Raw genomic sequence first — 55690 nt, 5'->3', positions numbered from 1 at the left:
GGTCCGGCGTCTCCTGTTGCTCCCGTGACTCCTGTTGCTCCGGCCGGCCCTGGTGGTCCTGTGGCTCCCGTAGTCCCGGCCAGTCCTGGTGGTCCTGTGGCCCCTGTTGCTCCGGGCAGCCCTGGCAGCCCCGGTGGTCCTTGTGGTCCTTGTGGTCCTGTGGCTCCAATACTGCCTGGAATACCGCGTAATCCGCGTGGTCCCTGCGGCCCTCTTACTCCCCTTACGCAGCAGCAGCACATACATGAATGTTTAGGCTCAGGATTTTTTTTAGGGCCTACTCTACAACTGGGGCTTGAAGAGTTAGATCCACAGTAAGGGCACCTATGTGACGGCTTTCGAGACATAATTTATATCCACATCCTTTCGATACATAATTTTCCATACACTTATTCATAATATGAAATATGATTTTGAGTGTGAATGAATGCGAAAGTATTTCTCCTGCTGCCCTGCCGTTCCCAGAAAATGAGCCCATACAAATTTATAATCCTTTTGCTAAAATCTCTGATCCCGTAAAATGACTCCGGTTATTGTCACAATGCCTGTAAGACCCTATCAGTAAAAAAGAGTGAGACCATTTTCATCTCACTCTTTTTTCTTATATCATCCGAATGTATTTTTTGCTGTTTATTTTCTCTGATCTATAAATTGATCAATCCGCTCCATTACCTCTTCCATATTCATGCAATCCTGAAAGCTTTGATTGATTTTTTGAATCCCCTCCTTATACCGGTCGTTATTCAACACTTCTTCCACTGCATGTTTTAAAGACTGCGCGGTTACATGATCTTTAGATACTATATAACCTGATTGTAATTCAGTCAGCCGCTGGGCCACCATTGGCTGGTCCTTATCGTGCGGCATTACAACTAAAGGAACGTTAAAGTGAATGCCTTCATTTACACTGTTCATTCCCCCATGAGTGATGAAAACATCTGATTGTTCCAGCACTTCCAATTGAGGCACATATGAAGCAATGATAAAGTTTTCCGGCGCTTGCTTTAATTTTGTCAAGTCAGCTTTTTCTCCCGCAGCTATCACGACCTTGCCCTCGACATCAGAAAAAGCATCTATACATAAGTTGAAAAACTCTTCAGTTTCGTCTAATACAGTCCCCATTGAAATATAGATGACTTTCTCATCTTTCAATTTCTCAATTGGGAAATCAGTTTTTTCCGCTCTCTTTGGAAAGCTTGGACCGATAAACAGAAATTCATTGCCGAAACGATGGCTTTCCGGCTGAAAATATCGGCTTGTGTACACTACATTTAATTCACCTTTATTATTCATGAATTGAACCATATTTTCAGGTGATACACCATAATTTTGTTTCATCTCTAATAATAGATCTTCACACTCTTTATCCAATTGTAAAGGCACTTCTGAATCCGGATGCAGAGGCAATACCTTTAAATGCTCTTCATCGAATAAGAATGAAGCAGATGAAGAGATGCCCGGGATGTTGAGATAATCTCTGACCAGCTCTCCCGCACCGAATTTATCATAATAAACAAAGTCAAACTGAATGCTTTTTGACAACTCTTTTACGACATGTAAAATGTCCAGTGAGGTTTTGATATGTATTTTCAGGAAATCAAGAATGCCATTTGGCGAAGCGACATGAATAGGTGTTGTTCTCAGCAAATCCTGATGAAGGTGGACAGTCGCTCCCACCGCTTCTAATCTTTCTTTATATTTTTCAGTGGATATATAGTGGACATCATATCCTCGATCGGCAAAGGCTTTCGTAATGCCTAATGTAGGATTTACATGGCCTTCAGCTGGGAAATTCAGGATCAATACTTTTTTCATTCTGACAACTTCCTCTCACTCATATTCCGTAAGCGTTCATAAGATGATATGCAATTTGTGCCTGATTAGACTGATGATAGTTCTCACTATCGATCATAATGGGGGAGACTGACGCCATGCAAGTGACAAATGATCGAATTATTCTGCCGCTTTAGGCTGATGCGGTTTTACGGCTATCAATCCGTTACGATAAAGGATATCACCAGCGCTGCCAGCCAGTGAAATGACAATATGTCGGGAACTCAGGGCTGCTCGAAGCACCGCAGTCAAAAAATACGCCTATATCCTCCTTTTTGTGAGAATGGCATTTATCTGCTTCTTATATTTCAACACCGTGAACGATTATCATCTGACTTTAACAAAGCAGCTTAGAGATAATGCACGATGCGAGAAACAACGCAAGGCAGGCTGAGACGGTAAAAGCATTCAGCAGCCGCTTAAAACATCACTAAAAAGACACCGTGCCCGGTGCCCTTAAACCTTTCTGATCGTAAAAAATTTCCGCAGAAGCCACGGAGCTGGTGTGAATCCGAGTGTTAACTGCCAGGCGCCTATTGCTTGTAATCCATATTCGCGGACGATCAGCATCTTTTGGCTCATGCTCCTGACATCTTCAAACCATACCTCATGCGTCCGTCCCTGATCATCTCTGTAGCGAAAAAACGGCGATTGATATTCGTTTGAATATTGAATAGGGGCTTGGTACCTCATCGCTGTTTCAATTGATTTTTGATTTGAGATAGCTGAAGCCACTGTTCCCGGCTGGTAAGGGATAATCCAATTGTAGCCGTAGAGCGGGACTCCGATGATGATTTTTCTCCGCGGCACCTGGGCAATCGCAAATTCAATTGTTCTTCTTATTTCAGTAATCGGCGCAACAGGCCCCGGCTCGCTTCCCGCATGATGCCAGTCATACGCCATGATAAACATATAATTGACAACCGCTCCAATCCCTCCGTAATCATAGCCCCTCAGCCACGGAATATCATCGCTTGTTTTTGCCGGAACCGCTATGGTCAGCACATACCCTCCCGGCTGCAGACGATCTCTCAGCTGACGCAAAAATCCTGTGAACAGATCCCGATCTGCAGCGCTCACTTGTTCAAAATCGATCGTCACGCCGCCATATCCCCTTGTGGATACCAAGTTATAAATATTGTTAACCAGATTGGTTCTTGCAGTTGGATTGTTTAACACTTGGTGTACGAGTTCCGTGCTGAAGCCTGCTGAGGTCAGATTTGTTATTGTAGCAAGCGGCGTCACCCGTCTTCTCCATGTGGTTTCAATAGCGGCTGCGTCATTCAATTGGTTTGCAATGTCGCCATTAGGCGCAATATGGTATTCGAAAATGGAAATCGAAGACGAATACGGGGCGTAATCATTGATTAAATCGCGATCTAGATCCGGATTGCGGAGCACGTAAAAGCTTAACGTTCCCGCAATATAGTTTGAGATATTAGGAATCGTCAGTCTCATTCCTGCTTGCAAGGCATTTGGATTTATAGCGGGATTTGCGGCTCTTAGCCGTTCTGCCGGAACAAACGCTTTTGCTGCAATAGCTGCCAGCGTGTCTCCCGGCTGTACTGTATATACATAAAGAGGGATGAGCAGAGCCTGCCCCGGCACAATATTCGTTTCTTCTAAACCATTTACACCCCGTATTTGATCAACAGAAGCACCGTATCTTCTGCCTATGGAAAACAAAGAATCACCCGGCCGGACGATATGGATAAACATGTCTAACCCCCATTATTCGTTAGTCAATCATCATAGAATCTTATTAATGGGCTTCCTTATATATGATTTTCGATTTATTAAAGTGATGAGAGCAATAAAAAATACCAAGGACTCATCCTCGGTATCTGTACATGTCATTTAATTTTCTTTTCCTTCTTCAAGCACACGCTTCAAATGTTCTGAATCATGATTGAAATGAGCCATCATATGTTCTTTAGCTGCTTCTTTGTTTCTCTTTTTTACTTCTTCAAATATGCTGCGGTGTTCACGCAGGATCGTTTCAGGGCGGTTGTCCCCTTTATAATTAAGGATTCTGCAAAAGTGAATCAGATCGTTTACATGCTCAAGTAAGTTTTTTAAATGTCTGTTATGGCTAAAATCGACAAGCAGCTGGTGAAACTTTTGGTTTAAGCTGATCATTTCAGTTTCTTCCGCTCCGTTACGAATAGCGTTTTCTGTTTCTTCAAGCTGTTTTTCAAGCGTTTGAAGCTCTTCGTCATTCGCTTCGTCTATGACCAATTCGACAGCAAGCAGTTCGAGAGGAATTCTGATTTTATAAATTTCATCTACATCTTTAGCGGTTAAAGAAGCGATTGAAAATCCATTCCGGTCATCTGCTCTTAACAAGCCGTCTTTCTCAAGCAGCCGCATAGCTTCCCGTATCGGAGAGCGGCTGACGCCGAAACTTTTAGCCAGCTGTGTTTCATTGATCCGTTCCCCCGGCTTAAAAGTCCCGTTAAAAATCATTTTTTTCAGCTGGAAATAAAATTGCAGGTAATAAGGAGTCGGCTTGTCTAATTTAAAATCATCCATATAAATAATACCTCTTTTGAATAGATTCAGGGGCTGTTCTTCATCAAAATCATATAACAGATGATAAAGGGAAGCAACAAACTGCCTTGTCAAATTCCAAAATTTGCGGTACGATATTTTTGCTAAACGACGGTCGACGGACTACTGTAAACCAGTGAGATGATCCTCTCATCGGCTGCCGGACACTTCGCCTCAGCTACAATCACTCAGATTCATTACATTTACAGCTCAGAATACAATGGAGGAAAAAGTATGCTCATTATTCTTGTTATGTTTCTTCTCGGAATCATTTTAGGCTTTATTGGTGCCGGGGGAGCCGGCTTTGTTATTGCTCTTTTAACCCTGGTTTTTCATATTCCGATTCATACAGCTTTAGGCACTTCCCTCGCCGGTATGGCTTTCACCAGCTTATCAGGGGCCTACAGCCATTACCGGGAAGGCAACATCCAATTGAAAATCGGTTTAACGGTCGGATGCTTTGCTGCCGTCGGGTCATTTTTCGGGGCAAAGCTGACATCTTTTATTCCGGCCGATTTGCTTCATTATTTGACAGCGGGAATGTTATTTTTATCAGCGATTCTCATTTTAATCAGATTATTTATTTTAAAAGAAAAGCCTCAAGGGAATCAAAGCAATGTTTCAATGTACACAAAAGCCGTGATTTTAGGAATCGTATCAGGCATACTTTCCGGCACATTCGGCATCGGTTCTGCTCCTTTTATCCAGATCGGTTTAATGATTATGCTGAACCTTTCCATCCGTCATTCTGTCGGAACAACGATGCTTGTCATTATCCCTCTTGCTGCAGGAGGAGGCATAGGGTATATCACGGAAGGATTTGTTGATTATGTATTGCTGGTCAAAGTCTTGATAGGAACCATGTGCGGTGCGTATGTCGGCGCGAAATTCACCAATCTCATGCCAAAGGCCGTCTTGAAATCCGCAATCTTTTTGACTCCGGCCATCGCCGGCCTGCTTTTGCTATTTTAATAAAATCAAAAAAACCTGACATGCCGTCAGGTTTTTTTTGATTAATTCTGCTTCACGCTCTCTTTAGTTAATCTAAAAAAGGCGAGAGAACCGATAACTGCTGTAACAAACATGATCGCTCCCATCGGAACAGCTGTCGTCTCATCAATGCCCACAAGCGGCGAAACAATGGAGCCAAGGAGCAGCGGGAGCATTCCCAGCAGCGCACTTGCACTTCCGGCGCGGTGCCCCTGTTTTTCCATGGCCAGCGTAAATGTGCTCGTCAGAACCATGCCGATCGTAATCATATAGACAAAAATAGAGATGACCAATGCAGCGAGAGGACCGTGAATCATTGTCATCGTTAAAAGCACGGCAGTCGCAATCATAGCTGTAATGACCGCCATGCGGAGCAGGCTTTTTTCATGAATGATTCCGCCAAAGCGCCCGATAATAAAGCTTCCCGTAATAATCGCCAGGCCGTTAATGCCGAATAAAATACTAAATACCTGCGGCGACACCCCGTAAATATCCTGGTACACAAAAGGCGTACCGGATACATAAGCAAAGCTTCCTCCGTGAACAAATCCGACAGTTAACGCGTAGCCCATAAAAGAACGATCCTTCAGCAGGCTCCCCATTGTTCTGACAGATGTTCCAATTGAGCTTGGAATCCGCTTTTCTGGCGGCAATGTTTCTTTTAACCTCAGCGCAATAATCAGTACAAGCACAAATCCGATGATCGTTAAAAAGTGAAAAATCGTATGCCACGTTGCAAACGGCAGCAATAAAAGAGCACCGCCTGTCATTGGCGCTATCATTGGCGCGACTGCGGTAATCACCATTAACAGTGAGAAAAATTTAGAAAGCTCTCTCCCTGTGAACACATCCCGCACGATTGCCCGAGACAGCACAAGTCCTGCAGAGGCCGTAATCCCCTGTAAAAAACGGGCTGCCACCAGTGTTGTAATGTTTGGTGAAAGCGCACAGAACAGAGAAGATAACGCAAATAAGAAAATACAGATTAATAGCGGTTTCCGTCTTCCCTGCGCATCACTGACCGGCCCGACAATCACCTGGCCGATGGTAAGCCCGATCAGACAGGCTGTTAAACTTAACTGTACAAGCGAGGCACTGGCCGATAAATCATCGGCAATGTCAGGAAAACTAGGCAAATACATATCTATATTAAGCGGGCCCAATATAGCAAGCATGCCGAGCAGAAATGCCAATGCCAAACGCTCTTTTCCAGTTGGATTTTGCAGCATTCTATCAAAACCTTCCCTTCAATCTATTATTTATCTGAAACAGATGTCACTCCAACAATTGATTGAAGCTGTAAAACATTTGTATATTGTACCATAACTTTCAGCCAGTGAAAGCCGCTTAAAGATTGAATCAGAGACACAAAAAATACCAGGGTTTGCTTCCCCCTGATATCGTGAGTTTTGATGTAAGCAGCTGTTTTATACCCATAAGCGCAAGCCGGCCATAAGAACAACACCGCTGATGACTGTCATAGATAAACTTTTTGTTTTCAGTGCAATCAATAGAGTAGGAATCAATACAACTGCTGCCTGCCAATTCAATTTCAGAGAATCATTGGATTGAATCATGCAATCCTTCACAACAAGTGCCGTCAATATACAAACCGGCACATAGGAGAGCCATTTCAGCACAGGCTCCGGCAAGGAAATATTCCGTACAACTAAAAATGGAATTACGCGGGGAATCATTGTGACCAGCGCGCAGCCGATAATCACCATCAGGATGTATGTATTTACGCTCATTTATCTGTCACCACCCCGATTGTCGCTACGATGATCGTTGAAATAATCACAGCGAGATGTGACGGCATAAAGAAAGAGAAAACAATCATCGCAATCACCATATAAATAATGAGAGATACATAGTGTTTAATCTTTGCAGGCACAACATGTTCCATCTGCAAAATCAGCAATGCTAAAAACATAGCCGTCACCGCAAAATCGAGTCCGAACGTTTCCGGATCGGTAATCCATTTACCAAAGACTGCCCCTGCCACACAAGAGAGCACCCAGCACGCATATGCAGTGAGATTTAAACCGAACATCCATCGATCACTAATTGGTTCTTTTTTTACAATCTTATTTGAAGCAACACCGAATGACTCATCTGTCACCATCATGCCGATCCCCACATTTTTCACTAGCGAATACTTTGAAAAGTGAGGAGCAAGCGCGGCACTTAATAGAAAATTGCGTAAATTTACGATAAACGTTGTCAGGATAATAGCGGACATCGGACTATTCGCTGCTAACAAAGCACAGATAACGAACTGGGAGCCGCCGGCAAAAACCAAACCTGACAACAGCGTAATCTCAAGGACGCTTAAATGCGAGGCAATTCCCACGATTCCGGCAGCCAAACCTATACTGATGTAGCCGATCAGCGTCGGGACACAATCTTTAAACCCTTGTAAGAACGATGGCTCGCAAGTTTGGGCATGAGTGATTTCCTTCTCTGATATCATTCTGTTTCTCCTCCTCGTCTAACATATTATACACATATATGTTATAGCTTACAACTGTATGTAATAGCTGATTTTAATATGTTATAATAAAGCGAATATGACGTAAGGAGATACATGTATGGATGATATCCAAGCCATTATTGCAAAGAATCTTGTCAAACTCAGAAAAAGCAGAAACCTGACTCTTGATCAAGTTTCTGAGTTAACGGGCGTCAGCAAAGCGATGCTAGGACAAATTGAGAAAGAAAAATCGACCCCGACTGTCACCACTCTCTGGAAGATCGCAAATGGACTGCAAGTATCTTTTTCTGTTTTTCTGAAAGAAGACAAGCCGAAAGTAAAAAAAATTAATCTTAAAGATATTGAACCTGTTACAGATAATGAAGAAAACTACATTGTTTACCCCTTTTTTCCGTACAACCCTGAAACAAAGTTTGAAATTTATGTTGTCGATCTGAAACCGGGATGCATACATGAAGCAAAAACACATTTAGGAGAAGAATACATTTTAATCAAAGAAGGCGAGTTAACCGTCAATCTGCAGGATCAGGAGCATTCGCTGGTACCAGGAGACGCCATGCAGTTTACGGGATCCACACCGCACAGCTACATCAATTCATCACAGAAAACGGCCAGCTTTTTTCTGCTGATGTTTTATCCCGAGCCGCAAGGATAACAAAAACCTCCCAACTTATATGTTGGGAGGTTTTTCAAATATGCAAAAGGCTTGCAAATTGAAATCAATCGTTGTATATTAATTGACGTGTCAATTATTGATATATCAATTATTTTTTTGACAAGAAAGAAGGGATGGGTTTTGGCATCATTTTGTTCTGAGGAAGCCGAGATTTTATATCAGCTGCAAGGCGTGAACAAAGTGATTGGCGTGAAGTTCGAGGCATGCACGGGCATCAGCCAATCTCGTTTGGAATTGCTGACATTGCTTTATCATGCGGATGAGATCAGTCAAAGCGACCTTCAAAAGAAAGTCAATATCGACAGCGCGGCCGTCACAAGACACCTAAAACAGCTTGAAGCCAAAGGCATGGTATCAAGACGGCGCAAGCCCGAGGACAACCGCATCACCCTTGTTCGGTTAACAGACCAGGGAAGAGAGCGAATTGAGTCTTCTAAGAAGGAAAAGGAGCGTTTCATGAACGAAATGCTCGCAAATGTAAGTGCAGAAGAACGCCGCCTGCTCATTGATGTGCTGGCGCGCATGCGAAACAATATAAATAATATCGAAGCTTAAGAGGAGTGTATCAACATGATCAAAACAAACGATTTTATGGACATTATGAAAGGACGCCGTTCCATTCGCAATTATGATCCGACAGTGAAAATCAGCAAAGAAGAGATGACAGAAATCCTAGAGGAAGCTACAACTGCGCCATCCTCTGTCAACGCGCAGCCATGGCGTTTTCTCGTCATCGACAGCCCGGAAGGAAAAGAGAAGCTCGCGCCGCTAGCAAGCTTTAACCAAACACAGGTCACAACTTCATCTGCCGTCATCGCTGTTTTTGCAGACATGAACAATGCAGACTACTTAGAAGACATTTATTCAAAAGCCGTGGAGCTCGGTTACATGCCGCAGGAGGTCAAAGACAGACAAATCGCTGCCCTGACAGCACATTTTGAAAAGCTTCCGGCTCAGGTGAACCGTGAAACGATCCTGATTGACGGCGGCCTTGTTTCTATGCAGCTTATGCTGACTGCACGCGCGCACGGCTATGACACAAACCCGATCGGCGGCTACGATAAAGAAAACATCGCGGAAGCCTTCGGATTAGACAAAGAGCGTTATGTGCCTGTTATGCTTCTTTCCATCGGAAAAGCTGCGGACGAAGGATACGCTTCCTACCGTCTGCCGATTGATACTATTGCAGAATGGAAATAAAACAAAGCTCCCAAGAATGACTCTTGGGAGCTTTTTCATTTTAAATAAATCCGCCATTCACACGGATCGTCTGGTCTGTGATCCATTGGGATTGTTCGCTCATTAAAAATTCAATCACATTTGCGATATCTTCCGGTACCGCATTAATGGTGATTTGTTTCACGGCTAATTCTTTGGCAAGCTGACGGGTGAATTGCCCAAGCGGCTTTTGTTCCCGCATATGCTATATGTCGGAAACATTTGACCGACAACAGATGTAGAAAAGTTGATGATTCTCCCCTGTTCCTCCATTGCTTGCTGACAGGTGAAAAACGTGCCTTTTACATTTACAAAAAAGAGTGATGAACAAATGAATTGTCACCACTCTTTTTTTCTATTCTTTATTTTTCTTTCTGCCAAACGGCCACCAGTTTCCTTCTCCAAATGTCACAATGATTGCCGGCATCAAGAGCGGAAGAATGACAAGGCCGTACAGCAGCAGCCCGATAATGACGACACTTGCCACCTGCATCAGCGTATTAACGCCCGATGGCATCATCGCCGCGAATGTACCGGCCAAAATAATAGCCGCGGTGATGATGACAGAGCCCATTTTGCTCATTGACCTGATGACACCTTGATGAATGCCAAGCTGAACCTCTTCTTTAAAGCGGTCAAGCAAGAAGATCGAGTAATCTACCCCTAACGCGATCAATATGACAAAACTGAAGAACGGTACCGCCCAGCTGACTCCATCATTGCCCAAGATATTCACAAAAATCAATTCCGTCATTGATATTGAAGTGTAATACGTAAGCAGCAGTGAAGCGATCATATAAATCGGCATCACCATTGAACGGAACAAGATTGTCAAGACGATAAACAGCCCGAGAATCATGATGACCATCGTTCTGGAGAAATCCGTTGTAGACAGCTCTTTTAAATCGGCATTGACGCTCGTTACCCCGCCGTAAACTATTTGAGTGTACTCCAGAGGCGTGCCGCCGACTTCGCCGGCTACCGCTTTTTTGATCTGGTTTATGGTCGTAATCGCTTGTTCTGAATACGGGTTTGACTCCAAGGCGACGCTTAATTGCACTCCCTTGCCGTCTGCAAAGGAATACCGATCAATTGATTTCTTAAAATCCTTATCTTTCATGACTTGATCAGGAATAAAAATCCCCGTATCCCGAACGGTTGAGCTTTTGCTCATGTCCTCTAACATATCACTGGATGCCGTAATCCCGTCGGTGATTTTTGTCAGTCCATTATTTGCGCTCTTCACACCTTCGGCAAGCTGATTCAGGCTTTCTGTCAGCGTTCCGGCTTGTTTCTGCTGGCCTGAAAGCTGCTCATTTGCTTGCTCAAGGCCGGTTTGAATTTGTCCAAGCTGTCCGCTGATTGCTGTGAGCTGCGGCACCGCCTGTGCGGTATTGCCGGTTTGAGAAAGCTGTTTGCTGACAAGCTGCAGCTGCTGATTGATTTTTCCCAAACCGTCAGCTGCATCTGACAGTGAGCCTCCGGAGCTGCCATTCGCGGCCGTTCCGGTTTTCCCGGACATTTGATTCAGCCCATCTTCAATATCCGTTAACCCGCTTTGGACATCAGCAATTCCCTTTACTGTCTTATCCAGTCCGTCTGACACAGAGCCTAGCTGTTTATCAATATATAAATCTTTGATTTTTTCACCCGTCGGCTGGGTAATGGTCATGACGGAATCAACATGTTCGACTTTCTCAATGGCTTTGCTGATATTTCCGAGATAAGGGATCGTCTCAGCGGTAGTGAGATCCTTGTCTCCTTTTATCACCACATTCACCGGAAATGCTTTTCCTTCACCAAACCCATCCTTAATGGCTTCAAGACCTTTGATGGATTTGTAATCGCTGCTGATTTCCGCCGTTGAATCAAATGAAATCTGGTCATCATAGGTCAAAATGAACGGAAGCGTGATGATGACTGTTATAACGAGAAACAGAAACGGACGGGCAACAGAATGTTTGCCGAGAAACGCCCACAATTTATTGTCATTGTGCGACAGCACTTTCTTAGACGGCCAGAAGAGCTTTTCACCGAGCATCACCATAAATAAAGGCAGCAGAGTGAAGAGGATGATCATTAAAATGCCAACCCCGACAGCAACTCCCACAGCTGATTGAAAAATGGCAAACTTTGCAAAACCAAGGGCAGAAAACCCGATCAATACCGCAAACCCGCTGATAAACAATGTTTTTCCGCCTGTACGGTAAGCAATAAGGGTTGCCTCTTTTTTGTCATGCCCGTTTGCCAGTTCTTCACGGAAACGAGTCAGAAGAAGAATACAGTAATCTGTTCCAATCCCAAACAGGATGGCAACTAAAAAGGTTTGGGTAAATGTCGAAATAGGAAAATCAACATTATAAACTAAAATGCCCAGTATAGATTGACTGATTACATACGAGAAACCGACAATCACAATCGGGATAAAAGGCGTCACAACAGAGCGGAACACGATCAGCAGCAAGCCGATAATCAAACAGACTGTGATCACTTCCGTTTTCTTAAGCCCATCCTCTGAGCTGTGCGCAAAATCCTGATTGATAAGAGACGCTCCCGTAATATATGCCGTCAAATCATCGGGAACGATTTGATAAATATCATCGGCAATATTTTCCGCTTTCTTATCAGATCCGGTGATCGTTACGGGAATAAGAATGGTTTTCTTATCCTTTGAAATCAATTGATCTTTGATTTCTTTTTCACCTGTCAGCGGAGATGTTACCTCTTCAACACCATCAATCTTTTTGACGTTATCGATCATGCTGCGGAGCTGATCCTCTGTATCTTTATTTAGCGCACGATCTAATGGAAAGACAATGCTTATCGAATTATTGTTTTCTCCGGCTTTTTTCAGAATAGCATTTGCTTTTTCTGAAACGGAATCAGCCGGCAGCTGTGACTGCCCCTTTTGATTGGCCAGCTCCGTTAAGTTGGGAGAAAATAAATTCAATATAACAGTCAGCGCTAAGATAACCGCCGCAATGGCCCATTTGAATTTGACAATCGATTTCATTCCGGAAGATCCCCTCCTTTAAATTTGCTTTTTAGAATGGTAAATATGTCAATGAATGATTGTAAGTGCTCCTCATCTATATCGTGCATCAGCTCTTTGAGCGCGTTAAAGATAGCTGAATCCAATTCTTCGATAATGCTTTCACCGTTTTCTGAAATTTTGATTCGTTTCGTGCGTTTATCACTTTTTACCGGACAGTCATCCCACTCAACCAATCCCTTTTCCAGCAGCTTCTTCAATCGGTTAGAAATCGCGCTCTTATGCACGTTTTGATACATGGCCAGGCTGCCGGGAGAAGATGGGCCCTTGACTTTTAAAATTTTTAACAGGTCGGCCTGTTCTCTGGAGATGTGTTTGAATATATCCTGATCGACTTCATGATGTACAAACTCTGTACCTTCAAGTAAAACTTCTACGAAAAGATTTATCGCTTGGCATAGCTTCTGTTCATTCAACGTCTTTCCTCCTGCATTTTAGTTTACACCTCTAAACTTTCGATCGATGCTACATAGTTTATCCCTCTAAACTATGTTCTGTCAATACATTTTATTCACAGAAAATTCCCTAAAGAATGTTTGTTCGTATACAATAGAAACAATAAACGCGAAAGGGGAAAATTCACATGTCTAATCTAGCATTACAATTGTATGAATATAACGTATGGGCTCATCAGCAAATGTTTAATCGATTAAAAGAGCTTCCACAGGAGGTTTATCGTCAGGAGATCCAAAGTGTGTTCCCGTCAATATCCCATGTATTGTCCCATGTTTATCTTTCTGATCTCGGCTGGGTGGAAGTGTTTTCCGGAAAAAGTATGAACCATGCTTTGGCATTAGCTGAACAGCTTAAAGACCAGACAGTGGCGAAGGAGCTAGCGGAAATGGAAGCCCTGTTTCTAAAGTTGTCCGAGCGATATACAGCTTTTTTCAAGCAAAAGGAACAGATCCATAAACCCCTTCAGATTGAAAATCCCGCCGGCGGAATCATGAAAACGACTGCTTCTGAAATAGTGCCGCATGTTGTAAATCACGGGACATATCACCGCGGCAACATAACAGCGATGCTGCGTCAGATAGGGTACGCATCTACTCCGACTGATTATGGGCTTTATCTGTATATGAAAAAATCATAAAATGGCGTAAACAAAAGCGGCTCCCACGATTGAGCCGCTTTTTTCGTATCTTGTGATGAATCGATAAACCTTAAAATTTCCTTCCATATTTCCTGTATAGTAAAAAAGATAGAAATTTTAGTGTTATAATAGTATCTAAAAACATGTTTAAACAATTTTCAATGGAGGAACACACAAAGTGACAGACGACATGACGCAAGATCCTAATATAAATCAGCAGAAACTGTCGAGAGGCCTGAAAAACAGGCACATCCAGCTTATTGCGATCGGCGGAGCCATTGGGACAGGCCTGTTTCTCGGCTCGGGAAAATCGATACACTTTGCAGGACCGTCAATTTTATTTGCTTACATGATCACGGGGATCATTTGCTTTTTAATTATGAGATCGCTTGGAGAACTGCTGTTGTCTAATCTGAACTATCACTCTTTTGTTGATTTTGTTCAGGATTATTTAGGCGATATGGCCGCATTTATCACAGGCTGGACCTACTGGTTCTGCTGGATTTCAATCGCGATGGCCGATTTAACTGCGGTCGGGCTATATACACAGTATTGGCTTCCCGGTGTGCCGCAATGGGTTCCGGGCTTAATCGCTCTTATTATTTTACTGATTATGAACCTGGCTACCGTCAAGCTGTTTGGAGAATTGGAATTCTGGTTTGCATTAATTAAAGTCATTGCCATCTTGGCGCTGATTGTGATCGGTCTTTTTATGATTTTCAAAGGCTTTTCCACAAGTTCAGGTGTTTCCAGTTTCTCAAATCTCTGGAACCACGGAGGCATGTTCCCGAATGGAATACACGGATTTATCCTCTCGTTCCAGATGGTTGTGTTTGCCTTTGTCGGCATTGAACTCGTCGGGCTTACAGCGGGTGAAACAGAAAACCCTGAAAAAGTCATCCCTAAGGCGATCAACAATATCCCTGTAAGGGTGCTGCTTTTCTATATTGGGGCGCTTCTTGTGATTATGAGCATCTATCCATGGGATGTCATCAATCCCAGCGAAAGCCCATTCGTACAGGTCTTTGTTGCAGTCGGCATCGTCGGTGCGGCAAGCATTATCAACTTTGTTGTATTAACGTCAGCTGCCTCAGCCTGCAACAGCGCTGTATTCAGTACAAGCCGCATGGTCTATTCACTGGCGAAAGACAAGAATGCGCCGGAATCAATGGCAAAACTGACACCGCGCAAGGTACCGAGAAATGCATTGTTCTTTTCAGCTATCGTGATTTTAATCGGTGTCACATTGAACTACATCATGCCGGAAGGCGTATTTACCTTGATCACTAGTATTTCCACCGTATGTTTTATCTATATTTGGGGAATTACTGTTATCTGCCATATGAAATACCGTAAAACAAGACCTGAATTGGCGAAAGCAAACAAATTTAAGCTGCCGCTTTATCCATTTACGAATTACTTAATTTTAGCGTTCCTGGCGTTTGTCCTTGTTGTACTGGCATTAGCACAGGATACTCGGGTTTCCTTATTTGTTACACCGGTTTGGTTTATTTTGCTGATTGTGATTTATAAAGTAAGAAAATTAAAGCAGCCATAACCCTTTTAAGCTCCTGCCTCAGAAATGAGAGCAGGAGCTTTTTTGATTGGATATCCAGAGGAATTCCAATTTCCCTTTGCTTTCGAATTAAAAAATATGCTATATTGTTTGTAATAAATTGAGAAGGGATGATGGGTGGACAATGATTAACTAATCTTATTTTTAACGTTTGAAATCGCATATTTCAAATCATAAAAAATAGGATTAGTCTGCCCATTTTCTAAATACGTACGCGCTATTTCTGAAGAATAGCTTATTTAATCATGGCAAAGGCACGGCTAATCCTTCCAAAACATTTGGGAGGATTTTTTTGTTCTCCCTTAAAGCGAGGGATATAGATGAAAGAACAATTAAAACTTATAAACGTCAGCTATGAAGTGAAGGATCTTACCGTTTTTAAAAACATAAATGCCAGCGTTCAGCAAGGCGATATCATTGGGATTATCGGCAAAAACGGGGCTGGAAAATCGACGCTGCTTCACCTGATCAACAAGGACTTAATTCCGTCACAGGGACAAATCCAATGGATGCAGCACGGCTTAAAAACGGTGCTGGTTGAACAGGAGACTGAATCGTATTCCTTTGAGAATCAGACACCTGCCGAAGTGAAACTGCTGGAGAAATGGCACGTGCCAGCCCGTGATTTCAGCCAGTTAAGCGGCGGAGAAAAACTGAAAGCACGGCTGGCAAAAGGGCTATCAGAGGATGCAGACCTTTTCCTGCTAGATGAACCGACAAACCATCTTGATGACATAAGCCTGCAATTTCTCATTCAGCAGCTGAAAAATGTTAGCGGCACTGTCATTCTCGTTTCGCACGATCGGTATTTCTTAGATGAAGCTGCCACGAAAATATGGTCAATCGAGGACCACACGCTGACTGAATACAAAGGGAACTACTCTGGTTACATGAAGTTCCGGAAAGAAAAAAGACTGACACAGCAGCGCGAATATGAAAAACAGCAGAAAATGATTGAACGGATTGAAGCACAAATGACAGAACTCACTTCATGGTCGAAAAAAGCCCACGCACAATCGACGAAAAAGGAAGGGTTTAAAGAATACCATCGTGTAAAAGCAAAGCGCACAGATGCCCAGATCAAATCGAAACAAAAGCGGCTTGAAAAAGAACTCGAAAAAACAAAGGCTGAGCCTGTCGATCCGGAATATACTGTTCGTTTTTCAATTGATACAACTCATAAAACAGGAAAACGGTTTTTGGAGGTTCAACATCTGACGAAGTCATTTGGCGAAAAGACACTGTTTCAAAACGCCCGCTTTACGATTCAGCACGGAGAAAAGGTTGCCATTACAGGCCCGAACGGCAGCGGAAAAACAACCTTATTGAGAGTCATTCTTGGACAGGAAACGGCTGAGGGAAAGGTGTGGATATCACCATCAGCAAAAATCGGTTATTTAACACAGGAAGTATTTGATTTGCCTTTAGAACAAACACCGGAGGAGTTATTTTATCAAGACACGTTCGAGGCGAGAGGAAATGTCCAGAATATCATGACGCGATTGGGATTTACCGCTTCTCAATGGACAGAACCAATTCAACATATGAGTATGGGCGAACGTGTAAAGTGCAAGCTGATGGCTTATATCTTAGAGGAAAAAGACGTGCTGATATTAGATGAACCGACCAATCACCTCGACCTGCCGTCACGCGAACAGCTGGAAGAAACACTGTCACAATACAGCGGCACACTGATTGTGGTATCGCACGACCGTTATTTTCTCGAGAAAACAACGAACAGCAAACTCGTTATCTCAAACAATGGCATCGAAAAGCAATTGAATGACGTTCCTTCAGAAAGAAATGACCGGGAGGAGCTTCGTTTAAAGCTTGAGACAGAAAGACAAGAAGTGCTGGGAAAGCTCAGTTTTATGACGCCAAATGATAAAGGGTACAAGGAGCTGGATCAGGCCTTCAACGAGCTTACGAAACGGATGAAAGAGCTGGATCAATAGCGTTTTAGGGATACCAAGGGCTGTTCGCCCTTGGTATTTTTTAAGCTTTCGTCTCCAGCCCTCGCCGCAGGAAATATCTAAAGACCGCTCAAATGTTTGTTTATTCTCGTAAACCAGCTGAATGTCAGCCCTTCAAAAAGCGTAATAAAGGCTATCACACACTTCTCGGGCGGACATGTGATGCCCGATTCTTTAAAAACAATTCCAACCCAGCTTTTCAAATCATGCAGAAACATCAGGTACTGGGCTGAAATAAAATTGCAGGAGCCTTAAACGACATTGCCAGCAAAAAGGCTACATAGGGCATTCCGGGACTCAAAAAAAACCAATGATAAACGCTGCTTCTTCTTCAACAATCTCGGACTAAACGCGAACCGCTAAGCAGGCCGCATTTTCACCTGCTAGACCAGCTGTCTCCGCATTTTGATATTTGTCATGATATACCCCATTTTCTGATAAAGGTGGACGGCTGTTTCATTGTGCGCAAACACATGGAGAGCAAGCCTCTCCGCTCCCATTTGCCTCGCCTTATCATCTAACGCGCGAAGCGCCAATTGAGCCAGCCCTTTACCGCGGAAAGCTTCATACAGGCCAAATGAATAAATAAACGCCTCTTTTTGCGGATGGTGCGGGTCAGCATACAGCCAGAGCCAGCCAATGTTTTCTCCAAGGTCATTCCTGATGTTCCAAAAGAAATGATTGCTGCTGTTTCGTCCATTCGGAATCATTTTCTCATATGCCTGTTCCGATTTCTCAAACGCCTCTTTTTCCGTCCAAGTTCCCGATTGTATGTTTTGTTTCGCATAATTTTGCACGGACATCCCGCGAAATGCTTCGAACTCCTCCACAGTCATGTCTTCCAAAGTTAATGCCATCCTGTATTCCTCCTTTATGAAAAAAAGTCCAGCTGGTGCCGGACGAATAACGTACAAATGAAGATCTATTTTCTATTATTCGATAAGAGAAGGGGGTTTCCTGCAAATTGGTTTGTTAAGTGAATAGCTTACGTGGACTCCCAAATGATTATAATGATAGAAACAATCAAACAGATCATTGCAGGGATCGTCATGAGTACTGATTGGCGCGCTCGAACAATGTGCGCATGAACCGCTCCCGCCATGAGAACGACAAACAGGACGCCTGCCCCAAATGCTGCATACCGATTCCAAATTCCCGCTGTCATAGCAAATGCCCCCGCTATTTCAAGAATACCAGTAACAGTCAGAAACCATAACGGATATTGATAATGCCGCCAATGCTCCACTTGAAAGGGCACGCGGAACACCTTTATGATGCCTCCTGCGAGCATAAAAGCTGCCAAACTGACTTTCATGATCATAGATATCATCTTGCGTCACTCCCTTTTGGAAGCGTCCCGTATATTAAGAGATTGACAACCGGCTCGGCGAGACTTGCCGGATCTTTGATTCCGGTTAACAAATATGAATCGGTCAAATGTTCAATCATGCCGATCAAGCATTCCGCCACGGTTTCCATTTCCAATTCGGAACGAAAATAGCCAAGGCGCTGTTCTGCTTCTAAGTTGTCTTTCAAAACCATCGCCACATCTTGTTTCAATTGTTTCGCTTCTGGATTGAGAAAAAAACCGATCCTTGTTAAATCCTTGTCCTCCGCCAGAAACTGAAAAACAGCTTCCACAGCAGAGAGCACTCCGTTTGTTACATCGTTCGCATGTAATCCGGTTTCCAGGAGAAGTGATTCTGTCAGCTTTCTTAAGCGAGAGTGGAAATCGTTGATTAACTCCTCAAAGATGGCTTCTTTACTTTGAAAGTACAGATAAAAGGAAGGCTGCGTCAGTCCAGCTCTTTTCACAATGGCACTTACCTTCGTTTCATGAAATCCCCGAATCGAAAATTCATGTGCAGCAGCTTTGAGCAATCGTTTCCGGCTCTCCTCCCCTTTACGTCCTTTTCTGCTTTTCACATCGGATCAGCCTCCACAAAAAGATACTTTTCAGTAACATTACTTATGAGTATTATTTCATGCATTTGGATTTTATGTCAATGAATTTCATATCCATCTGCTTCCTTCATAAAAACATAACGAACATGACTTGAAGCCATGTTCGTTTAGCTGCACATTTTATTCCTCATATAATTGATAAACTCTTTTTAATTTCTGTTCCAGCTGTTCAAAATGCACGAAACGCGCTTCTCTCAGAAATTCAGTACCCTCAATAAATAAAAGAAGAACGGGGACGGTGAAGACCGAAAATCTGCCGGCAACCTCCTCCACACTGTCAGCATTAACGTGTCCTAGTTTGATATGCGGAAACTGCTCCAGCAATTCTCTAAGCTGCGGCAAAACTGCGTGGCATACTGTACAGCTTGGTCTTGATATATAGATAAAACTTAACTGGTGACGATTTATAAAATTCTCTATTGCATTCAGTGATAGTAATTCAGTAACCTCTTTCATCCCATTCCTCCTGCTGATTGGTATTTACCTGCCTGAAATATACGGGACCAGACTTAAGAATGTCCATATATCTGCTTTATTTTTATACAACCTGTCCAAAATTGTAAGACAAATCTTTTCACCTGCTCTAAGCCGCTTGGAACGCGAACCGCTGTAAGGCAACTTTATCGCTGTTTATTCTCATGCGGGCAGCTTGGCAACATACAAAGTCATTCATCATGCTGAATGAACAACCAGGCTTTCGGATATATTAACGTTCAAATGGTCAAAGACGCTCTGCAGTTAGCCTCCGGCGTTATAATCCTTTACATTACTGGTCAGGTGGTAGGATGAGTTTTACTTGGGAAGCATTTGTCCTCATGATATCTGGGGTGATTTTGCTTAGAATTTCAGGAAGAAAATCAATTGCGCAAATGACCTCGGCACAAACGGTTGTCATGATTTCGATCGGAACCATCATTGTTCAGCCGATCATCGAAAACAGCCTATTAAAAACACTAGTTGCAGCTGTCATTTTTACGCTCTCACTCCTTTTTATGGAATGGATTCAGCTAAAGTCTAATTTGATTGAAAAGCTGTTAACCGGGAAAGCGACAATTATCATTGAAGATGGCCAATTACATTTAGACAATTTAAAGAGAATGAGACTGACGTTAGATCAGCTGGAAATGCAATTGAGACTGCACGGCGTTTCTACTTTACAGGATGTCAAAAAGGCGACGTTAGAAGCAAACGGCCTATTAGGCTTAGAATTAATTGATGAAGCCAAGCCTTTAACAGTCAGGGATTTAAAAAAGATTATTCACCCCGACTTTATCAAAGAAGATGTTCAGCCATCCCATTCAAATAACCGAAATTTATTTGATGAAATCGATCATGAAAATGTAAATCCCAGTCCTAAAAAGCTGCATTAAAAAAGGCGCCTGTGATTGGACGTCTTCGTGTGCCTTTTTTCATCAATTGTCGGCCATTCAGTTGAACAGCTGGTGCAGCGCCTCCCTGTTCCAAAGAACCCCACAGATCCAGATGATATTCGTAATTTGTTAATCACTAATGGATTCCAATTACGGATGATTCGCCACAGTCTGATTAAATGTCTTCATCAAACTTCATTTTCCTTCCGCCTTATAACAAAAACCAAAGGCTGACACCCTTGGTTTTTTTAGCATTTATATATTCTTACTTTATGCATTTTTATTGTTGCATGTTATTAATAATAATAGACAATTTATAGTTTACATGCTGATTTAAGCCTACCAAAAATTCATCCAGCAATTCGTTAGAGGGAAATCTGCATTCCAGAAGATAACAGCCATCCCCGCTGATTTTATAATTATTGATGACGTATGTCTCTTGCGTTTTGATAAAGGAAAGATAAGGCTGATGATGCGTGCTTTTTGTATAGATATTAATCAAGGCATGGATAGAATATCCCAATTTGTCTTGATTCACTTTAATGGTATAACCCTCAATCACTCCGTTATCTTCTAATTTGGCAACCCTGGATGCAGCGGCTTGGCCCGTCAAATGAACTTTCTCCCCTAAATCTTTCATTGTAATGCGGCTGTTTTTAGATAACTCTTCTATTATTTGCATATCCGTGTGATCCAACATCATATCCTATCCTTTCAAAAACAAATGAAAACATCGTATGCGCTAAGTAAATTGGCACCTATGTCCGAGTTCCAAAAACACATTCACTTTTTTAAAACCCGCGTACTATTTTGGTTGTCCGCATTCTCTTCAATCAGGATGCACTCTAGCCCGTTCGATGTTCATGTGTAATAGGTTCTTTCAACATTCAAGTAAAACGGCCAAAAGACTTGATTTCATCCATGTATTTGGCGATTGGTCATAGTATAAGCTATACGTATATCAAAGAAAAGGAGTTTTAATATGAACATTCAACAAATTCGTAATGCCACACTTGTTGTCGAATATGCAGGCAAAACGTTTTTAATAGATCCAATGTTAGCAGAAAAGGGCACTTATCCTCCATTCCCAAATTCACCACGACAAGACCAAAAAAATCCTTTAGTCAGCTTGCCGACATCAGCCGATCATATCATCAACAATCTTGATGCAGTCATTGTCACTCATTTGCATTTGGATCACTTTGATGATGCAGCCAAAGACATGTTGCCAAAAGACATAAAAATGTTTGTACAAAATGAAGAAGATGCGAAAGAAGTCAGAAACGCCGGTTTTCAAAATGTCGAGATTCTCACAACCGACACAGACTTTGATGGTATTCAATTAATCAAAACCAAAGGCGAACACGGCAGAGGAGATATTTTAAAACTTGCCGGTCTTGTATGCGGTGTCGTGTTCAAACACCAAAGCGAGAAAACGTTATATGTAGCCGGAGATACAGTTTGGTATGATGCGATCCAAGAAGAGATCGATACACACCAGCCAGAAATCATTGTAGTGAACGGAGGAAACAATCAATTCTTTGAGGGCGGCTCTCTCGTCATGGGGAAAGAAGATATCTATGAAACGCATCAAGCTGCCCCTCATGCAAAAATAATCGTGAGCCATATGGAAGCGGTCAACCATTGGGCATTATCCAGAGAAGAATTAAAAGGCTTTATTCATGAAAAAGGCATGTCATCTCATGTACTAGTGCCGGATGATGGCGAATCATATTCATTTTAAATGGCGAAAAGAGTTCATGTGAATAAGCATGATATTCTCCGTCAGCTTGGTGCTCAAGAAAAGGCCCTTCCTTGGAAGGGTCTTTTTTAACCTGATTTTTTAAAAAAGATGGAGTATTTGGTTGATATCTTAAATCCTAGTTTTTTTGCTAAATGAATAGATGATTTGTTGCTGACATCACAATCCCAGCAAGGGCTGACGCCGTTTTCGAGACAATCATTTATAAACTTACTCCCAGCAATATAAGCGAACCCCATCCCTCTATATTCTTCGTGAGTATAGATATCCATTTCTGCACGATCGCCGCCTAGAAATATAGAAGTGCACTCACTGACAACATAATTGTCATACAAAACAGCAAATCCAAATCCGTTTTTTAAAAAATTCGAGACTGAACCCCAATACTCCTCATAATAAGCTTTTTGAAATTCAGTGCTGCTTGAAATGATATCCTCATTTATTCTTTTTAATGTAACCCCCTTTGGAAGCTGAAAAGCCTTTTTGGCAGAAATTTGTTGAAAAAACGAATATCGCATCATTTGATTCAATTCATCATGCAGTACAGTTTTTACTACGCTGTCCCATGAGCGATTGGGAGAAAACAGAGTAAATCTTTTTTTGGATTTAGCTCTCTTATTGTATAATTTGACGATAAATTCATTTACATTTTGATTCCTTTCATCGCCTGCAACATAATAAATTCCTGAGCTGGTTCCTATCAGAAACGATTGATCATCTGCATAAACAACTCCCGGAATTGTTTGTTCTAATATTGAATAAACAAATGTCGGGCAACATGTTTCTTTATGATGTATCAATGTTTTGGCATCACTATATTGTTCTTCTTTTATCTCCTGCAAACTGTCCCCCCTATCACTTTCTCTCTTTTATTCTATCCGTAAAAGAATTCCCCTCTTTTAACGACACTTCTGTAAAGAGCTCTCACCATGATTCAGTATGATACTTCAGCCTGATAAGGTTTGTTCTTAACGTTTCTAAAGGTATTTGTTGCATGTTTGTTAAAGTACTGCGACTTTCTCGGAAACGATTGATTTCTGTTATATGTATTCTTAGACTTCTGTATCAAATTATTTATCCCCAATTTCATTTAGTATTTGATACAAAACGAAAACTGTATTATATTGTAAATAGTTCTGTTATAATCAATTACTTTACTTTTCTGCACGTAACAATACATTCTTTTAAAAAGGACGGGAGGAAATTTGCATGTCAAACCATTCACCAATGTTTCCCCAATTAAGTGACAATGGCATTCACTATTTTCAAACTTATGATGAAAGCCTCGGTCTTTGGCCAGTTCCCTACAAAGCATATTATGTATCCACTCGTTTCGGTCAAACGCATGTGATTGCAAGCGGACCAGAGAATGCGCCGCCACTCGTATTGCTTCACGGGGCACTATTTAGCTCCACGATGTGGTATCCCAACATTGCGGATTGGAGCAGCAAATACCGAACTTATGCAATCGATATCATAGGTGATAAGAATAAAAGTATTCCTGCAGATTTATGTGGTACAAGAACGGGTTACGCCGATTGGCTTCTTGATGTGTTTGATTATCTAGGGGTCGAAAAGCCTCACATGATCGGACTCTCACTTGGCGGACTTCATACTATGAATTTTATTTTACGTGCGCCAGAGAGAGTAAAAAGTGCAACTCTTCTTAGCCCAGCGGAAACATTTTTACCATTTCATCACGATTTTTATAAATATGCGCTTAGTCTCACAGAACCAAATGGAGTTGAGAGTTTCTTAAAGTGGATGATGATAGATCGCAATGTGTTACATCCACTTTTTGTGAAGCAGTTTCATGCAGGAGTTATGTGGCAGGATGGAGCAAGACAGCAAACCCCTAAAGCCGACGGATTTCCGTATGTTTTCACCGACGAAGAATTAAAATCAGTAAAAGTCCCGATTCTATTATTACTAGGTGAACATGAAGTCATTTATGATCCGCATTCAGCCTTACAGCGCGCATCTTTATTAGTGCCTGGAATTGAAGCAGAAATCATCAAAAATGCGGGCCATGTTTTATCATTGGAACAGTCTGAAACCATAAATGAACGAGTTCTGAGCTTTTTAGAATAGCCAGTAAGATGAGGAGACACCCACCACTCTACATATTCATCTTATAATTTCTAAGAACCTATCTATCAACATTGAATGCATATTTATTTACTTGCAAGTTCCTTAATGATCAAACTTAATTCATAAATTCCCTTTTGGAGATCTTCAAGGGATGCATAAGCGTATGACAAGCGAATATAATTCCCTTTTTCCTGAGCATAGATACTGCCAAGATTGAGAAGAATCCCTTTTGTTAAGGCTTTTTTATAAAGTAATTTCATAGATATCGAAGGCAAAATTTTTAACCAAATAAAGAATCCCCCTTTTGGAATAGTCCAAACAGCTGCATTCTTCATATTGGTTTCTAAAGCGCTCGTAACAAATTGCCTTCTTATCTTTAATTGATGTCTCACACGTTCTAAATGCCGCTGATATTGGCCAGATGTGAACCATTCCGCCGCAACTCTTTGAGATAACGAACTGGATCCGTAATCTGTCTGCATTTTAATGTCAGATAAACGTTCAATCACTGGTTCCGGTCCGACTATCCATCCAATCCTTAAGCCGGGGCTTAGCGTTTTCGATAAACTTCCTACATATAGCACATGGCCGTTTTTATCTATTGTTTTAATAGGATATGGCGGGTTTTCATCTATCCACAGCTCACGATATATGTCATCTTCAATAATGGGAAGCTGTGTTTCCTCGCTTGCTGCAAGGATTTCTTTCCGCCGCTCTTCTGACATTAAGATACCAGTCGGATTTTGAAAACAAGGGTTTGTATATAATATGGCTCTTCCCCGTTCCCCCTTTGTCATATGAATATGATTTGGCAAAAGCCCCTCTTTATCGATAGGAAGTCCGGTCAGATTCATTCCGGCTGATTGAAATACATGTAATGAATAAAGATAAGATGGCTGATCAAGAAAAACAGTTGAACCTCTTTGCAAAAGTCCCATTGATATAAGCTGTAAGGCTTGCAGTGCTCCTGAAACTATAAGAATGGATGAAGGTGAAGCCTGAATCCCGATTGTTTTTAAATAATCACTCAATGCCTCTCTTAAAGGCAAGTATCCTTTTGGTTCCTCATATCCGAACGCCTCTATGTTTTGAGATACCTTGCCCATAATCTCTTTCATAGCAGACAAAGGAAAAATCTCATTTGAAAGTTCTCCTTTGCTTAGCTGTATAAGATCAGAATTTGATTCTGATTTATTGATCTCTTGAACAATTCTTCGGCTTGGCTGCTGGATTCCCGAAGTTACATATTTCTCCCAATTGGGTGCAGAATTCTTAGCCAACAGTGTCCAAGTATTGTTGATGACAACTGTCCCTTTGCCCATTCTGCCTTCAATCAACCCATCTGCCATCAATTCCTCTAATGCTGTGATAACCGTGCTTCGATTTACATGAAAGTCTTTTGCAAGCGTTCGCTGGCTTGGAATCTTACTTCCAATCGGCCACTCTCCATTTCCTATTTTCTCTTTTATATAATCAATGATTTGTAAGTACTTAGGAAGCTTTCTAACCGTTTTTTCTTCTGTAACGCTCATCAAAAGCAGTCTCCTTCAACTAAAGTGGTTGGGTCAAAAATTGTGTAACTGGTTGAAGCCATTTTATCAAATCTCAATTAGTATAAAACACACTAAATAACTGGTTGGTTTTTGTAAAGAAGGAGTGAAGATCATGAAAAAGAAAACTGTGCAACTCATCATATCTTATAGTCTTATGATCGGTTTGTGGGCATCAGCTTTTCCGGGAATTCGTGTAGGTCTGGAATATTACACACCCGAACACCTTGCTTTATTTCGTTTGTTAATCGGATCTATGGCATTGTTGCTTTTTGCTGTGCTGACTAAAATGCGCTTACCTGACATGAAAGATATCCCTGTCATCTTATTATTAGGGTTTTTAGGTTTTGCACTCTATCACATTTTGCTTAATATCGGCGAAAAAACAGTTAGTGCCGGGATTGCAAGCTTACTCGTAACCACAGCACCAATCTTTTCTGCGGTGTTGTCTCGACTGTTTTTTGGTGAACATTTTGGTTTTTCTAAATGGATTGGCTCTATCATTAGTTTATTGGGTGTGTCATTTATTTCATTAGGGACAGGAGATCATACGCTTTCAATGAAAGGGATTCTGTTCATTCTGCTGGCAGCTTTTGCAGAGAGTATTTATTTTGTTTTTCAAGCCCGTTATATAAAAAAGTATGGTTTTATTCCATTTGTAACGTTCACGATTTGGGGTGCATCCTTACCAATGCTTGTTTTTCTTCCAGGCTTATGGGGGGAGTTTGTAAACGCCTCAATGAACTCCACATTGTCTATCGTTTACTTAGGTTTATTCCCGACGGTCATCCCATACTTTGCGCTTGCATATGTAACTTCAATCGTCGGTGCTTCTGAAGCAACGATTTCACTTTATGTAACACCGGCTTTGACATTGGTGATTTCCTGGGTGTGGATAGGCGAAATGCCTTCACTTATTTCACTGCTAGGCGGAATGGTGACTGTCAGCGGGGTATGTTTCACCTACATAAAAGGAAGCAAAATAAAGATGTTAAAGGAGCTTAAAAATTTCTAATTTCCTTTCTGTCTTGATGCACGGTATCGGTACCCTGCTTCATGTCATTACATGAATGAATAAAAAAACATACCAATCGTATTTGGTATGTTTTTTTCAAAGATGAGCTCTTAACATTGTAAGTCCAAAAAGCATATCTTAATTATACTCTCATCGTTTGATCAATTGGTGATCACAAACCTTTAATGTTACATTATTTATTGCTTAATCAATACTGATAACTCACCTTCGAATACTTTTTCTTCTTTATGATTATAAGTAAATAACAATACAGTAAGTATTCCCGTTCCACTTTTCTTTGGTTTTTTATCCACTACCTCAACAACTGTATGCAATTCATCATCTGGATACACGGGTTTTATGAATTTAATATGATTCATCTCTGTTCCAGCAATAATATCGTCGCCATAGAACCCCTCTTCAATCCAGAGCTTAAAAGAAATGGCTAACGTTTGTATGCCAGAAGCGATGATTCCATTAAATCTGCCTTTATTCGCTTTTTCCTCGTCTACATGCATATATTGAGGGTCAAATTCTTCCGCAAACCTCATTACATTTTCTTTTGTTACCCTAAAAGACTTTGTATGAAATACTTGTCCAATCTCAAATTCATCCAACTTCATAAATACACCTCTTATCAAAATATTCTTTCATCAACTATCACATAAAAAATACTTTATCATATTTCATGTAGATCATCCTTTACATTCTTACCTATAAAACTTGTCAGATCAAATGTTCAGTTTGGGGAAAGAAACATTTGAAATAGCGAACGTGACAGCTCAAAGATGATTTTGCCCACGAAATAAAAAAAACTGCGTTTATAATAGGATAGCTTGTTTTTTTACAAACAAATCATTCAGAAACACATTTCGTTTTCTTCTCTATTTATCTATATAAAATTGAAGCAGCTTTTATAGGTTGTCTTTAGCAACGTGATTGTTGTCTACAGTTAATCTGCTGGACAGCATACTCCCAATTGCAGATAAGATAAAAGAAACATCGAAGGGGTGTCATAGTGAGTGAATATGAAAAAAGATACCAGCTGGTATCTTTTTATATTGAAACATTCAATTAGCTCAAAATGAGATCACTTTGGTTCGTTCTTTATATCAATCTTAAAAAATAAACTGGTATAAAGTTTTATTTTACAGATGAGATACGATACACTCCGCATCCCCTGTGAGTTTGAATTCCCCAAACCCGTAAGGCAGCAACATATGATCTCCTTTTTTAAAGTCATATGTACGCTCGCCGGAGATTATCCGGCCTTCTCCTTCGAGGACGCTGACAAGAAGGAATGATTTTTGCTGTTTTAAACTTGCCGATCCTATTAACTCCCACTTTTCCACTGAAAAATAAGGGCACTCAATCAATACGGCTATGTGCAAATCATCTGCTTGTTTATATTGAACCGTTTGCTGCTCTGGCGCAAATGGTACGTCTATCACTTCTATGCTCTTTTCCAAATGGAGCTCGCGCAAATTGCCTTCTGTATCTTTCCGGCCATAATCATACAATCTGTAGGTTGTATCGGAATTCTGCTGCGTCTCTAAAATGAGAATGCCTGTCCCAATCGCATGAACGGTGCCGCTTGGCACATAGAAGAAATCCCCCGGTTTTACCTTTACGCGGCGCAGGAGCTTGTCCCATTTTCCACCTTCTATCATCGAGATCAGTTCTTCCTTTGTTTTTGCATTGTGGCCATAAACGATTTCTGCATCTTCTTGGCAGTCTATGATATACCAGCATTCTGTTTTTCCGAGCTCTCCTTTTTCATGCGTTTTTGCATACTCATCTTTCGGATGCACCTGAACGGATAAGTCTTGATTGGCATCCAAAATTTTCGTGAGAAGAGGAAAGCGGTCCCCCTTTAGATGTCCGAATAAATGCCGGTGATGTTCCCATAATTCGCTGAGCGTGAGCCCCTTGTATATCCCGTTTTGAACAATGCTTTGCCCATTTTGATGTGCTGCAAAAGCCCAGCATTCCGCCGTCCGTTCTGACGGAATGTCATAGCCGAAAGCAGCCAAAGCAGTGCCGCCCCAAATCTTTTCTTTGAAAACAGGCTTGAAAAATAACGGTTCAGTCATCATGAAAATCCCCCGCTTTATATGATTTCATCCAGGAGTTTGTATGCTTCTTCTTTTGTCTGGACAGAAAGCAGCCTTTCCCTATAGCTGTCATCCATCAGTTTTCGAGATAGCATTTGCAGCAGTTTCAGATGCTGGTTCCCTCCGCTATCTTTCGGTACAGCAATCATAAAGATTAACTTTGCTTCTGATCCATCAAGACTGTTCCAGTCAATGCCTGATCGTTTGATTCCAAACGCTACACTCGGCTTCTTGACGGCATCAGACTTCCCGTGCGGGATCGCAATATTCATGCCAATCGCCGTTGTCCCCTCTTGTTCGCGATTCATGATCGCTTCTTTAAAACCGCTCTCTGAATGCAGCATACCTGCGCGGGACAATTTTTGAATCATTTCATCGATAATGTCATCTCTGGTTTCGCCTGATAATGTTGGTTCAATAAGATCTATACTCATAATGTCTGTCAGCTTGTTAATATCCGTCTTCTGTCTGTTTTCCGCTTCATTGTGCTGTTTGGGAGCGTCATTCGATGCTGCAGCTTCACTCAGCCCGGCGGGTGAAGAAACCGGAATATCTTTTTTTAGTACATTAACTAAAAGAGCGGTGGTAAGAGATCCGGCAATCACTGCAATAAAAAACATCAATACATGATCAACGGCGCCTAGTACTGCCACTATAGGCCCGCCGTGCGCTACTCTGTCTCCGACATTGCCGATCATAGCGATCACAGAACCAATCATAGAACCTGCCATAATCCCCGGAATGACGCGAAGCGGATCTTGTGCCGCGAATGGAATGGCTCCTTCAGTGATGCCGAAGAGTCCCATGGTAAATGATGCTTTTCCCATTTCTCTTTCCGACTCCTGAAATTTCCTTTTTCCAAAAAACGTGGCAATCCCCAGGCCGATCGGCGGTATACAAATGGCGACGGCAATCGGTCCCATAATTTCATAGTTTCCTTCTCCGATCATGGCCGATCCGAACAGGAATGCCACCTTGTTTACGGGGCCTCCCATATCAAATGAAATCATTGCGCCTAAAATCAATGCCAGCAGGATGGAGCTCGAACCTTTCATGCCCGCCAGCCATACCGTTAAAGATTCGAAAATTTGGGCTACAGGTGCACCGATCAAAAACACAAACGCCAAACCTACAATTAGTGAAGCGAACACTGGAATAATAATAATCGGCATAATCGGCTGAATCGCTTTTGGAACCTTTAATTTTTTGATCCAAAGGGCAGAATACCCCGCCAAAAAACCGGCGATGATGCCACCGAGAAAACCGGCGCCGCTTGCACTGCCGTAAAAGCTTCCCGTCGCTGCAATATATCCGCCGATCATTCCTGGTACAAGCCCGGGCTTATCAGCGATGCTGTACGCGATATATCCGGCCAAAATCGGGATCATGAATGAGAATGAGGCACTTCCGATCTGTTCAATTGTTTTCCAAAAAGATTCATCCGGAATGACTAAGCCTTTCGGTGTTTTCTCACCTCCAAGCGTTAATGCAACCGCTATCAATAATCCGCCGACGACGATGAATGGAACCATAAAAGAAACACCGTTCATTAAATGACGATAAATCGGATTTTGTTTTTTCTCCTGTTGATTGCCGGCTTCCGAATTTGAAACTGAACGGTAGACCGGCACATCGCCGCTAAGTGCTTTTTGAATTAATTCTTCCGGTTTGCGGATACCATCCTGAACCCCGACAGACAACAGTTTTTTTCCTATAAACCGGTCTTTGTTTACCGAACGGTCTGCCGCAATAATGATCGCGTCTGCTTCACGAATCTCCTCACCGGTCAGCTCATTTTCCACTCCGATTCCGCCTTGGGTCTCGACTTTCATTTGGACGCCTAATCTGTCGGCAGCTTTTTGCAGATTTTCAGCCGCCATATATGTATGGGCAATTCCATTCGGGCATGATGTAATCGCTAACAGTTTCATACGAGTCCTCCTTTAAAGTATGAATCATAAGGCCTGTAACAACTGTATATCAAAATCATGCTTGTAAAAGCGCTGTTTTTTACCGTTAATTCCGGAAAAACCGGCATTTTTCCATATACAAAAAAAGCAGGGCATCAAAGCCCCGCTTTTAATAATTCAAATAAGATAAAAATGTCATAACATTTGTTTCTTTCGTCAGCTTATGAATGAATGCCGGCTGCTCGCATAGATATGACAGTTCATGGAACAATTGCTTTGTCATGTTTTGATCCTCGTGTTTGACAGCCAGCATAAAGACGAGCGACACTTTTTCAGCCCCCCAATCAAGCGGCTCTTTTAATGTGGCAATCGCAATGGCTGATTGTTTAATCAATTTAGAGTTTGCATGAGGAATCGCAATGCCAGCCCCAATGTTTGTCGCCGACATTTTTTCTCTCATCACAGCATGAATGGCATACTCCTTCTCCACATAGCCTTTCTCGTATAAGATCATTGCCATCTGTTCAATCAGCTTGTAGCGATGAACTGACTCTTGCTGCAAAAAAACTAAGAAAGGAGTCGTATTGTTCAGCATCTTAAACGTTTTTTGTGTTTGGCGTTGGGATTCGTCAACCTGATCCATAAATACACTTAGTTTCTTCTCATCAGAAGGCTCCAACAGCGGTGATACAACAATATGAGGAATCGGCACATGTTCCAGCGCTATCGTGGAAATGAAAAGATCTATGTCCCCATGCTTTGTTGTGTAATCTGCTAAATCAGCTTTTGCAATACAGGCCTTCACAGCGATTTGATGAAATTTCCGTTCAATTTTTGTCCGCAGCAATTGTGACATTCCAATGCCCATGTGGCAGACGATGATTGCCTTTTTACGCTTCTCGCTGCTGTGGTGCAAACGTTCGACCGCAGCTTGAAAATGCAATGTCAGATAAGCGGCCTCTTCCTCAGGAATAGAAAGAGCAAACGTTTGATTGATGTCTTCCAGAACGTCAATGATCATATGAAACAGATAGGGGTACATTTTTTTTATGTCATTTAGCATTGGATTTGATACAGAAAGATCGTAATTCAGCCGGTTTAGCACTGTGTTAAGATGGATGTTCAATCCATTGACCAAATCCTGATCATTATGAAAATCAAGCATTTTCAGCTCTGACACACGATCGATTAAATGCCGCACAACCATGGGAAGCAAGGGATTTTCTAGAACCTTTTTTTCTTCTCCCCGAGATCGAAAACGAACTTTTCCGCCGAGTATATGGAGCGTTAAATACACGGCTTCTTCTCTAGGGAAGCGGATGGCAAAAACCGCTTCCAGCCGTTTTAAACATGTCATTGCCCATTGATATTCTATCTTCTTTTCTACTGCTGCCATTTCTGTTGGCGAAATCGAGATGGGCTGCTTCATTTTGATCCGGCGTATCATCAGCAATGTATGCAATAATAGATTCTCGAACGTTTCATCTGTGAAATAGATAGAATGGTGCTTTTGCAATGTTTTGAATTCATTCGACACACATTTCACTTCATGACTTAAGAACTTGCTTTTGATAAATTGACTTGTAAACTCTGGGTTATCAATCAAATCAGAGATTCTGGCTAAGGCTTTTCTTTTATTTCTTTCATTTCCCTCAATCTTTAAACCGAGCCGCTGCTTTGACACCAATTTGAGATCAAATCGCTTCAGCCACTCTTCAATTTCATGTAAATCCCTTTTGATGGAAGACTTATTCAAAAAATGCTGAGCGGCAATTTCTTTTGCTGAAACATGTTTTGGGTTCATTAATAATTGATAAGCGATTTGCAGAATTCTTTCTTCATCGGACTGGTGCTTTGAGCCAAAATGTTCAGTACCTAATTGTTGAGTTAACCGGGCCCTTTCATGTTCTTCTATATTTAAATAGACACCTAATCCTGGTTTGCGAATGAGCTGAGCAGGAGAATGTTCATGCAGATAACCTTCGATCGTTTTCAGATCGTTCCTGATCGTTTTTTCAGAACACTTTACCCTGTCGGCAAAATCTTGCACGACTAAATAGTCATCAGGTTCAGATAACAACAGATACAAAATGTCTTTTTGTCTAGTATTCATGTATCTCATCTGTTTTTCTATCCTTCCTGTGTTTCACTCAAATGATGTACGATAGTATAAGTATACTACATAGGAAACCGCTTACATTATAAAGTAAAATAACCACGCTAAAAGTTTTGTTTTTTACCGAAACTTCCGGAAAAATTGGATTTATGCCCAGAAAATTCACCTGTTCATTCATTAAAAAGAAGATACTCTCCATAAAAGATTGCACAGGACAAGCTTCAATCAAGATGAATTTCATTTAAGTAAATAAGTACTAATTTATGAACGAGCACGTAGTGTATTGCATGACCTCCCATACAGGTTTACAAAAAAAGACAGCTCCTCAGCTGCCGCGACAAAAATATAAAATTACAAGAATTCTTCTACCGAAAAAGCGATGTTAGATGAGTATCAGGGCTATGAAAAGTATTTAATTAAAGGTTTTGTGCAAATTGTAAAGTAAGGGGATTAACTACAGAACTCATTGTTCCTTACAAGACTACATGATGTGGATGAAAGCGTAACAATTTATCTGAAAAATCTTATATCCTTACCAGAAAAAGAGAAAAAAGGGGAATGACTATGAATATTGAGATAAAGGCGGTAACTGAAGAGAATCGTGAATCTATTCTGTCTCTTCATGTTCACAAAAGCCAAATATCATATATAGAATCAACCAAGCAATGTCTAGAGGATGCATCAGAATGTCAGTATTATAAACCTGCTGGACTTTATTACGAAGGAGAGTTAGTCGGTTTTGCTATGTATGGATGGTTTCCTGAGTTTGATGAAGAAAATAAAAACGGCAGAGTGTGGCTTGACCGATTTTTCATTGACGAGCGTTTTCAAGGTCAAGGATTAGGGAGCATGATGCTTGAAGCTCTTATTCATCACCTTGCTGAGCAATATACATGTAACAGAATTTATTTAAGCATTTTTGAGAACAACATTCATGCTTTGCGCCTGTATCAAAAATTCGGTTTTACATTTAATGGTGAGCTCGATTTTAACGGCGAGAGGGTCATGGTAAAAGAGCTATAAGTACTTAAGCTGTTGAAAAACTATATTGACGAGACTTCGGTTCATGTAACATTATGGCGTTTTATGCAAATGAAAAAGCATACGATGTTCTTGGTATGCTTTTTAAATCCTCTATGTTATTCTTTCAGCACTTTCTCTTTATTTCAGTAAACGCAGCTTTCCGATTTTATTACACTCTAATGCGAACCATACGCAGCCTTCTTTGTCACAGCCAATTCCGTGAGGTTCGCCATTAGGGGTTTGGATTGTATATTCTTCAAAGGTTCTCTCTTTCGTTAACCTTCCTATTTTATTTGCTCCCCATTCAGTGAACCATAAATCCGATTCGACTCCCGCAGCAATAGCATGAGGCCGGGCATTTGGTGTAGGAATATCATATTCCGTTATTTCGCCGGACATCGTGATCTTTCCTATTTTATTTCCCATTATCTCTGTAAACCAAAGGGCACCATCATTTCCGTTTGCAAGACCGACTGGTGCTGCTCCCGGTGTTGGGATTGGGTATTCCGTTATTTCTCCTGACCGGGTTATCTTGCCGATCGCATTGTTTTGGTTTTCAGTGAACCAAAGTGAGTCATCGGGCCCCAACGTAATAAAAGAAGGATATGATTCTTCATTCGGCAGTTCGTATTCATGAATCACCCCTTCTGCTGTCAATCTCCCTATGCGATTTCCATTCATTTCAGTAAACCAAATATCACCGTGAAGACCTTCAGTAATTCCATATGGCGCTGAATTTGGATGGGGTAATGGGTACTCTGTAAATATGCCCTTTTCTGAAAGCCTTCCAATTTTATCAGTCCCATTTTCAGTAAACCAAATATCACCTATTGAAGATATGGTCAAACACAGCACTCGTGCATCAGGAGTTGGAACAATACATTCTTTGATTGTTCCATCTTGATGAAGACAACTGATTTTATTTGCTTTATGTTGAGTAAACCATACATTTCCTTCACGAGAGACCGCTATCCCATAAGGACCAGAATCCGCTTGCAACATATCTATTTCTTGCAGCTCAATATTCAAATAAATCCCTCCATTTAAGCATAACCTGATACAAAAAAGCCTCCTATTCTCATTATACGAGACAGGAGGCAATGGAATTCCAGTACAGACTTTAACATACTGACTTGCTGGTTACCTTATTTTCTGAGTGTGAAGACAAAAACAATTTAATATAAAATTTCTGAGACTTATCATTTTAAAAGCGGTATCTCGCTTTTGGGTTAGAAGTTCTGTTTTTCTCTAATGACTCGTATGTCTTCTAAAATTACTGCCCTTCACTTCAGCTACGTCATATACGGTAACAAAGGCATTTTTATCAATTTCATTAATAATTTCCTTTAGTTTTGTTTCTTCAAGGCGGTTGATGACACATGTGATTTCTTTAAATTTCTCGTGGGAAAAACCGCCATAAGCTTCTTTATAGGTAGCACTTCGACCTAACTGATCACGTATCGTCTCTACCATTAATTCAGGCTGGGTTGAAATAATTTGAAAGGTTTTAGAACCACTTAAGCCTTCCTCAACGATATGTATAACTTTAGACGCAATGTAGTAAGCAATGACTGACAGTAATGCCCCTTGTAAGCCAAATACAATGGATACAAAAATAAACACAAAAAGGTTTAAGAATAAAATGAGGTCGCTTGTTCCAAATGGCAATTTTCGAGATAGCAGCACAGCGAGCATATCAATTCCATCCAATGCGCCGCCGTTACGTAACGCTAACCCCATTCCCAATCCAAGGATAATCCCGCCAACAACGGTTATTAACAGGGTATCCCCCTCTATGATGGCTGGCGTGTGGTGGAAAAACATTGTGCCAGCGGCAAGTGATACGATTCCGATAATGGATAATAATGCAAAGTCTTTCCCAATTTGCTTATATCCTAACCAGACAAACGGGATATTTAAAGCTGCGATAAGGACCCCTAATGGCAAATCAAATAGCTGTGAACCAACGATACTAAGGCCTGTCACCCCTCCATCAGACACACTGTTTGGAATCAATACGGTTTCCAGTCCATATGCCGCTATAATTCCTCCGATAATAACCATTATGACTTGCAGAATCATTTTCGCTTTAAATTTTTTATGTTTTTTGACTGTATACATACCATTCCTCATTTCTCAAATATTTCGTTATATTTAACTATACCATAATAGATATTTTCAGCTAAAAACATCGTTTTTTTCAAATAAAGTAATTAACAGTAAGATTACCCTCTTTGACTTGGAACATTCAATTTGCCCGTGCCGTCTGTCGAACAAATCGCCCTTTCAGTTCAGATCGTGAATCAGGTCACAAATATCATTTGATGCAATCTCTGACAGATTATGCTTCAACCCAGGCCAATAACTAGCAAGATCCTTGGTTTCATGTTCGCATCCGAGAGAACGTGAGCCGCCTCAGATTTACCCGCCAGGCCCTTTAAACTTCAACACCGAAATTCCTGATTTATTCTGTTATTATACTTTAAAAAGGAGGTTTGATTACAATGAATAGCCTGTGCCGCAGTAAACAAGCCCCATTTGAATACACCTTATCTCTTATAGGGGGCAAATGGAAAATGAGAATTCTCTATGAGTTAGGGTGTGAAAAAACGATGAGATACGGCGAGCTGAAAAGGGCTATGCCCTTCATCACCCATAAAATGTTAAGCGCACAGCTTAAGGAATTACAAACTGACGGCCTTATTCATCGGTCTGAGGTCTCTCAAGTCCCACTGAAAGTAGAGTATTCGTTATCTGACAGAGGGCGATCTTTGTATCCCCTCATAGATGAAATGTGTAAGTGGGGAATGGCACAAGGAATGCCTCATATGTAAAAGCTACTTACAAAAAAGTGCGTACTTGTTTCCCAATGAGAGGAATTTTATACTGAATGAAAATACTTCGTTTGGAGGAAAAAATGACAAAACAAGTCTATATCATTCATGGCTACAGAGCCTCCTCAACAAATCATTGGTTCCCTTGGCTGAAAAAACGTCTGCTCGCAGATGGGGTCCAAGCAGACATTTTAAACATGCCTCATCCGCTCGAGCCAAGACTTGATGATTGGCTGGATACACTCTCTTTTTATCAACACACTTTAGATGAAAATACGTATTTGGTTGCGCACAGCCTAGGGTGCCCCGCCATTTTAAGATTTTTGGAACATATTCAATTACGAAAACAGCTTGGCGGAATCATACTGGTTTCCGGCTTTGCCAAATCATTGCCCACTTTAAAGATGTTAGATGAATTTACACAGGGATCGTTTGATCATCAAAAAATCATCGAGACCGCGAAGCACCGCGCTGTCATTGCTTCTAAGAACGACCAAATTGTTCCATTTTCATGGAGCAAGGAGCTGGCACAACAAATTGACGCTGCGTTATACGAAGTCCAGCACGGGGGTCATTTTTTAGAAAATGAGGGTTTTACTTCTTTGCCTATTGTTTATGATGTGTTAACCTCTTATTTTTCAAAAGAAACTCGCTAAAGTCTTTCACACATCAGCTTATTCAATCGAGCCCGCTTTAGGAAAGCGGGCTTTCTGAGTTATTGCTTCATCAATACCGATAACTCACCTTCAAATACTTTTTCTTCTTTTTGATTATAAGTAGATAACAATACAGTGAGGATTCCCAATTCATTTCTCTTTGGCTGCTTATCAAGCACCTCAACGATTGTATGCAGTTCATCATCTGGAAAAACGGGTTTTATGAATGTAATATGATTCATTTCTGTTCCGGCTATCACAGCGTCTCCATACAAACCTTCTTCAATCCAAAGTTTAAAAGAAATGGCCAGTGTTTGTGTGCCAGAAGCGATAATTCCATTAAATCTGCCCTTATTCGCTTTTTCTTCATCTACATGCATATATTGAGGGTCCACTTGCAAACCGCATAATATCATCTTTTGTTAATGTTAAAGATTTCGTTTTGAATACCTGACCGATTGTAAACTCATCTAACTTCATTCTTACACCTCTATTTTGTCATTTGTGTACTTGTTTATTGTAGCACTGACATGAGCAAATAAAAAAATCTCGCTTAAAGCTTCATCAATTGCCTATCATCTGAAGTATTTGATGCTGAAGAAGGTTCATATAGGAGTATCCAGTCAAAAAGCATTCAAAACTTATCAGGAGCGGGAGACTGAGGGCCACTTATATCTTCAGTATTTTCATTCATAGCTGGGGATATTTTAAAAGCCATCATCTCCTAATGACTCCTGACCTCTCATATCCTCCAAGCAGCTTTCAGCTTTTTTATGCCTTCTCGTATGTCAACTTCAGAAACCCCTGCAAATCCCAGTGAGACAGTTTTTGCAGGAGGATGTTTTTTATAAGAAAGAGAAACCGGATAAATTTTCACTCCATATTCCTTTGCCTTCTCAATTAACTCTTTTTCACTGAATGGCAAGAAAACGTCTAGTAAGATACGAAGTCCAGAATTTTCCCCGCGAATCCTGACGTGTTTTCCTAATTCTTTTTGCACAGTCTCTAATAAAATGGCCCTTTTTTTTCGATATAGCTTTCTCATTCTGTTGATGTGTTTTTGCCACTCTCCATTTTTTATAAATTGAGCCAGCGTCAGCTGACTGTGGCAGGACACTGTTTGCTTATATAAAGAAGTGATGTCATGGCCTTTTTTTAAAAGAGGCGAAGGGAGAATCATATAGCTGATACGCAGCGAAGGAAGAAGAGATTTGGAAAAGGTGCCCATATAAATGACACGGTTATGCTGGTCAAGCCCTTGCAAGGATGGGACCGGCTGTCCTGTGTATCTAAATTCCCCATCATAATCGTCCTCTATGATGAATGATTGATTTTCTGCCGCCCATTTGAGCAGCTGCATTCTTCTGTTAATCGTCATGATTGTTCCCAGCGTAAATTGATGAGAAGGTGTGACATATACAAGGTGTGGCTGCTGTTCTTTGATCTTTTGTATACAAATCCCTTCATCGTCGACCGGTATAGGAACGATCTTCATACGATTGGCTTCAAAAATCTTCCGAGCTCTTGGATAACCCGGATCCTCATATCCTATGAAAATATCCGCTTCAAAAACCTGGCACAAGATTTGCAGAAGAAAAGGGTTTCCGGCACCTATGATCACTTGTTCAGGGACACAATGAACTCCGCGTGATTGATACAGGTACTCTGCAATAAGTGTCCTCAGCTCAAGCTCCCCTAAAGCATTTCCTGGCCGATAAAGCTCGTGGCCATATTGGTCTAAACTATTGACCATACTTTTTCTCCAAGCGGAAAAAGGGAAGTGAGAAGAATCTACATTTCCATAGTGAAAATCAATCCATTGTTCATTTTCTTGCGCTTTTTTTCTCGCTGGTGATGTGCTAAGCATTTTACTATGGACAAAATCAGCATCATTATAATCAGCAAACCATCCGCTTCTTGGCTTGCTCACAATATAGCCTTCAGCAGCAAGCTGTTCATAGGCACGTTCTACAGTCGTTTGACTGATGGAAAGCTGACTCGCCAGAAGTCTTTTTGAAGGGAGCTTCATTCCTTTTTGAATACGCCCCTGATGCATGTTTTCTTTGAAATACCGATAAAGCTGCTGATAAAGCGGAATATCCAGATTTCTATTTAGAAAAGGCGTTATATCCATTTGCGCGTTTCCCCTAACTGGTATGCAATTTTTTATGGAAACTGGCTGTTTTTAAAAGGTCAATTACAGTTTATAGTCATTGTAATCCTTAGATACTGGTTTTGTTAAGAACATCCAGATCATGAAAAAGAAATATATTTGGAGTGATTGCAATGAACAAAACAACAAATGGCTGGATAAATGGTTTTATAGGCGTACTCATTTTCAGCGGATCGCTGCCTGCGACCCGCTTGGCTGTGGCGGACTTCGATCCGTTGTTCCTCACCGTATGCCGCGCAGCGATAGCTGGTGTATTGGCCGGAGCGCTCCTTCTCATCTTCCGGCAGCAGCGACCTGCCAAAGGTGACATAACTGCGCTATTGGTGGTAGCGTTCGGCGTGGTGGTCGGTTTCCCATTGCTGACAGCCTTGGCGCTTCAGTATGTCACATCCGCCAATGCCATTGTTTTCATTGGGCTTCTTCCGCTCGCGACAGCGATCTTCGGCGTACTGCGCGGAGGGGAACGCCCCCGGCCAGCTTTCTGGATTTTCTCCGCTGCAGGCAGCTTACTAGTAGCAGGATTCGCCCTCATCCAAGGCGGAGAATCTTCCTCGGTCGGCGACGCGTACATGCTGGCTTCTATCGTCGTATGCGGGCTCGGTTATGCAGAAGGGGCCCGGCTCTCACGGCGCCTGGGAAACTGGCAGGTGATCTCTTGGGCTCTCGTTCTGTCGCTTCCTCTTATGCTGCCATTGTCATTCTATTTTACGCCAGGCTCATGGTCGGGCGTCGGCGTTCCTGCACTGCTCAGTCTTGCGTATGTATCCTTATTCAGCATGCTGATTGGCTTCGTGTTCTGGTATCGTGGTCTCGCACAAAGCGGTATTGCGGCGGTTGGACAGCTGCAGCTTCTCCAGCCCTTCTTTGGACTGCTGCTCGCCTCAGTGATTCTGCACGAGAAAGTGGGCTGGGCACTCGTAGCAGTGAATATCGCCGTTATATTGTGCGTGGCAGCTGCTCGGCGATTCGCAAAGTAAGATAGACTCTTCAAAAACGGGGAAAACCTTTGTTTATTCCATTTCACTTTAACTGAATGTTGTAACGAGTGAAACAAAAAGGAAAAAAACTGCAAAAGCTAAAGAGAACATTAAAAAATACCAGGGGTGTCTACAACCCTTGGTATCTTTGATGCGGCCGAGAGACTTGAACCTTCATAGATTATTCACCTACTAGGCCCCTAAATCAAAGCTTATTTTCTTTACACTCCGTATATTCACTTTCCCATCATTTCTATATGTTTATATGAAATGCGATTTAAAAAATGGAGTCGGTAACGGGTATTTAATCAGTAAAATACGTTTACTGTTACGTCATTTATTGCTTCATCACCTCATCTAAAAGCATATATTGAGGGTCAATTTCTATCGCAAACCGCGCATGAGCATGTATGCAACGTAACAATGAAGGTGGAGGAACCTGATTGTTTCAATCAGCTTTGGAATCAAATGCGTGCTGACGTTCCTCTGCTTTACAATTTAATATTCGGTAGCTGGACTTTCCAATATGAAGCGGAATATCCAACTTTTCTAAATTTGGCATTCCATTTCTTAAGAAAAGCTCTTTATCTCGATATCTCTGTAAAACTTCTCCCACAATCCACTCTTGATCGCCCAAAGTGGACATACTGTGTACTTCACACTCATAAGCAAAATACGCATCAGTTAAAATCGGTATCTCAGCTTTTAATCCTTCTTCGGATTGAATATTAAATTCTTCAAACTTATTGATATCTCTGCCACTATGGGTGCCTAAAGCTTGAATTAATTCCGAACATCTCCCTGGAAGAAAATTCACACCGAAAACACCACTTTTCTCAATCATTTTGTACGTATATGTCTCTTTGTTTACTGATATCCCATACATTCCTGGAGAAGATCCGATATACGTATGCCATCCGGAAGCCATTGCGTTTTTTTCACCCTCATATTGAGCCGTAACTATAGCTACCATTCCAGGGTAGGCGTACCAAATTGGTTCATCTATCGGTGCTCTCATATTCATCGCTCCTTTTTTCAGATTCATTTTTTATTAGGATTTTAGATACGATAAAACGTGTTTCAACGTAAAGCTAAAGCAGCACGTACAGCTCTAATATGATTCACTGCATTGTTAAGAGAAATTTATCTTCCTTCACTACAGCCAGTAGCGATAATAATGAATCAACCCATAACAAAGCAGTATCTCCATCGTATGTTTCGTTTAAGGATGCAAAAGGAGCAAGTTCTGCACCTCGCCGCCAAGAACGATAATACGATCAAGCCTGTGCTTATGAATTAAGCTTTTGGCAGATCAAGCTCGCTTTAATAAAACACTCCTACCAACAATCCCCTGCTCTTTTTCAAGGCTCGCATCAAAAAAATCGACAGGCACTTCTTCAAATGGACCTTTCGTTTTAAGGTGCAAGCCAGTTAATAAATGGGCTCCCAGTACATGACGGTTGGTTTCCGCCTTGCCATTGCGTCACGAGTAACCGAAGCATCTTGTCATCTTATACATCCTCCCTTTCAAATATTCATAAGAAGATGCACAAATCATAAACCCTATAGCAACTATAGGGTCAAGAATTAGTTATTTTTTTAGCACTCTTAATTCTGTAAGGAAGTTTTCTTCTCTTAATGAGTGAAAGTCGATTGGAAGAGAAACTTGATATACTTTTCCATCTGTTTGGATGCCATGAGATTCAATATATTGATAAAGCTTACGATAATATTCATCATAATTTTTTGCAGACCAATCAAATGCGATACATACATATTCACCGGACGGGATCGTGTCTAGCGTTATGTTTTTTTCTCCTATGTCTATCTCTTTTCCATTGCGAACAGTCGTATAAATACTGTTGCAATAAATTTCACGAGAATCCTTATAGGGCTTGAAAGCATAAATGAATCCATAATAGTTATCTACTACATCTCCTATTTTTTCTACAACATCAGCCAGCTTTCTGTAATACAAATCTGATTGATGATGAGGATTAACTTGAGGCGTCTCCACTTTTATTATTGTTTGTTCATCTATATAACGAAAATAAACGAAACCTTCATCTTTTTTATTGCATATGTCTACTTGTTCATTAAGCTGATTCCTTCTTCTATGAAGTAATTGTCGGGCACGTTCAAGTTTTTCCATTTCTTGCACAATCATGTTTTCTTGCTCCTCAAGAAAGTGTTGCATATGTTCAGGGGTACAAGTATTTGAGCTGAAACGCTTGATTTCTTCCAGAGGTGTTCTAATATATTTTAGATACTTGATAATATCTAAATAAAAGAACTGTTTGACATGGTAATATCGATAGCCATTATCCTGATCTGTATAATGAGGCTTGAAAACTCCGATCCTATCATAATAGCGCAATGTTTGAATTGAGATGTTATTGAGACGGGCTGTTTCTCCAATTGTAAAATATTCCTTCATCCATTATCATCCTTTCTATCTGTTAGCTCTTTAGAAAATCTTTCATTTACCTATTCACAAATACGGCCTAAATCCTAAACGAACTAACTCGAGAAAATAGAAATCCCTAAAATCTGCTGAAGACGGTTTTATACCAAACTGTTATGAATGAATACATGTATATCCGAAAGCCAATATTAGACTTTAGAAAAAAAGCCTAATCTCCCAAAAAGATTAAGCTTTTTCCCTTTACTATACTTAAACTAAGCCCTCAACATTGCTTTGTTTTATGAAAGCTTGTTTTCATTACAACATCACTTCTGAGTATTGTTAAAACATGTTTGTCATCGTCTCAAGTATATAAAACTCAGTTGAATGATTCGCTCATCTCTCTATTGAATTCATTAATTCGTAGAAGTATTCAGGCTGATGTGTCTTATTGAGGTTATACCATGAATGTAATGTATCTGGCGCAAATACATCTAATGTTTTCAATACTTCCATCGCAAATTCCAGAGGAGCTACTCCTGACGCAGTAATCAAATTCTCACCAGATACCGCAGGCCCCACCTCATAAAACGTTTCTCCTTTATAATGAGGACAGACCATTTTAAGATACTCTAAGTCATTGCTAGTATGCTTTCTGGAATCTAGGTATCCCATATTGGCGAGGCCCTCCGTTGCACCGCAAATTGCAGCAACAATAGTGCCAAGCTCTAAAGCTTCGCCAACAATTTTCAAGATAGGCTGATGAATATCTTCTCCCCAAGTATTCGCTCCAGGTAAAATGAGAAGATCTTTACTCTCAAGAGTGCACTCACCAACGGAAATATCTGGTTTTATGCTCAGACCTCCCATTGTAGTAATCATTTCTTGATTAACTCCTACTGTAACTACTTTTAAAGGTACTGCATCTTTTTTGAAATATCTTCCTGAGTTTAGTTCAGCGATTAAATATCCATATTCCCAATCTGACATTGTATTACATACATAAAGATAAACTTTCTTCGTTTGCATCCAATCACACTCCGATCACAATTGATATAGCCTATTATATAACTTCCCTGACAGAAGTTATCGTACTTGATGACATTAATGCCGACAGAACAATAAGTCTTTTCTTTAAGGCTTATTCGCTAAAAATAGATTTACCGTATAAGTAAAAGTAAATAAGATAAAGGGCCTTAGCAGAATCATTCTGCGATAAGAGTTCCTTTTGTGTGGTGTTTCGAGTAGAGATATTACCTCTAAATCTGTTATTTTATGAATTACCAGGAAGTCACAATTAATATAAAACATTTATAAGGTTTCATGTATAATCTATCTAGAACCAACTTTTTCGCAATATCAAAACTTTTTAAAAAATTAATATAAATAGGGGGATTAACATGCTACTCTCAAATACAAATCTATACACTTGGAAGCCATTTTCTACTTCACCGCCACCGCCGTTTACTCCAGCTGTTGAATCAGCAGTGAATAAGCTTATATTTAAAACAGATTAAGAATCTGCGAAATATAAGCTGTTTCGCAGATTCGAAGGAGTAGACAATGAAATCTAAGATTCAGTTTATATTATCAATGATCATTTTCGGCACAATGGGTTTAGTTGTAAGATACATTGATTTATCTTCGAGTGAAACAGCTTTACTAAGCAGTTCAATTGGATGTCTATTTTTAATAGTCGTGTTTATCATGATGAAGAAAACCATTCCATGGAAATTAGTGAAAGCGAATGCTTACATCTTATTTCTTTCTGGTATTGCATTAGGAGGGAATTGGATCTTTCTTTATCAATCGTACGATCATACAACACTTACTAATGCAACACTTACTAATGCAACACTAGGGTATTACTTTGCACCTGTGTTTGTCATGATTCTCTCACCATTTGTTCTTAAGGAACAATTATCTGTCAAAAAAATGGTTTGTATTGGTGTAGCGATCATAGGCATGTTATTGATTGTTGGAAATGGCATAAGTGCATCTGGAACAGACGATCTGCTTGGGATCTTTTTTGGATTAGTTGCGGCTGCATTTTACGCTGCATTGATGTTACTAAATAAATTTATACACCGCATGGGCAGGTTGGAGATTACAATCATCCAACTTGGATTAACAGCATTATTGCTCTTGCCATATGTGTTTTTCACCGAAGGATTCGGTATCTTTGGAGTATCTGGATCATCCGTTCCTTTTATCATCATTTTAGGGATTGTAAACATTGGGATTGGATTTTGGTTATTTTTCTCGGGTATGCAAAAATTAAAAGGACAGAGTATTGCTATGCTAAGCTATGTCGATCCATTTGTAGCTATATTAATTTCTGCCATTATCCTGCAAGAACAAATGACCATTGTTCAAATGCTAGGTGGCGCACTCCTTTTAGGCTCAACATTTGTTAGCGAGAATAAATCAATCACATTTTCCAAAACAATTAAAGAAAATATCAGCTAAGTAACGTACAAAACAGGGGGAAGCATTTGTTCCCCACTGTTTTGTTTCTTTTGTTTGCAACTTGACCTAAACTAACCTGACGATTACTGCCATTACCATATTGTTCCTTGATTATTATATAGGGCGTATCCTGTCAGCATTTTATTAAGTCCTTCTGAGTAATACGGCATTCGTTCATTTGCCTGTTCAATGTCAACCCATTCAATTTGCAATATCTCGTTTGGCTTTTTAATCGCTTCGGTTCCTCCAACAATTCGTGCTTCAAATGTAAAAAGGATTGTGTGATGATTCCTCTTTACATATTTCGCTTCGTTAACAGCAATTAAATTCCCTATTTCTACTTCAAAACCTGTTTCTTCATACACTTCACGTATAGCAGCTTCTATTAACGTCTCATCAGGTTCAACTCTTCCACCTGGAAGTGACCAGTGTCCTTCATGATTATCCACCATTAATATCTGATTACATTTACTTTTAATCAACGCATACACAACTTTTACTTCTTCCATGGGAATCTCCTTTATAGAACAAAATTCATCCTCGGTTGATTTGTTGATTTTCCATATATCACTATAAATGATAACTGGTTAGTTTTAGTAAAAAGTCTCTCATAGCTGTATTTTCTGCATAAAAAAATAATACCAAAGGCAGTTAAACCCTTGGTATCATTGGGATGCGGCCGAGATGACTTGAACCTTCACGGGTTATTCACTAACAAGCCCTCATTCTGAAAGCTTATTTTCATTACACTCCGTATATTCATTTTCCGTCATTTCTATAAGTTTTTATGAATTGTGATTAGAAAACCGAAAGAGCCCGCCAGAAGCCTCTGCTAAAAACAGCAAGTGTTCCTTGAACTTTCACACGAGTTGAAGGCTCTGCAGAATCAAAAATTTGTGCAGTACCACGCATTCCAAAGTTCGCTAATAAAAGTGGACTTATATTTAATCTTTTAATCTCTTTTCCATCAGTTCTGCCATTTGCTTTGAATTTGGATTTCCTTCATTTCGTAATTGATCAATGATATTCATATAATCCTTTTCATTTCGGTTCTGACTTAATTTATATGAAGCCTGAATTTCTTCCACCTTCATCTTAAATCCGACAATACCTTTCAGCTGGCTTTCTAAGAGCTGAGGAGAAAGCTTATCCCATAAAACAGGATTTTCACGGTTCTTTTCGTATTTTTGCAGCAACATTGTCAGGTCATGTTTTAACTCTTCTTCGTTCAAAATGCTGGCTGTACCGTATACATGTACGGCTTGATAGTTCCACGTTGGGACATTTTCCTTTTCATACCAAGAGGAAGAGATATAAGCGTGCGGTCCCTGAAACATAACAAGCACATCTTCACAGGTTTCAAATGTTCTCCATTGAGGATTCCCATAAGCAATATGCCCCGTTATATAGTAAGTATCTCCCTCTTTCATTAACTGCAATGGCAAATGAGTTGCAATTGGTTTCCCTTGGGCTGTCGTGACAATTGTGCCAAATGAGTTGTTTTGAACAAAGTCCCAAATGTCATCGACATTTGTTACCTTATAGTATTTTGGAATATGCATATAAACCCGCCTTTCATAAAAAGTTATACGAGTGTTTTGATCATGATAAAGTCTATTTGTTCTTCATCACCCATATAAAAAGAGTGGGCTCCAGTTTGAACAAACCCCATTTTCTCATAAAAAGCAATAGCATTTTCATTTTTTCCCCATACGCCTAGCCAGATTTTCTTTTTCTTAGATTCCTGCGCAATTTCCACAGCTTTATTGAACAGGTATTTACCAAGGCCATGTTTTTGAAATTTGTTCTTGATATAAATCCTCTCGATTTCTAGTGATTCATCACCCATTTCTTCAGATTGAGCCTCATTGGTATTGACCTTTAAATATCCAGCGACTTCATGATTAAAATAAACAAAAAAGAATTGTGAAGAGATATTAGATAATTCCTTTTCCAACTGTTTAGAATGAAACGCACTTTCCAAATAAGCTTTCATATTTTCAGGTGAATTATGGTCTTTGAATGTATCATTGAATGTTTCAATACTTATTTCTTGGAGTATTTTTAAATCTTCAAGGCTGCACTTTTTTAGTTTTACACTCATGCTCATATATGCTCCTTTTAAAATTAATAATCTCTCTTGTTCCCTTTTTTTACATATTCCCAGTCAACTTCTACATTTTTTCTCATTCTTTGAAGAAGGTGAAAAATGGTTTCTTCTTCTTTTTCAGAAAACCCCGCTAATGCGACACTATTCGAATGATCATTTTCTCTTTTTATAACGGGAAACACATCTTTCCCTTTTTCTGTTGGAAAGAGTTTTTTTATCTTTTTGTTATGTTCATCATCCATCTTTTCAATAAAACCGTTTATTTCGAGTTTTTTTATCGCACGAGCTGCGGTTGTTCGGTCTACTTTAATCATTTCAGCTAACTTTTCTTGAATGATTCCTGGGTTTTCACATATTCGGACAAGGTACAAATACTGCCCTTTTGTGAGGTTATATTCTTTAAATTCTATATTGCTTATCGAATCTAATGCCCTGGCAATCATTCCGATTTCGCGAAGAATTTCCTTCATCATGACCTCCTTAGTGCATATCTTTGTTGCAAATACAACATAAATGACTTATATTGAATATATCTTAACTTTGTTGTATTTGCAATAAAAATAACAAAAAAGAGGTCGAGTAAAGTGAAATATACTTTTTATGTATTAGGAATTTTCATTTTAACCCTTGGTATTTCCTTCACTATCCAATCAGACCTTGGAACTTCACCCTTTGATGCAGTTGTGGTAGGACTGTCTAAAAATGTGGGGCTTACAGTGGGAAGCTGGGAAATCATAATAGCGTTCATATTGATATGCTGTAATTCAATTTTAAATAGACAAAGACCGGAAGTTTTGGGGATGTTAACAGCATTTCTAACGGGGATTGGGATTGATATGTGGCTTTTTTTATTGCACAATTTGATAACACCTGACCTATGGTTCAGCAAAGTGATTTGTTTTGGAATCGGCTTAGTCGTTATAGGATTAGGAACTGCAACCTATTTGCACACAAATTTTGCACCAATTCCAGTTGACCGATTAACATTAATCATTAAAGACTTAACTAGAACAAATATCTTTTTTTCGAGAACGTTCATTTATGTCGTATTCTTGATAGTTGCAATGATTTTAAATGGGCCAGTTGGCGTAGGGACTTTATTAACCGTTTGTTTAGGAGGAATAATCCTTAATGCCTTTATGCCATTTACAGAACAAATATTAGACCGCATATTCACACACTCTAGTACATCACCACATGATGACAAAAATAAAAAGCATTCAATATAGTCTGCTTCATGTAAAGAGAAAGTGTTTTTTTATTTTCGCAGTTTCTAGACCACAAAGATAAGATAGGGGATTCCTCAATGAAGTCACCCGCATACAGTGTGGCCATCATTTCAAAAAGCTGTCTAGATTTATTCGATTGAGCTAACATTCGTTACCTCTCCTTGAACAATTTTTTCGAACTTTCATATCTATTCCATGGTAATATTTAGATATAACTAACTGAAAGGATTGGACAATGATGGGATTTGAAGCTAAGTCTTTGTTATCTGAAGCTGAAAACCGAAAAAAAGATTATAAAAAACTGATTAAGCTAAGAAAGCATGTAAGGCTGTTGATAATGGTGAGGGATGAAATAATGAAGAAACTGAGAAATATTTTTTATTGCAATGTTGTCCTGATGCTGCTCGTCTTATTGCTCGTTGGATGTACGGGCGGTAAGGAAGAAAAATCAAATAATGATTCTGCTTTACAATCTGAAGAAAATAATAATGAGACTGACGATAGCAACCAAATAAGCAAGGATGAATCAGAGACAACAACAGGATCAAAAGAATCCGCAACAAATGATTCAAATGAAAATGCTTCAAAAGAATCCTCAACAGATGAATCACAAGAAACCTCTTCAGAAGGAGCAAAAAACGAGGCGAACAGCGAAAAAGACAATGTATTGGCGGAATATTCTTCTGAGCAAATCGAATATGCCAGAGTTTGGTTGCAGCTTGGAGCAAATCAAGAGATAGATGAACTGAATGTTCGACATATTTCGGCTGACGAACCAATCAATCCGAATGATGACACCAGTGCTGGCTATCCGGAAGATGTTATCCAGTTAGCAGGCTCTCGTTTAGTGGATGGATCAGTAACTTATAGCGGTAATGGCGATGGCAACATTAAAGTATACAATGTTCCTTTACGCTGGGATTCCTCTGATGATGTAAGTAAAGGCGTAATGCGGGACGTGACTGAGGATATAATAAAAAATGCAAAAACAGTGCACGTTGATACAGGAGACAGTGAAAAAATAAAACGCCTCATTGACATAATGGCTATTCATTAATCAGTAATCGTTTTATTCTAACGAAAATGCCAAACAAAATAAGGGACGGTTCTTTCATGCATTGAACCGCCCCTCTGTATTTTTTTCTGACACAAGAAATACCAAGGGACTCATAATTCTTGGTATCACGGTTGCCTTCACCCTTCAATGCTTCTTTCATGACAGTTTCATAGAAATTCACTTAGCAAAATGCCTTCCTGACGAATATACTAATCCTTTAATCCCTTTCCATCGAGAATTTTCTTCATATATTTTTCAACCCTTGACTCTCGAGTTTTGGATTGTTTGGCTTGAGAAAAATAAAGAATGTATGCTCTTTGCCGTCCCGGGGTCAATGCTTCAAAAGCCGTTTTCAAGGCAGGGATTTCATCGAATTTATGTTGAAGTTCTTCTGGAATGATGTATTCCGTATTCTTTTTAACATTCACTTCCAAACCGGCTTTTTCAACTTCAATGGCTTCATTAATATAAGCTTTCAAGATGGGTTCCATTTCAGCTATTTCCTGAACATTGGTGAACCGAATTTGGCGCGCCGCCTGTACATTCTCCGTTTGTTGGATGAGAATCCCATGAGGATCCTGTAACAAGGCGCCTTTGTGAAACAGAAGCGCACAATATTCTTTAAATCCATGTATTAAAACGACGTTTTTTTTATGAAACGTATAACAAGGATGCATCCACTTAAAATCTTCAGTCAGCTCACAGTCAAGAACGATATTTCTCAACCGCTCATATTCTTCCTTCCACTTTTCAGCTTTACTTAAAAATTCATCAACCTTAGGATTCGTTCTGCTATTTGTCATCAGGACCCCCTCTTTTCCAAACAGTTTGTTTTTTCATTACGTTAGATTCACCGGCTTGATCGTACTTTCCTCTAAAATTTTTTAGGCTCTTCACCCATTTAGATATTACGCTCTTGATTTTTTTTCATCCCCTTCCCCTTAATTGGTATTTTTGACATCACGGTATTTGTTTTATTCTCCTATCAGCAATGATATAGGTTCGTCTTTATTATGTATTCATAGATTAAGCTTAAGACGAAGTTTATGCAACAATAAAAAAAGACTCGGACAAGCTATTATAACAACGACAATAGATGTTTATGTTTCCCCAACAAACAAAGAGAAACTGCTGACCGTTTAAATGACTTACAGGTTAGGTAAGTCCGGCAGTAGACAATTTCAAAACAAGCACAAAAAAATACCAAGGCAGTCAAAGCCCTTGGTATCATTGATGTTTACTTAGGAACAACCCTCAGTTAAGGTGAAAAATTAAGATGAAACAAGATAAAAGCAAACGCTTATACTTGATGTAATAATATTTTTCTATTCCTATGAGAGTATTTTAGCTTTATCCTAAACTTAAAATTCTTTTTATTACATTAGGAATAACAAATGACCGTTTGATTTCTTTATTTACTTGTATAATGTCTTTTTGTGTTTTCCCATTCTCTTGCCAAGTAACTTCTACTGTATAATCATTATTCGTATTTGGTGGATCTGCCATTATTGCTACTGCTATTTCTTTTGCATTCTTAGGTTCATCTGTTGCGTCACCTGATGCCTCAACAACACCGTTTTCTTTAAACACAACCTCTTTTATTGAAAACTCAGAATCCCTTTTCCATGTAATATGAACCGCCCATAAGTCTTGCCTTGCAAGATCTATGTCTTTTTCAGGAGAATAGATAACACTCCATTTTCCATCTTTTGAATTACCCTTCAATATAGGAGGTTGGTGGGTGCCAGCATAAATAAACCATGCTAAAAAAACTAGCAGTGCAGCAGAACAAATAATTGCTAAAAAAAACTTACTTTTTTTCATTTTTAACTCCAATCTTTCTATGTAATAAATAGGATGTAAACTTATTATATTCTAATATAAATAATTAATAGTAACATTAGGATATAAACTCATAGAAAAGATTGGACCAATGAAAGGATTTGAAGCAGATTCTTTGTTATCTGAAGCTTAAAATCGAGCAAAAGATTATAAAGAATTTGAAAAATCAAATGATAAAGCTAAGAAAAGCATTGGAGACTGTTGCTGGTTTGCATGACAATGAGTTCTCTGGCAAAGGAACAGCATTTTATCACGATCATGTTGGTGATCAATGGAAGGCCTCTTTCCTCGACATTAGGGATAAAGCTTTTCAATAAAAGCAACTATTCTATTAAGATTTAACTTCTTTATTCCTATCAATTAATAAGGTTACTACAACACTAATTATGCTGACTAACGTTCCTAAAACAGAAACAAGAATGGTCGAAAAGCCATTGGGAATAAGAAATCCAATTGGAATCATCCCCAGAAAAGTGAAAACGATAAAACATTGATATACTCCAGATATTATTCTTACAACCATGTTACCAAAAAAGGACATGGCTAATGGAGGGATGAATAAAAATACAACGATCCCAATGGATATCATTAAGATCATAGGCTCATCAAATGAAATGACATTATCTCCAGGGGAATCTTTAGCAGCCACTAGTATAACAACTATAGACATCATCAGTGTGAGTAAAACCTGAAAAAATATGCAGTCAAAACGCAGCTATCAATAATATTTATCACCACTTACTATTTAGACATAAATTTACATAATAGTAAATAACCACATTATATTCATATGTGACATTGCAATGCTTTACGTTTTTCCTTGCAGCTTCAAAGAATTTAAAAATTGTTCCTAAGCTCTTTCATATTTTCTAAAGAATCGATCAGGTTTCCTGCGACAATAAATTGGCAACGTATAATTTGGACAGTTTCTTACACTCCAAAAATGTTGAGTGCACGATTTGCATAATTCATGGAGAAATACGTTTGTTTCATATAATATACATAAGACACTTTGAAAAAAGTCGGAACAGGACTTCTGACAAATGTGTGGGTTGTTTTGCTTGCAGCCAGTATCATGCGTCATAAATATCAAAGGAGGCAAAAACAGTATGAAAATCATTGTTACCAGTATATTCGTACAAGACCAAGACAAGGCACTGGAGTTTTATACAGAAAAGCTGGGGTTTGTAAAAAAGGAAGACGTTCCTATGGGGAAATTCAGGTGGATAACACTTGTTTCTCAAGATGATCAAGATGGAACCGAACTTTCACTCGAACCAAATGAACATCCTGCTGCTAAGGAGTATCAAAAGAAGATATTCGCCGAGGGCTTCCCAGCAACAATGTTTGGCGTTACAGATATAAGAAAAGAGTACACACGATTAATGGAAAAAGGCGTGAAGTTCACTATGGAGCCGACCATAATGGGAGAAGTCACAATAGCTGTCTTCGACGATACATGCGGCAACCTTATTCAGATCATACAGAAGTAACTTCATGACGTTCTTATATTAACACCTAATAGTCAAAACGATTAAAACAGATTTTACTTTGATATATAATGATCTTGGAATCATTGGCTCATTTATCTATACTCATAAATTATAATGGCGGTGGCTTATTATGACTCTGAATGAAATAATTGATTACTGCCTGTCTTATCCAGACACCTATAAAGACTACCCTTTTGGTGAAGGATGGACTGTGATGCGTCACAAAGGTAATAAAAAGTTGTTTGCGCTTATCTTTAATCTAGATGGTCATCTATGCATCAATCTTAAATGCGAACCTGAGCGCGCCAATTTTCTGCGCAGCATCTATAAGGAAGTGAAACCCGGTTATCATATGAATAAAGACCACTGGAATACCATTATTTTAGATGGTGCCCTCTCGAAAGAAACTCTAGGTGATATGGTGCAACATAGTTTCGAATTGACAAAGCCGAAGAAGTCTCATAGCTAAAACGAAAAACTGATCTATGTTAATTAGTCGAGGTTTCAGGATATACACGGACCAATTGACCTTTCCTTTATTGGAAATAATACACGTTCCGTATTGTTTTTGCTTGATCTGATTTATTAAAAAAAGTTATTGACAACAAAAATATTATCATGTTATTATTAAATATTTTGATTATCCACCTCCATGTATGGTAAGCTTAAGAAGGTTACCATACATGGAGGTGGATAATATGTTTCAAATTGGCGATAACATTGTTTATCCAATGCACGGAGCAGGTATAATTGAAGCCATAGAAGAAAAAGAATTTTTAGATGAAAAACAACAGTATTATGTCATAAAAATGTCAATCAGTAATATGACAGTTATGATTCCAACACGAAAAATATTGAGTTCAAGTATACGACCAGTTACTGATATACTTGCATTAAAACGCATTATACACATTTTTCAGCATGGAGAATCAGATAGGTTACTGCCGTGGAAACAAAGGTATCAAGTAAACACGAACAAAATAAAAACGGGTGAAATACTCGAAGGTGCTGAAGTCGTACGTGATTTAATGCGTATGAAGAAAGAAAAAACACTTAATTCAAGCGAAAAAAAAATGTTGGATAATGCATATGAATTTTTGATCAGTGAACTGGAAGTAATTAAAGGAATCACTGAAAATCAAATAAAAAGCTTCTGTTAAGGTTGATATTACATTCCAAAAACATTCTGAATTTTTCGGGAATATCATGATTAAAAGTAAATCATTTCAAAGACGTTCAACTTACTTTTAGAACATTAACCTCTTTTGTTATACCTACAATCTAATCCATTTTTATGATTTACATTTCTTCTACGAACATTTGAAGTTTTATCAAAAAATTCGAAAAATAATCGCTTGATTTTTGTACCTGATTCACACTGGCACGGACAAGGAGCCGTAAGGATGGAAGAGAGGTAGGGCTTTCATTGTGTTAGGTATATCTAATTGATTATTTCTAGAAAAAAATCAATCAATCTCCCCTCTTATCTTTAAGAATTTCTATATCCACTGCGACAGTCACGAGTTAAAGAAACCTACTTCTAATAAGGATCAGTCTTATGAAAAAATTGAAGTTGGTGGAATTTTTGTAGATGGACCAGCTGTTATTTTAATTAATCAACAATACATAAAGATTGTTGAATGAACGAAGAAAAGGATGATTCTTTACGAAAAGGAATGATCCTTTTTGTTTACTGCTGGTCATGAATTAAAAAAAGAAGAGTGTCGGAATGATCATGGTTGACTCCCGTTTAGCGTGGCGCTTTTGGCGGTTGGTACACGACACATGTAGAGTTGGCTATTATTTTTAACATTTCGTGAAAGTTTGCTTCCTAATAAGATGTAGGTGTGTTTGAAAAGAAATAAATAACATTACCGCATATTGTCAATCCAGTATGTTATACTTGTAAAGAAACCTTTGAAGCGTTAAATCTTTTTCTATTACCTGTACCATCTCCCTACTCGAACGTTGAGTAGGGTTTTTTATTGAGTTTTATACAGAGAACGCAAAAAAACAGGCCCCTATATTAAGAGCCTGTTTTTATCAACGAGTTAGATTAAGAAGCTTTTTGAACG

At 39.9% G+C, this 55690-nt stretch carries 53 protein-coding genes and 6 pseudogenes; 23 read left to right on the top strand and 36 right to left on the bottom strand.

Annotated features, from left to right (window positions below):
• Positions 1-630 precede the first annotated feature (630 nt).
• The 3 genes from CJU60_RS15025 to CJU60_RS15015 all read right to left on the bottom strand — a co-directional run bounded on the left by CJU60_RS15025 (position 631) and on the right by CJU60_RS15015 (position 4365).
• Complete coding sequence (locus tag CJU60_RS15025) at positions 631-1815, bottom strand: macrolide family glycosyltransferase (RefSeq protein WP_095714191.1); 1185 nt, start codon at positions 1813-1815, stop codon at positions 631-633.
• A 474-nt stretch (positions 1816-2289) separates the two neighbouring features.
• Positions 2290-3552 carry a glycoside hydrolase family 18 protein gene (locus CJU60_RS15020; protein WP_095714190.1) on the bottom strand — a complete coding sequence of 421 codons (1263 nt, stop codon included), beginning with the start codon at positions 3550-3552 and terminating at the stop codon, positions 2290-2292.
• Positions 3553-3690: 138 nt separating this feature from the next.
• Positions 3691-4365 (bottom strand): GntR family transcriptional regulator, encoded by a 675-nt coding sequence (locus CJU60_RS15015; protein ID WP_059291861.1) that lies wholly within the window; start codon positions 4363-4365, stop codon positions 3691-3693.
• A 252-nt stretch (positions 4366-4617) separates the two neighbouring features.
• On the opposite strand from CJU60_RS15015, the gene CJU60_RS15010 reads away from it, so the two are divergent.
• Positions 4618-5355 (top strand): sulfite exporter TauE/SafE family protein, encoded by a 738-nt coding sequence (locus CJU60_RS15010; RefSeq protein ID WP_024120382.1) that lies wholly within the window; start codon positions 4618-4620, stop codon positions 5353-5355.
• A gap of 41 nt (positions 5356-5396) precedes the next feature.
• Here the strand turns inward: CJU60_RS15010 and CJU60_RS15005 are convergent, their stop codons facing one another.
• The 3 genes from CJU60_RS15005 to CJU60_RS14990 form a co-directional block, all read right to left on the bottom strand.
• Complete coding sequence (locus CJU60_RS15005; protein WP_024120381.1) at positions 5397-6602, bottom strand: Bcr/CflA family efflux MFS transporter; 1206 nt, start codon at positions 6600-6602, stop codon at positions 5397-5399.
• Positions 6603-6800: 198 nt separating this feature from the next.
• Positions 6801-7124 carry an AzlD domain-containing protein gene (locus CJU60_RS14995; protein WP_024120379.1) on the bottom strand — a complete coding sequence of 108 codons (324 nt, stop codon included), beginning with the start codon at positions 7122-7124 and terminating at the stop codon, positions 6801-6803.
• Entirely contained in the window at positions 7121-7846 is a 726-nt protein-coding gene (locus tag CJU60_RS14990) for an AzlC family ABC transporter permease (protein ID WP_059291865.1), read from the bottom strand. The genes CJU60_RS14995 and CJU60_RS14990 overlap by 4 nt, the downstream gene beginning before the upstream one ends.
• 118 nt (positions 7847-7964) lie before the next feature.
• On the opposite strand from CJU60_RS14990, the gene CJU60_RS14985 reads away from it, so the two are divergent.
• The 3 genes and pseudogenes from CJU60_RS14985 (at position 7965) to CJU60_RS14975 (ending at position 9743) form a co-directional block, all read left to right on the top strand.
• A complete protein-coding gene (locus CJU60_RS14985) occupies positions 7965-8522 on the top strand; it encodes a helix-turn-helix domain-containing protein (protein WP_059291866.1) in 558 nt (185 codons plus the stop codon).
• Between the two features lie 82 nt (positions 8523-8604).
• Positions 8605-9098: pseudogene (locus CJU60_RS14980) on the top strand (MarR family transcriptional regulator).
• A 15-nt stretch (positions 9099-9113) separates the two neighbouring features.
• Positions 9114-9743 (top strand): nitroreductase family protein, encoded by a 630-nt coding sequence (locus tag CJU60_RS14975; protein WP_038954157.1) that lies wholly within the window; start codon positions 9114-9116, stop codon positions 9741-9743.
• Between the two features lie 40 nt (positions 9744-9783).
• On the opposite strand, the pseudogene CJU60_RS14970 reads toward CJU60_RS14975, so the two are convergent.
• The 3 genes and pseudogenes from CJU60_RS14970 to CJU60_RS14960 form a co-directional block, all read right to left on the bottom strand.
• Positions 9784-10079, bottom strand: a pseudogene (locus tag CJU60_RS14970) (SDR family oxidoreductase); the annotation flags it as partial.
• Positions 10080-10116: 37 nt separating this feature from the next.
• Positions 10117-12774, bottom strand: coding sequence for an MMPL family transporter (locus tag CJU60_RS14965; protein ID WP_095714189.1), 2658 nt, complete (start codon positions 12772-12774; stop codon positions 10117-10119).
• Positions 12771-13229: a MarR family transcriptional regulator gene (locus tag CJU60_RS14960; protein ID WP_095714188.1), complete on the bottom strand. Its 459-nt coding sequence runs from the start codon at positions 13227-13229 to the stop codon at positions 12771-12773. Before CJU60_RS14960 ends, CJU60_RS14965 begins: the two co-directional genes overlap by 4 nt.
• A 167-nt stretch (positions 13230-13396) precedes the next feature.
• Here CJU60_RS14960 and CJU60_RS14955 point away from each other — a divergent pair, with 167 nt between their 5' ends.
• The 3 genes from CJU60_RS14955 to abc-f all read left to right on the top strand — a co-directional run bounded on the left by CJU60_RS14955 (position 13397) and on the right by abc-f (position 17437).
• On the top strand, positions 13397-13906 hold the full coding sequence (locus CJU60_RS14955; RefSeq protein ID WP_095714187.1) for a DinB family protein: 510 nt from the start codon (positions 13397-13399) through the stop codon (positions 13904-13906).
• Positions 13907-14084: 178 nt separating this feature from the next.
• Positions 14085-15464 (top strand): amino acid permease, encoded by a 1380-nt coding sequence (locus CJU60_RS14950; RefSeq protein ID WP_095714186.1) that lies wholly within the window; start codon positions 14085-14087, stop codon positions 15462-15464.
• A 338-nt stretch (positions 15465-15802) separates the two neighbouring features.
• Positions 15803-17437, top strand: a complete 1635-nt coding sequence (abc-f, locus tag CJU60_RS14945) for a ribosomal protection-like ABC-F family protein (RefSeq protein WP_095714185.1) — start codon at positions 15803-15805, stop codon at positions 17435-17437.
• Between the two features lie 51 nt (positions 17438-17488).
• Here the strand turns inward: abc-f and CJU60_RS22210 are convergent.
• From CJU60_RS22210 to CJU60_RS14920, 5 genes and pseudogenes are all read right to left on the bottom strand, one after another.
• Positions 17489-17744 (bottom strand): annotated as a pseudogene (locus tag CJU60_RS22210) (TetR/AcrR family transcriptional regulator); the annotation flags it as partial.
• A 94-nt stretch (positions 17745-17838) separates the two neighbouring features.
• Complete coding sequence (locus CJU60_RS14935; RefSeq protein ID WP_095714184.1) at positions 17839-18312, bottom strand: GNAT family N-acetyltransferase; 474 nt, start codon at positions 18310-18312, stop codon at positions 17839-17841.
• Between the two features lie 128 nt (positions 18313-18440).
• Positions 18441-18785 (bottom strand): DoxX family protein, encoded by a 345-nt coding sequence (locus tag CJU60_RS14930; RefSeq protein ID WP_024120363.1) that lies wholly within the window; start codon positions 18783-18785, stop codon positions 18441-18443.
• Positions 18782-19381: a TetR/AcrR family transcriptional regulator gene (locus tag CJU60_RS14925; RefSeq protein WP_095714183.1), complete on the bottom strand. Its 600-nt coding sequence runs from the start codon at positions 19379-19381 to the stop codon at positions 18782-18784. The genes CJU60_RS14930 and CJU60_RS14925 overlap by 4 nt, the downstream gene beginning before the upstream one ends.
• A gap of 159 nt (positions 19382-19540) precedes the next feature.
• Positions 19541-19876 (bottom strand): thioredoxin family protein, encoded by a 336-nt coding sequence (locus CJU60_RS14920; RefSeq protein WP_024120361.1) that lies wholly within the window; start codon positions 19874-19876, stop codon positions 19541-19543.
• Between the two features lie 329 nt (positions 19877-20205).
• Between CJU60_RS14920 and CJU60_RS14915 the strand changes: the two genes are divergently transcribed.
• Complete coding sequence (locus CJU60_RS14915; protein WP_095714182.1) at positions 20206-20790, top strand: DUF421 domain-containing protein; 585 nt, start codon at positions 20206-20208, stop codon at positions 20788-20790.
• Positions 20791-21070: 280 nt separating this feature from the next.
• On the opposite strand, the gene CJU60_RS14910 is transcribed toward CJU60_RS14915, so the two are convergent.
• On the bottom strand, positions 21071-21490 hold the full coding sequence (locus CJU60_RS14910; RefSeq protein WP_095714181.1) for an Lrp/AsnC family transcriptional regulator: 420 nt from the start codon (positions 21488-21490) through the stop codon (positions 21071-21073).
• Between the two features lie 282 nt (positions 21491-21772).
• Between CJU60_RS14910 and CJU60_RS14905 the strand changes: the two genes are divergently transcribed.
• Entirely contained in the window at positions 21773-22534 is a 762-nt protein-coding gene (locus CJU60_RS14905) for an MBL fold metallo-hydrolase (RefSeq protein WP_095714180.1), read from the top strand.
• Positions 22535-22620: 86 nt separating this feature from the next.
• Here the strand turns inward: CJU60_RS14905 and CJU60_RS14900 are convergent, their stop codons facing one another.
• Complete coding sequence (locus tag CJU60_RS14900) at positions 22621-23394, bottom strand: GNAT family N-acetyltransferase (RefSeq protein WP_095714179.1); 774 nt, start codon at positions 23392-23394, stop codon at positions 22621-22623.
• A gap of 367 nt (positions 23395-23761) precedes the next feature.
• On the opposite strand from CJU60_RS14900, the gene CJU60_RS14895 reads away from it, so the two are divergent.
• Positions 23762-24643 carry a carboxylesterase gene (locus CJU60_RS14895; RefSeq protein ID WP_024120356.1) on the top strand — a complete coding sequence of 294 codons (882 nt, stop codon included), beginning with the start codon at positions 23762-23764 and terminating at the stop codon, positions 24641-24643.
• 83 nt (positions 24644-24726) lie between these two features.
• Here CJU60_RS14895 and pdxR (CJU60_RS14890) read toward each other — a convergent pair whose 3' ends face one another.
• The gene (gene pdxR, locus CJU60_RS14890; protein WP_095714178.1) at positions 24727-26175 is read right to left on the bottom strand and encodes a MocR-like pyridoxine biosynthesis transcription factor PdxR; all 1449 of its coding nucleotides are present in this window, start codon (positions 26173-26175) and stop codon (positions 24727-24729) included.
• A 133-nt stretch (positions 26176-26308) separates the two neighbouring features.
• Between pdxR (CJU60_RS14890) and CJU60_RS14885 the strand changes: the two genes are divergently transcribed.
• Positions 26309-27208 (top strand): DMT family transporter, encoded by a 900-nt coding sequence (locus CJU60_RS14885; protein ID WP_095714177.1) that lies wholly within the window; start codon positions 26309-26311, stop codon positions 27206-27208.
• 197 nt (positions 27209-27405) lie between these two features.
• Here the strand turns inward: CJU60_RS14885 and CJU60_RS14880 are convergent, their stop codons facing one another.
• The 4 genes from CJU60_RS14880 to manR form a co-directional block, all read right to left on the bottom strand.
• Positions 27406-27831, bottom strand: a complete 426-nt coding sequence (locus tag CJU60_RS14880; RefSeq protein WP_095714176.1) for a MaoC family dehydratase — start codon at positions 27829-27831, stop codon at positions 27406-27408.
• A gap of 525 nt (positions 27832-28356) precedes the next feature.
• The gene (manA, locus tag CJU60_RS14875; protein ID WP_095714175.1) at positions 28357-29304 is read right to left on the bottom strand and encodes a mannose-6-phosphate isomerase, class I; all 948 of its coding nucleotides are present in this window, start codon (positions 29302-29304) and stop codon (positions 28357-28359) included.
• A 14-nt stretch (positions 29305-29318) separates the two neighbouring features.
• Entirely contained in the window at positions 29319-31253 is a 1935-nt protein-coding gene (locus tag CJU60_RS14870) for a PTS fructose transporter subunit IIABC (protein ID WP_095714174.1), read from the bottom strand.
• Positions 31254-31401: 148 nt separating this feature from the next.
• On the bottom strand, positions 31402-33354 hold the full coding sequence (manR, locus tag CJU60_RS14865; RefSeq protein WP_095714173.1) for a mannose transport/utilization transcriptional regulator ManR: 1953 nt from the start codon (positions 33352-33354) through the stop codon (positions 31402-31404).
• A 558-nt stretch (positions 33355-33912) separates the two neighbouring features.
• Here manR and CJU60_RS14860 point away from each other — a divergent pair.
• Entirely contained in the window at positions 33913-34371 is a 459-nt protein-coding gene (locus CJU60_RS14860; RefSeq protein WP_095714172.1) for a spermine/spermidine acetyltransferase, read from the top strand.
• Positions 34372-34509: 138 nt separating this feature from the next.
• Here the strand turns inward: CJU60_RS14860 and CJU60_RS14855 are convergent, their stop codons facing one another.
• Together CJU60_RS14855 and CJU60_RS14850 are read right to left on the bottom strand one after the other, a co-directional pair.
• Positions 34510-35400 (bottom strand): Vgb family protein, encoded by an 891-nt coding sequence (locus CJU60_RS14855; protein WP_095714171.1) that lies wholly within the window; start codon positions 35398-35400, stop codon positions 34510-34512.
• A 219-nt stretch (positions 35401-35619) separates the two neighbouring features.
• Positions 35620-36492, bottom strand: a complete 873-nt coding sequence (locus CJU60_RS14850; protein WP_024120347.1) for a YitT family protein — start codon at positions 36490-36492, stop codon at positions 35620-35622.
• 383 nt (positions 36493-36875) lie between these two features.
• Here CJU60_RS14850 and CJU60_RS14845 point away from each other — a divergent pair, with 383 nt between their 5' ends.
• Both CJU60_RS14845 and CJU60_RS14840 read left to right on the top strand, forming a co-directional pair.
• Positions 36876-37205 carry a winged helix-turn-helix transcriptional regulator gene (locus tag CJU60_RS14845; RefSeq protein WP_095714170.1) on the top strand — a complete coding sequence of 110 codons (330 nt, stop codon included), beginning with the start codon at positions 36876-36878 and terminating at the stop codon, positions 37203-37205.
• Positions 37206-37288: 83 nt separating this feature from the next.
• Positions 37289-37861: an alpha/beta hydrolase gene (locus CJU60_RS14840; protein WP_095714169.1), complete on the top strand. Its 573-nt coding sequence runs from the start codon at positions 37289-37291 to the stop codon at positions 37859-37861.
• A gap of 59 nt (positions 37862-37920) precedes the next feature.
• On the opposite strand, the pseudogene CJU60_RS14835 reads toward CJU60_RS14840, so the two are convergent.
• Positions 37921-38341: pseudogene (locus CJU60_RS14835) on the bottom strand (MaoC family dehydratase).
• Between the two features lie 262 nt (positions 38342-38603).
• A complete protein-coding gene (gene pdxR / locus CJU60_RS14830) occupies positions 38604-39995 on the bottom strand; it encodes a MocR-like pyridoxine biosynthesis transcription factor PdxR (RefSeq protein WP_095714168.1) in 1392 nt (463 codons plus the stop codon).
• A 152-nt stretch (positions 39996-40147) separates the two neighbouring features.
• Between pdxR (CJU60_RS14830) and CJU60_RS14825 the strand changes: the two genes are divergently transcribed.
• On the top strand, positions 40148-41011 hold the full coding sequence (locus CJU60_RS14825) for a DMT family transporter (RefSeq protein WP_095714167.1): 864 nt from the start codon (positions 40148-40150) through the stop codon (positions 41009-41011).
• A gap of 448 nt (positions 41012-41459) precedes the next feature.
• On the opposite strand, the gene CJU60_RS14820 is transcribed toward CJU60_RS14825, so the two are convergent.
• From CJU60_RS14820 to CJU60_RS14805, 3 genes are all read right to left on the bottom strand, one after another.
• Positions 41460-42029, bottom strand: coding sequence for a flavin reductase family protein (locus tag CJU60_RS14820; RefSeq protein ID WP_095714166.1), 570 nt, complete (start codon positions 42027-42029; stop codon positions 41460-41462).
• A 573-nt stretch (positions 42030-42602) separates the two neighbouring features.
• Positions 42603-43448, bottom strand: a complete 846-nt coding sequence (locus tag CJU60_RS14810; protein ID WP_095714165.1) for a MerR family transcriptional regulator — start codon at positions 43446-43448, stop codon at positions 42603-42605.
• Between the two features lie 363 nt (positions 43449-43811).
• A complete protein-coding gene (locus tag CJU60_RS14805; RefSeq protein ID WP_095714164.1) occupies positions 43812-44444 on the bottom strand; it encodes a type 1 glutamine amidotransferase family protein in 633 nt (210 codons plus the stop codon).
• Positions 44445-44978: 534 nt separating this feature from the next.
• On the opposite strand from CJU60_RS14805, the gene CJU60_RS14800 reads away from it, so the two are divergent.
• Positions 44979-45884: a DMT family transporter gene (locus tag CJU60_RS14800; protein WP_095714163.1), complete on the top strand. Its 906-nt coding sequence runs from the start codon at positions 44979-44981 to the stop codon at positions 45882-45884.
• 92 nt (positions 45885-45976) lie between these two features.
• Here CJU60_RS14800 and CJU60_RS14795 read toward each other — a convergent pair whose 3' ends face one another.
• From CJU60_RS14795 to CJU60_RS14780, 4 genes are all read right to left on the bottom strand, one after another.
• A complete protein-coding gene (locus CJU60_RS14795; RefSeq protein WP_095714162.1) occupies positions 45977-46393 on the bottom strand; it encodes an NUDIX hydrolase in 417 nt (138 codons plus the stop codon).
• A 435-nt stretch (positions 46394-46828) separates the two neighbouring features.
• Entirely contained in the window at positions 46829-47446 is a 618-nt protein-coding gene (locus tag CJU60_RS14790; protein WP_095714161.1) for an FMN-binding negative transcriptional regulator, read from the bottom strand.
• A gap of 23 nt (positions 47447-47469) precedes the next feature.
• Positions 47470-47988, bottom strand: coding sequence for a spermidine/spermine N(1)-acetyltransferase (gene paiA, locus CJU60_RS14785; protein WP_095714160.1), 519 nt, complete (start codon positions 47986-47988; stop codon positions 47470-47472).
• A 23-nt stretch (positions 47989-48011) separates the two neighbouring features.
• Positions 48012-48464, bottom strand: a complete 453-nt coding sequence (locus CJU60_RS14780; protein ID WP_095714159.1) for a MarR family winged helix-turn-helix transcriptional regulator — start codon at positions 48462-48464, stop codon at positions 48012-48014.
• A gap of 114 nt (positions 48465-48578) precedes the next feature.
• Here CJU60_RS14780 and CJU60_RS14775 point away from each other — a divergent pair, with 114 nt between their 5' ends.
• Positions 48579-49223, top strand: coding sequence for a YczE/YyaS/YitT family protein (locus CJU60_RS14775; protein ID WP_095714158.1), 645 nt, complete (start codon positions 48579-48581; stop codon positions 49221-49223).
• Positions 49224-49578: 355 nt separating this feature from the next.
• Complete coding sequence (locus CJU60_RS14770; protein ID WP_095714193.1) at positions 49579-50280, top strand: hypothetical protein; 702 nt, start codon at positions 49579-49581, stop codon at positions 50278-50280.
• Between the two features lie 209 nt (positions 50281-50489).
• On the opposite strand, the gene CJU60_RS14760 is transcribed toward CJU60_RS14770, so the two are convergent.
• Both CJU60_RS14760 and CJU60_RS14755 read right to left on the bottom strand, forming a co-directional pair.
• On the bottom strand, positions 50490-51083 hold the full coding sequence (locus tag CJU60_RS14760; RefSeq protein WP_095714156.1) for a YdeI/OmpD-associated family protein: 594 nt from the start codon (positions 51081-51083) through the stop codon (positions 50490-50492).
• A gap of 547 nt (positions 51084-51630) precedes the next feature.
• Complete coding sequence (locus tag CJU60_RS14755; protein WP_024120332.1) at positions 51631-52104, bottom strand: hypothetical protein; 474 nt, start codon at positions 52102-52104, stop codon at positions 51631-51633.
• Between the two features lie 109 nt (positions 52105-52213).
• Here CJU60_RS14755 and CJU60_RS21890 point away from each other — a divergent pair.
• Positions 52214-52397 (top strand): annotated as a pseudogene (locus tag CJU60_RS21890) (T7SS effector LXG polymorphic toxin); the annotation flags it as partial.
• Between the two features lie 56 nt (positions 52398-52453).
• On the opposite strand, the gene CJU60_RS14745 reads toward CJU60_RS21890, so the two are convergent.
• Together CJU60_RS14745 and CJU60_RS14740 are read right to left on the bottom strand one after the other, a co-directional pair.
• Entirely contained in the window at positions 52454-52795 is a 342-nt protein-coding gene (locus tag CJU60_RS14745; protein WP_095714155.1) for a hypothetical protein, read from the bottom strand.
• Positions 52796-52945: 150 nt separating this feature from the next.
• Positions 52946-53142 (bottom strand): annotated as a pseudogene (locus CJU60_RS14740) (tetratricopeptide repeat protein); the annotation flags it as partial.
• Between the two features lie 89 nt (positions 53143-53231).
• On the opposite strand from CJU60_RS14740, the gene CJU60_RS14735 reads away from it, so the two are divergent.
• The 4 genes from CJU60_RS14735 to CJU60_RS22075 all read left to right on the top strand — a co-directional run bounded on the left by CJU60_RS14735 (position 53232) and on the right by CJU60_RS22075 (position 55259).
• A complete protein-coding gene (locus CJU60_RS14735; RefSeq protein WP_095714154.1) occupies positions 53232-53615 on the top strand; it encodes a VOC family protein in 384 nt (127 codons plus the stop codon).
• Between the two features lie 130 nt (positions 53616-53745).
• Entirely contained in the window at positions 53746-54084 is a 339-nt protein-coding gene (locus tag CJU60_RS14730) for an MmcQ/YjbR family DNA-binding protein (RefSeq protein ID WP_024120329.1), read from the top strand.
• A 229-nt stretch (positions 54085-54313) separates the two neighbouring features.
• Positions 54314-54775 carry a CarD family transcriptional regulator gene (locus CJU60_RS14725; protein ID WP_024120328.1) on the top strand — a complete coding sequence of 154 codons (462 nt, stop codon included), beginning with the start codon at positions 54314-54316 and terminating at the stop codon, positions 54773-54775.
• A gap of 343 nt (positions 54776-55118) precedes the next feature.
• On the top strand, positions 55119-55259 hold the full coding sequence (locus CJU60_RS22075; RefSeq protein ID WP_095714192.1) for a BC1881 family protein: 141 nt from the start codon (positions 55119-55121) through the stop codon (positions 55257-55259).
• Positions 55260-55690: the final 431 nt, after the last annotated feature.

It is taken from the genome of Bacillus sp. 7705b, assembly GCF_002289525.1.
Taxonomy (GTDB): Bacteria; Bacillota; Bacilli; order Bacillales; family Bacillaceae; genus Bacillus; species Bacillus halotolerans.
The sequence above is the reverse complement of the archived record's forward strand: the minus strand, read 5'-3'. Positions and strand labels throughout refer to the sequence as shown.

What these genes read in the sequence shown, in the direction of transcription:
- CJU60_RS14995 (WP_024120379.1), bottom strand. Translation starts at nt 7,124, where the DNA reads ATGAGCGTAAATACATACATCCTGATGGTGATTATCGGCTGCGCGCTG.
- paiA (WP_095714160.1), bottom strand. Translation starts at nt 47,988, where the DNA reads ATGAGTGTAAAACTAAAAAAGTGCAGCCTTGAAGATTTAAAAATACTC.
- CJU60_RS14935 (WP_095714184.1), bottom strand. Translation starts at nt 18,312, where the DNA reads ATGGCATTAACTTTGGAAGACATGACTGTGGAGGAGTTCGAAGCATTT.
- CJU60_RS14730 (WP_024120329.1), top strand. Translation starts at nt 53,746, where the DNA reads ATGACTCTGAATGAAATAATTGATTACTGCCTGTCTTATCCAGACACC.
- CJU60_RS14915 (WP_095714182.1), top strand. Translation starts at nt 20,206, where the DNA reads ATGAGTTTTACTTGGGAAGCATTTGTCCTCATGATATCTGGGGTGATT.
- CJU60_RS14930 (WP_024120363.1), bottom strand. Translation starts at nt 18,785, where the DNA reads ATGATATCTATGATCATGAAAGTCAGTTTGGCAGCTTTTATGCTCGCA.
- CJU60_RS14820 (WP_095714166.1), bottom strand. Translation starts at nt 42,029, where the DNA reads ATGAGAGCACCGATAGATGAACCAATTTGGTACGCCTACCCTGGAATG.
- CJU60_RS14885 (WP_095714177.1), top strand. Translation starts at nt 26,309, where the DNA reads ATGAAAAAGAAAACTGTGCAACTCATCATATCTTATAGTCTTATGATC.
- CJU60_RS14965 (WP_095714189.1), bottom strand. Translation starts at nt 12,774, where the DNA reads ATGAAATCGATTGTCAAATTCAAATGGGCCATTGCGGCGGTTATCTTA.
- CJU60_RS14880 (WP_095714176.1), bottom strand. Translation starts at nt 27,831, where the DNA reads ATGAAGTTGGATGAATTTGAGATTGGACAAGTATTTCATACAAAGTCT.
- CJU60_RS14920 (WP_024120361.1), bottom strand. Translation starts at nt 19,876, where the DNA reads ATGAAAGAGGTTACTGAATTACTATCACTGAATGCAATAGAGAATTTT.
- CJU60_RS14905 (WP_095714180.1), top strand. Translation starts at nt 21,773, where the DNA reads ATGAACATTCAACAAATTCGTAATGCCACACTTGTTGTCGAATATGCA.
- CJU60_RS14870 (WP_095714174.1), bottom strand. Translation starts at nt 31,253, where the DNA reads ATGAAACTGTTAGCGATTACATCATGCCCGAATGGAATTGCCCATACA.
- CJU60_RS15010 (WP_024120382.1), top strand. Translation starts at nt 4,618, where the DNA reads ATGCTCATTATTCTTGTTATGTTTCTTCTCGGAATCATTTTAGGCTTT.
- CJU60_RS15025 (WP_095714191.1), bottom strand. Translation starts at nt 1,815, where the DNA reads ATGAAAAAAGTATTGATCCTGAATTTCCCAGCTGAAGGCCATGTAAAT.
- CJU60_RS14990 (WP_059291865.1), bottom strand. Translation starts at nt 7,846, where the DNA reads ATGATATCAGAGAAGGAAATCACTCATGCCCAAACTTGCGAGCCATCG.
- CJU60_RS14910 (WP_095714181.1), bottom strand. Translation starts at nt 21,490, where the DNA reads ATGTTGGATCACACGGATATGCAAATAATAGAAGAGTTATCTAAAAAC.
- pdxR (WP_095714168.1), bottom strand. Translation starts at nt 39,995, where the DNA reads ATGGATATAACGCCTTTTCTAAATAGAAATCTGGATATTCCGCTTTAT.
- CJU60_RS15020 (WP_095714190.1), bottom strand. Translation starts at nt 3,552, where the DNA reads ATGTTTATCCATATCGTCCGGCCGGGTGATTCTTTGTTTTCCATAGGC.
- CJU60_RS14745 (WP_095714155.1), bottom strand. Translation starts at nt 52,795, where the DNA reads ATGATGTCTATAGTTGTTATACTAGTGGCTGCTAAAGATTCCCCTGGA.
- CJU60_RS14955 (WP_095714187.1), top strand. Translation starts at nt 13,397, where the DNA reads ATGTCTAATCTAGCATTACAATTGTATGAATATAACGTATGGGCTCAT.
- manR (WP_095714173.1), bottom strand. Translation starts at nt 33,354, where the DNA reads ATGAGATACATGAATACTAGACAAAAAGACATTTTGTATCTGTTGTTA.
- CJU60_RS14850 (WP_024120347.1), bottom strand. Translation starts at nt 36,492, where the DNA reads ATGTATACAGTCAAAAAACATAAAAAATTTAAAGCGAAAATGATTCTG.
- CJU60_RS14755 (WP_024120332.1), bottom strand. Translation starts at nt 52,104, where the DNA reads ATGAAAAAAAGTAAGTTTTTTTTAGCAATTATTTGTTCTGCTGCACTG.
- CJU60_RS14825 (WP_095714167.1), top strand. Translation starts at nt 40,148, where the DNA reads ATGAACAAAACAACAAATGGCTGGATAAATGGTTTTATAGGCGTACTC.
- CJU60_RS14780 (WP_095714159.1), bottom strand. Translation starts at nt 48,464, where the DNA reads ATGAAGGAAATTCTTCGCGAAATCGGAATGATTGCCAGGGCATTAGAT.
- CJU60_RS14735 (WP_095714154.1), top strand. Translation starts at nt 53,232, where the DNA reads ATGAAAATCATTGTTACCAGTATATTCGTACAAGACCAAGACAAGGCA.
- abc-f (WP_095714185.1), top strand. Translation starts at nt 15,803, where the DNA reads ATGAAAGAACAATTAAAACTTATAAACGTCAGCTATGAAGTGAAGGAT.
- CJU60_RS14985 (WP_059291866.1), top strand. Translation starts at nt 7,965, where the DNA reads ATGGATGATATCCAAGCCATTATTGCAAAGAATCTTGTCAAACTCAGA.
- CJU60_RS14840 (WP_095714169.1), top strand. Translation starts at nt 37,289, where the DNA reads ATGACAAAACAAGTCTATATCATTCATGGCTACAGAGCCTCCTCAACA.
- manA (WP_095714175.1), bottom strand. Translation starts at nt 29,304, where the DNA reads ATGATGACTGAACCGTTATTTTTCAAGCCTGTTTTCAAAGAAAAGATT.
- pdxR (WP_095714178.1), bottom strand. Translation starts at nt 26,175, where the DNA reads ATGAGCGTTACAGAAGAAAAAACGGTTAGAAAGCTTCCTAAGTACTTA.
- CJU60_RS14790 (WP_095714161.1), bottom strand. Translation starts at nt 47,446, where the DNA reads ATGCATATTCCAAAATACTATAAGGTAACAAATGTCGATGACATTTGG.
- CJU60_RS15005 (WP_024120381.1), bottom strand. Translation starts at nt 6,602, where the DNA reads ATGCTGCAAAATCCAACTGGAAAAGAGCGTTTGGCATTGGCATTTCTG.
- CJU60_RS14845 (WP_095714170.1), top strand. Translation starts at nt 36,876, where the DNA reads ATGAATAGCCTGTGCCGCAGTAAACAAGCCCCATTTGAATACACCTTA.
- CJU60_RS15015 (WP_059291861.1), bottom strand. Translation starts at nt 4,365, where the DNA reads ATGGATGATTTTAAATTAGACAAGCCGACTCCTTATTACCTGCAATTT.
- CJU60_RS14795 (WP_095714162.1), bottom strand. Translation starts at nt 46,393, where the DNA reads ATGGAAGAAGTAAAAGTTGTGTATGCGTTGATTAAAAGTAAATGTAAT.
- CJU60_RS14895 (WP_024120356.1), top strand. Translation starts at nt 23,762, where the DNA reads ATGTCAAACCATTCACCAATGTTTCCCCAATTAAGTGACAATGGCATT.
- CJU60_RS14725 (WP_024120328.1), top strand. Translation starts at nt 54,314, where the DNA reads ATGTTTCAAATTGGCGATAACATTGTTTATCCAATGCACGGAGCAGGT.
- CJU60_RS14860 (WP_095714172.1), top strand. Translation starts at nt 33,913, where the DNA reads ATGAATATTGAGATAAAGGCGGTAACTGAAGAGAATCGTGAATCTATT.
- CJU60_RS14805 (WP_095714164.1), bottom strand. Translation starts at nt 44,444, where the DNA reads ATGCAAACGAAGAAAGTTTATCTTTATGTATGTAATACAATGTCAGAT.
- CJU60_RS14800 (WP_095714163.1), top strand. Translation starts at nt 44,979, where the DNA reads ATGAAATCTAAGATTCAGTTTATATTATCAATGATCATTTTCGGCACA.
- CJU60_RS14760 (WP_095714156.1), bottom strand. Translation starts at nt 51,083, where the DNA reads ATGACAAATAGCAGAACGAATCCTAAGGTTGATGAATTTTTAAGTAAA.
- CJU60_RS14770 (WP_095714193.1), top strand. Translation starts at nt 49,579, where the DNA reads ATGAAGAAACTGAGAAATATTTTTTATTGCAATGTTGTCCTGATGCTG.
- CJU60_RS14810 (WP_095714165.1), bottom strand. Translation starts at nt 43,448, where the DNA reads ATGAAGGAATATTTTACAATTGGAGAAACAGCCCGTCTCAATAACATC.
- CJU60_RS14975 (WP_038954157.1), top strand. Translation starts at nt 9,114, where the DNA reads ATGATCAAAACAAACGATTTTATGGACATTATGAAAGGACGCCGTTCC.